The 57,671-nt window shown below is 41.7% G+C and carries 52 protein-coding genes, 3 pseudogenes and 1 riboswitch (2 of these 56 running past the window's edge); of the genes and pseudogenes, 4 read left to right on the top strand and 51 right to left on the bottom strand.

Features of this window, described 5'->3' with window-relative positions:
- The 12 genes and pseudogenes from larC to NQ550_RS05600 form a co-directional block, all read right to left on the bottom strand.
- Nucleotides 1–512 carry the 5' end (the start) of a nickel pincer cofactor biosynthesis protein LarC gene (gene larC / locus NQ550_RS05655; protein WP_025580513.1) on the bottom strand. The gene continues 841 nt to the left of window position 1, outside the view, so only the first 512 of its 1,353 coding nucleotides appear in the window; it begins with the start codon at nucleotides 510–512; its stop codon lies off the left edge, out of view.
- Between the two features lie 2 nt (nucleotides 513–514).
- Nucleotides 515–1,276 (bottom strand): nickel pincer cofactor biosynthesis protein LarB, encoded by a 762-nt coding sequence (gene larB / locus NQ550_RS05650; protein WP_025580512.1) that lies wholly within the window; start codon nucleotides 1,274–1,276, stop codon nucleotides 515–517.
- 12 nt (nucleotides 1,277–1,288) lie between these two features.
- Nucleotides 1,289–1,372 (bottom strand): annotated as a pseudogene (locus NQ550_RS22455) (AzlD domain-containing protein); the annotation flags it as partial.
- Nucleotides 1,373–1,384: 12 nt separating this feature from the next.
- Nucleotides 1,385–2,569 (bottom strand): PP-loop family protein, encoded by a 1,185-nt coding sequence (locus NQ550_RS05640; RefSeq protein WP_025580510.1) that lies wholly within the window; start codon nucleotides 2,567–2,569, stop codon nucleotides 1,385–1,387.
- A gap of 175 nt (nucleotides 2,570–2,744) precedes the next feature.
- Nucleotides 2,745–4,145, bottom strand: a complete 1,401-nt coding sequence (gene rhaB, locus NQ550_RS05635) for a rhamnulokinase (RefSeq protein WP_025580508.1) — start codon at nucleotides 4,143–4,145, stop codon at nucleotides 2,745–2,747.
- 302 nt (nucleotides 4,146–4,447) lie between these two features.
- A complete protein-coding gene (locus NQ550_RS05630; protein ID WP_025580507.1) occupies nucleotides 4,448–5,563 on the bottom strand; it encodes a substrate-binding domain-containing protein in 1,116 nt (371 codons plus the stop codon).
- A gap of 206 nt (nucleotides 5,564–5,769) precedes the next feature.
- Nucleotides 5,770–6,750 (bottom strand): ABC transporter permease, encoded by a 981-nt coding sequence (locus NQ550_RS05625; protein ID WP_008705556.1) that lies wholly within the window; start codon nucleotides 6,748–6,750, stop codon nucleotides 5,770–5,772.
- An 11-nt stretch (nucleotides 6,751–6,761) separates the two neighbouring features.
- Nucleotides 6,762–8,273: a sugar ABC transporter ATP-binding protein gene (locus NQ550_RS05620; protein WP_008705558.1), complete on the bottom strand. Its 1,512-nt coding sequence runs from the start codon at nucleotides 8,271–8,273 to the stop codon at nucleotides 6,762–6,764.
- Nucleotides 8,274–8,293: 20 nt separating this feature from the next.
- Nucleotides 8,294–9,271 (bottom strand): ABC transporter permease, encoded by a 978-nt coding sequence (locus tag NQ550_RS05615; protein WP_008705559.1) that lies wholly within the window; start codon nucleotides 9,269–9,271, stop codon nucleotides 8,294–8,296.
- Nucleotides 9,272–9,455: 184 nt separating this feature from the next.
- On the bottom strand, nucleotides 9,456–10,433 hold the full coding sequence (locus NQ550_RS05610; RefSeq protein ID WP_025580505.1) for a substrate-binding domain-containing protein: 978 nt from the start codon (nucleotides 10,431–10,433) through the stop codon (nucleotides 9,456–9,458).
- Nucleotides 10,420–12,225 carry a sensor histidine kinase gene (locus NQ550_RS05605; RefSeq protein WP_008705561.1) on the bottom strand — a complete coding sequence of 602 codons (1,806 nt, stop codon included), beginning with the start codon at nucleotides 12,223–12,225 and terminating at the stop codon, nucleotides 10,420–10,422. The genes NQ550_RS05610 and NQ550_RS05605 overlap by 14 nt, the downstream gene beginning before the upstream one ends.
- Nucleotides 12,222–13,841, bottom strand: a complete 1,620-nt coding sequence (locus NQ550_RS05600) for a response regulator (RefSeq protein WP_025580504.1) — start codon at nucleotides 13,839–13,841, stop codon at nucleotides 12,222–12,224. Before NQ550_RS05600 ends, NQ550_RS05605 begins: the two co-directional genes overlap by 4 nt.
- Before the next feature lie 456 nt (nucleotides 13,842–14,297).
- On the opposite strand from NQ550_RS05600, the gene NQ550_RS05595 reads away from it, so the two are divergent.
- Nucleotides 14,298–14,741: an RbsD/FucU family protein gene (locus NQ550_RS05595; protein WP_008708382.1), complete on the top strand. Its 444-nt coding sequence runs from the start codon at nucleotides 14,298–14,300 to the stop codon at nucleotides 14,739–14,741.
- A gap of 296 nt (nucleotides 14,742–15,037) precedes the next feature.
- On the opposite strand, the gene NQ550_RS05590 is transcribed toward NQ550_RS05595, so the two are convergent.
- Nucleotides 15,038–16,834 carry an L-fucose isomerase gene (locus NQ550_RS05590; RefSeq protein WP_022381348.1) on the bottom strand — a complete coding sequence of 599 codons (1,797 nt, stop codon included), beginning with the start codon at nucleotides 16,832–16,834 and terminating at the stop codon, nucleotides 15,038–15,040.
- 43 nt (nucleotides 16,835–16,877) lie between these two features.
- Nucleotides 16,878–16,982 (bottom strand): annotated as a pseudogene (locus tag NQ550_RS23030) (DUF6783 domain-containing protein); the annotation flags it as partial.
- On the opposite strand from NQ550_RS23030, the pseudogene NQ550_RS22445 reads away from it, so the two are divergent.
- Nucleotides 16,941–17,093: pseudogene (locus NQ550_RS22445) on the top strand (DUF6783 domain-containing protein). The pseudogenes NQ550_RS23030 and NQ550_RS22445 overlap by 42 nt on opposite strands.
- 229 nt (nucleotides 17,094–17,322) lie before the next feature.
- On the top strand, nucleotides 17,323–18,171 hold the full coding sequence (locus NQ550_RS05585; RefSeq protein WP_025580594.1) for an AraC family transcriptional regulator: 849 nt from the start codon (nucleotides 17,323–17,325) through the stop codon (nucleotides 18,169–18,171).
- Nucleotides 18,172–18,290: 119 nt separating this feature from the next.
- On the opposite strand, the gene NQ550_RS05580 is transcribed toward NQ550_RS05585, so the two are convergent.
- From NQ550_RS05580 to NQ550_RS22440, 31 genes are all read right to left on the bottom strand, one after another.
- Nucleotides 18,291–19,340, bottom strand: coding sequence for a cob(I)yrinic acid a,c-diamide adenosyltransferase (locus NQ550_RS05580; RefSeq protein WP_025580593.1), 1,050 nt, complete (start codon nucleotides 19,338–19,340; stop codon nucleotides 18,291–18,293).
- Nucleotides 19,341–19,408: 68 nt separating this feature from the next.
- On the bottom strand, nucleotides 19,409–20,560 hold the full coding sequence (locus NQ550_RS05575; protein ID WP_008705567.1) for a 1-propanol dehydrogenase PduQ: 1,152 nt from the start codon (nucleotides 20,558–20,560) through the stop codon (nucleotides 19,409–19,411).
- 24 nt (nucleotides 20,561–20,584) lie between these two features.
- The gene (locus tag NQ550_RS05570; RefSeq protein ID WP_008705569.1) at nucleotides 20,585–21,349 is read right to left on the bottom strand and encodes a DeoR/GlpR family DNA-binding transcription regulator; all 765 of its coding nucleotides are present in this window, start codon (nucleotides 21,347–21,349) and stop codon (nucleotides 20,585–20,587) included.
- A 67-nt stretch (nucleotides 21,350–21,416) separates the two neighbouring features.
- Complete coding sequence (locus tag NQ550_RS05565; protein WP_008705571.1) at nucleotides 21,417–21,965, bottom strand: BMC domain-containing protein; 549 nt, start codon at nucleotides 21,963–21,965, stop codon at nucleotides 21,417–21,419.
- A gap of 16 nt (nucleotides 21,966–21,981) precedes the next feature.
- Nucleotides 21,982–23,310: a 4Fe-4S dicluster domain-containing protein gene (locus NQ550_RS05560; RefSeq protein WP_022381347.1), complete on the bottom strand. Its 1,329-nt coding sequence runs from the start codon at nucleotides 23,308–23,310 to the stop codon at nucleotides 21,982–21,984.
- 4 nt (nucleotides 23,311–23,314) lie between these two features.
- Nucleotides 23,315–23,581: a EutN/CcmL family microcompartment protein gene (locus NQ550_RS05555; RefSeq protein ID WP_008705576.1), complete on the bottom strand. Its 267-nt coding sequence runs from the start codon at nucleotides 23,579–23,581 to the stop codon at nucleotides 23,315–23,317.
- Nucleotides 23,582–23,713: 132 nt separating this feature from the next.
- A complete protein-coding gene (locus NQ550_RS05550; RefSeq protein WP_370792859.1) occupies nucleotides 23,714–24,325 on the bottom strand; it encodes a phosphate propanoyltransferase in 612 nt (203 codons plus the stop codon).
- A gap of 118 nt (nucleotides 24,326–24,443) precedes the next feature.
- The gene (locus NQ550_RS05545; RefSeq protein ID WP_005427721.1) at nucleotides 24,444–24,722 is read right to left on the bottom strand and encodes a BMC domain-containing protein; all 279 of its coding nucleotides are present in this window, start codon (nucleotides 24,720–24,722) and stop codon (nucleotides 24,444–24,446) included.
- 197 nt (nucleotides 24,723–24,919) lie between these two features.
- A complete protein-coding gene (locus NQ550_RS05540; protein ID WP_008705580.1) occupies nucleotides 24,920–25,222 on the bottom strand; it encodes a BMC domain-containing protein in 303 nt (100 codons plus the stop codon).
- A 36-nt stretch (nucleotides 25,223–25,258) separates the two neighbouring features.
- On the bottom strand, nucleotides 25,259–25,534 hold the full coding sequence (locus NQ550_RS05535) for a BMC domain-containing protein (protein ID WP_008705581.1): 276 nt from the start codon (nucleotides 25,532–25,534) through the stop codon (nucleotides 25,259–25,261).
- Nucleotides 25,535–25,606: 72 nt separating this feature from the next.
- Complete coding sequence (locus NQ550_RS05530) at nucleotides 25,607–25,921, bottom strand: BMC domain-containing protein (RefSeq protein WP_008705582.1); 315 nt, start codon at nucleotides 25,919–25,921, stop codon at nucleotides 25,607–25,609.
- A gap of 95 nt (nucleotides 25,922–26,016) precedes the next feature.
- Nucleotides 26,017–27,234 carry a zinc-binding dehydrogenase gene (locus NQ550_RS05525; protein WP_025580588.1) on the bottom strand — a complete coding sequence of 406 codons (1,218 nt, stop codon included), beginning with the start codon at nucleotides 27,232–27,234 and terminating at the stop codon, nucleotides 26,017–26,019.
- Between the two features lie 25 nt (nucleotides 27,235–27,259).
- Nucleotides 27,260–28,648 carry an aldehyde dehydrogenase family protein gene (locus NQ550_RS05520; protein WP_025580587.1) on the bottom strand — a complete coding sequence of 463 codons (1,389 nt, stop codon included), beginning with the start codon at nucleotides 28,646–28,648 and terminating at the stop codon, nucleotides 27,260–27,262.
- Between the two features lie 36 nt (nucleotides 28,649–28,684).
- On the bottom strand, nucleotides 28,685–29,554 hold the full coding sequence (locus NQ550_RS05515) for a class II aldolase/adducin family protein (RefSeq protein WP_025580586.1): 870 nt from the start codon (nucleotides 29,552–29,554) through the stop codon (nucleotides 28,685–28,687).
- A 184-nt stretch (nucleotides 29,555–29,738) separates the two neighbouring features.
- Nucleotides 29,739–30,530: a glycyl-radical enzyme activating protein gene (locus tag NQ550_RS05510; RefSeq protein ID WP_025580585.1), complete on the bottom strand. Its 792-nt coding sequence runs from the start codon at nucleotides 30,528–30,530 to the stop codon at nucleotides 29,739–29,741.
- 73 nt (nucleotides 30,531–30,603) lie between these two features.
- A complete protein-coding gene (locus NQ550_RS05505) occupies nucleotides 30,604–33,129 on the bottom strand; it encodes a glycyl radical protein (protein ID WP_025580583.1) in 2,526 nt (841 codons plus the stop codon).
- A 384-nt stretch (nucleotides 33,130–33,513) separates the two neighbouring features.
- Nucleotides 33,514–33,897 (bottom strand): hypothetical protein, encoded by a 384-nt coding sequence (locus tag NQ550_RS05500; protein WP_008705589.1) that lies wholly within the window; start codon nucleotides 33,895–33,897, stop codon nucleotides 33,514–33,516.
- 493 nt (nucleotides 33,898–34,390) lie between these two features.
- The gene (locus NQ550_RS05495) at nucleotides 34,391–35,386 is read right to left on the bottom strand and encodes a hypothetical protein (protein WP_025581060.1); all 996 of its coding nucleotides are present in this window, start codon (nucleotides 35,384–35,386) and stop codon (nucleotides 34,391–34,393) included.
- A 19-nt stretch (nucleotides 35,387–35,405) separates the two neighbouring features.
- A complete protein-coding gene (locus NQ550_RS05490; protein ID WP_025581059.1) occupies nucleotides 35,406–37,682 on the bottom strand; it encodes a C1 family peptidase in 2,277 nt (758 codons plus the stop codon).
- Nucleotides 37,683–38,092: 410 nt separating this feature from the next.
- On the bottom strand, nucleotides 38,093–38,389 hold the full coding sequence (locus tag NQ550_RS05485) for a cysteine-rich small domain-containing protein (RefSeq protein WP_008705592.1): 297 nt from the start codon (nucleotides 38,387–38,389) through the stop codon (nucleotides 38,093–38,095).
- A gap of 407 nt (nucleotides 38,390–38,796) precedes the next feature.
- Nucleotides 38,797–38,991, bottom strand: a riboswitch (cobalamin riboswitch).
- A 62-nt stretch (nucleotides 38,992–39,053) separates the two neighbouring features.
- Nucleotides 39,054–39,569, bottom strand: a complete 516-nt coding sequence (locus NQ550_RS05480; protein WP_008705593.1) for a EutP/PduV family microcompartment system protein — start codon at nucleotides 39,567–39,569, stop codon at nucleotides 39,054–39,056.
- A gap of 88 nt (nucleotides 39,570–39,657) precedes the next feature.
- Complete coding sequence (locus NQ550_RS05475; RefSeq protein WP_008705594.1) at nucleotides 39,658–40,086, bottom strand: BMC domain-containing protein; 429 nt, start codon at nucleotides 40,084–40,086, stop codon at nucleotides 39,658–39,660.
- Nucleotides 40,087–40,097: 11 nt separating this feature from the next.
- The gene (locus tag NQ550_RS05470) at nucleotides 40,098–40,463 is read right to left on the bottom strand and encodes a BMC domain-containing protein (RefSeq protein WP_008705595.1); all 366 of its coding nucleotides are present in this window, start codon (nucleotides 40,461–40,463) and stop codon (nucleotides 40,098–40,100) included.
- Nucleotides 40,464–40,865: 402 nt separating this feature from the next.
- Nucleotides 40,866–42,311, bottom strand: coding sequence for a C40 family peptidase (locus NQ550_RS05465; protein ID WP_025581058.1), 1,446 nt, complete (start codon nucleotides 42,309–42,311; stop codon nucleotides 40,866–40,868).
- 507 nt (nucleotides 42,312–42,818) lie between these two features.
- Complete coding sequence (locus tag NQ550_RS05460) at nucleotides 42,819–44,291, bottom strand: N-acetylmuramoyl-L-alanine amidase family protein (protein ID WP_020993378.1); 1,473 nt, start codon at nucleotides 44,289–44,291, stop codon at nucleotides 42,819–42,821.
- A 351-nt stretch (nucleotides 44,292–44,642) separates the two neighbouring features.
- Entirely contained in the window at nucleotides 44,643–45,629 is a 987-nt protein-coding gene (locus NQ550_RS05455; RefSeq protein WP_008705602.1) for a diaminopimelate dehydrogenase, read from the bottom strand.
- A 192-nt stretch (nucleotides 45,630–45,821) separates the two neighbouring features.
- The gene (locus NQ550_RS05450; RefSeq protein WP_022381072.1) at nucleotides 45,822–46,469 is read right to left on the bottom strand and encodes a DnaJ domain-containing protein; all 648 of its coding nucleotides are present in this window, start codon (nucleotides 46,467–46,469) and stop codon (nucleotides 45,822–45,824) included.
- Nucleotides 46,462–47,307 carry a DUF5685 family protein gene (locus NQ550_RS05445; RefSeq protein ID WP_025581121.1) on the bottom strand — a complete coding sequence of 282 codons (846 nt, stop codon included), beginning with the start codon at nucleotides 47,305–47,307 and terminating at the stop codon, nucleotides 46,462–46,464. Before NQ550_RS05445 ends, NQ550_RS05450 begins: the two co-directional genes overlap by 8 nt.
- 53 nt (nucleotides 47,308–47,360) lie before the next feature.
- Nucleotides 47,361–47,771 (bottom strand): TFIIB-type zinc ribbon-containing protein, encoded by a 411-nt coding sequence (locus tag NQ550_RS05440; protein ID WP_022381070.1) that lies wholly within the window; start codon nucleotides 47,769–47,771, stop codon nucleotides 47,361–47,363.
- Between the two features lie 37 nt (nucleotides 47,772–47,808).
- The gene (locus NQ550_RS05435) at nucleotides 47,809–48,318 is read right to left on the bottom strand and encodes a flavin reductase family protein (protein ID WP_025581120.1); all 510 of its coding nucleotides are present in this window, start codon (nucleotides 48,316–48,318) and stop codon (nucleotides 47,809–47,811) included.
- A complete protein-coding gene (locus NQ550_RS22440; RefSeq protein ID WP_320055377.1) occupies nucleotides 48,315–48,473 on the bottom strand; it encodes a DUF6783 domain-containing protein in 159 nt (52 codons plus the stop codon). The genes NQ550_RS05435 and NQ550_RS22440 overlap by 4 nt, the downstream gene beginning before the upstream one ends.
- On the opposite strand from NQ550_RS22440, the gene NQ550_RS22435 reads away from it, so the two are divergent.
- A complete protein-coding gene (locus NQ550_RS22435) occupies nucleotides 48,405–48,554 on the top strand; it encodes a DUF6783 domain-containing protein (protein WP_306452300.1) in 150 nt (49 codons plus the stop codon). The genes NQ550_RS22440 and NQ550_RS22435 overlap by 69 nt on opposite strands.
- 12 nt (nucleotides 48,555–48,566) lie before the next feature.
- Here the strand turns inward: NQ550_RS22435 and NQ550_RS05430 are convergent, their stop codons facing one another.
- The 6 genes from NQ550_RS05430 to NQ550_RS05405 form a co-directional block, all read right to left on the bottom strand.
- Complete coding sequence (locus tag NQ550_RS05430; protein WP_025581119.1) at nucleotides 48,567–49,769, bottom strand: class I SAM-dependent rRNA methyltransferase; 1,203 nt, start codon at nucleotides 49,767–49,769, stop codon at nucleotides 48,567–48,569.
- Nucleotides 49,770–50,227: 458 nt separating this feature from the next.
- Nucleotides 50,228–50,842 carry a GNAT family N-acetyltransferase gene (locus tag NQ550_RS05425; protein WP_025581022.1) on the bottom strand — a complete coding sequence of 205 codons (615 nt, stop codon included), beginning with the start codon at nucleotides 50,840–50,842 and terminating at the stop codon, nucleotides 50,228–50,230.
- Nucleotides 50,832–52,427 carry a DUF1002 domain-containing protein gene (locus NQ550_RS05420; RefSeq protein WP_020993380.1) on the bottom strand — a complete coding sequence of 532 codons (1,596 nt, stop codon included), beginning with the start codon at nucleotides 52,425–52,427 and terminating at the stop codon, nucleotides 50,832–50,834. Before NQ550_RS05420 ends, NQ550_RS05425 begins: the two co-directional genes overlap by 11 nt.
- Nucleotides 52,428–52,539: 112 nt before the next feature.
- Nucleotides 52,540–53,094, bottom strand: a complete 555-nt coding sequence (locus NQ550_RS05415; RefSeq protein ID WP_008705613.1) for a manganese efflux pump MntP — start codon at nucleotides 53,092–53,094, stop codon at nucleotides 52,540–52,542.
- Nucleotides 53,095–53,772: 678 nt separating this feature from the next.
- Nucleotides 53,773–55,404, bottom strand: a complete 1,632-nt coding sequence (locus tag NQ550_RS05410; RefSeq protein ID WP_044996899.1) for a recombinase family protein — start codon at nucleotides 55,402–55,404, stop codon at nucleotides 53,773–53,775.
- 40 nt (nucleotides 55,405–55,444) lie between these two features.
- Nucleotides 55,445–57,671 carry the 3' portion of a TOTE conflict system archaeo-eukaryotic primase domain-containing protein gene (locus tag NQ550_RS05405; RefSeq protein WP_025581025.1) on the bottom strand. Its footprint extends 746 nt past the window's final position, so only the last 2,227 of its 2,973 coding nucleotides appear in the window; its start codon lies beyond the right edge, outside the window; the stop codon is at nucleotides 55,445–55,447.

Below are 57,671 nucleotides of genomic sequence, written 5' to 3'. Positions count from 1 at the left end.
CAGACTGCCACAGACACAATATCCACAATAGAGTCCACTGCTCCCACCTCATGAAAATGCACCTGATCCACAGGCACATTGTGTGCTTTACTCTCTGCCTCTGCAAGAATTTCAAATATACGCAATGCGATCTTCTTTGCATTCTCAGTCATTGCGCTATGCTCTATAATATAGGTAATTTCTTTTATTCCACGGTGTTCGTGATGGTGATGGTCTTGCGCTGTTCCTGTGCCATGGGCGTGATTGCGCTCATGACCTTCATGATGATGTCCATGCAGATATTCCATATCATGGTCATGATTTTCATGCTCTTTATCCAGCACAACATCAAAATCACATGCATCTATTCCGGACTTTACAACTCTGCTGATCTTTGTCTCAAATCCTGATACCTTAAGACTCTTCAGCACCCTGTCCAGCACTGAGCGGTCAGCTCCCAGATCAAGAAGAGCCGCAACCGTCATATCACCACTTATCCCTGAATAACATTCCAGATATAATGTTTTTCCCATAATCAATTTCCTTTCTCATCTGTACCTGCTGCCAGACGGTTGATCTGTGTTGCCAGATAGCCGGCACCGTAGCCGTTATCGATATTCACCACAGCAATCCCGTTCGCACAGGAATTGATCATGGTAAGAAGTGCCGAAAGACCATGCATACTTGCACCATAACCCACAGAAGTCGGTACTGCGATCACCGGTCTGCTCACCAGACCGCCCATCACACTGGCAAGAGCTCCCTCCATTCCCGCAACTGCAATTACACAGTTCGCACTCTGGATCGTCTCCAGTCTGGAGAATAAACGATGCATTCCGCTGACTCCCACATCATAAATCCGTTCAACATTTGTGCCAAAATATTCCGCTGTCTGTGCAGCTTCCTCAGCAACCGGAATATCTGCAGTTCCTGCTGAACACACCGCAATCTTACCAATACGCTTCTTATCTTTCTTCTCAACTTTTAAGATGCGCGAGATCGGATCATATTCCACTTCCGGAAACTTCTCCTTCACCAGTTCATACTGATGTTGGGAAGCTCTGGTTCCGAATACCTCACCGTCTTCTCTGTATAATCTTTCAAAAATATTCAGAAGATGTTCATCTGCCTTATTACTGCAGTAGATTACTTCTGCGAAACCGGTTCTTGCCTTGCGGCTTGTATCCAGCTTCGCATATCCCATTTCTTCATAACTTTCTTTCTTAAGGATTCTCTCTGCCTCTTCTACAGATACCGAACCACTTTTTACACTTTCAAGAATCTCCTGTAAAGTCATGGATTCCTCCTTTTAGAACACCACCTGCACCAGAAACATATAGACAGCCGTTCCCGCTATAATACTGAGCAGTGTATTTCTCTTCCACAAATGAAGATTTTGCTGTTATCATTCTTTTTCCTTATCAACGCCCTTATTTCCACGCTGATCATAGTCATCCAGGAAATTATAATATTCTCCATCTTTATGATATCCCATAACAGTACGAAGATTAATATCCCGCACACTGTTAAAGATATTCGTCTCGATCACACTACTTGTATTTCTAAACTGTGCAACCAGCTCTTTCATCTCATCACGCTTGGAACCACGTCCGCCCCCACAGCTTACACAGTTCTCGGTGAAACGGCATGCACACTGAATGAAGTGCAACCCATTAGTATCTCTCCATGCCTTGATCGCAGATTCCTTGATCAGATACATGGGACGGATCAGTTCCATTCCCTCAAAATTCTGACTGTGCAGCTTCGGCATCATAGTCTCCACCTTACCACTGTACAGCATACCCATGAGGATTGTCTCGATCACATCATCAAAATGATGTCCCAGCGCAATCTTATTACATCCCAGCTCCTTGGCATGAGAATACAGATAACCACGTCTCATTCTCGCACAAAGATAACAGGGATTATTCTCAATTTCTGCCACTGTATCAAAAATATCACTTTCAAAAACCGTAAGAGGAATTCCCAGAAGCTCTGCATTATCCTGAATAATCTTCCAGTTATCCGCATTATAGCCCGGATTCATTACCAGAAACACCAGTTCAAAATGAATCTTCCCATGGCGCTTCAGCTCCTGAAGCAGCTTCGCCATCAACATAGAGTCCTTACCACCTGAAATACAGACAGCAATCTTATCTCCCTCCTGAATCAGCTGATACTCATTCAAAGCCTTGGTAAACGGTCTCCAGACCGTCTTTCTGAACGTCTTGATAATACTGTGCTCAATCTCTTTCGTCTTCAGTTCCTTCTGCTCCTTAGCATCATTCTCCATAAAACGGCTCAGAGAAAGTCTCAGATACGCACGATATCCACCTTCAATATTCACAGCCTCATACCCTGCATCACTCAGCTTCTCCACACAATCCCGGCTTCTGTCCCCCGTATGACAGAGAACATACACCATCTTCTCCCTGTCCACAGACTCCATTCTTTCCTCAAACTCATCCAGCGGAATATTCACTGCCCCCGGAAAAGATCCCCTGCTGTACTGATCCGCCGGCCGCACATCCACGATCGTAATCTTAGAAGAATCAATCTTCTCCAGCTCTTCCACACTAATTGTATTCATATATAACCTGCCTTTATCTATTAAAATCAATCACTTACCTCTGATGAATCACCCTGTATTTCCGCCCAATTCACCAGCCATCATTATACTTTGAAACCCCATGATAGTCAACATATTCCCTTTCCGTTGACTCGTAACACAAAAGGAACAGAGCCAATGCCCTGTTCCCCTTTTATTATTTATAAACTTTTACACCAAAGGATTCATGAATGATAGTACGAGCCTCTTCAATGGTTTTAAACTCTTCTGCTTTCAGCATCTGTGCTGTGATATTTCCGATTGCAGTTGCCTCTCCTGGACCTGCATGGATTTCTTTCTTTGTTGCCTTTGCAGTCAGCTCATTGAGATATCCTGCGTTGGAACCGCCGCCCACGATATGAATACGGCTGTAAGTCCTGCCTGTCATCTCTTCCAGCTCTTTTGCTGTCTTTGCATAGCATTCCGCAAGACTTGTGTAGATAACTGTTGCAATCTCTCCCAGAGTTTCCGGAACCTTCTGTCCTGTTCTGCGGCAGTAATCCTTAACTTCCTCTGTCATATTGTCAGGAGAAAGGAAACACTCATCATTTGCGTCTACTCTTGACGGGAAATCCTTTGCTTCCTCTGCCATTGCGCAGATTTCTGCAAAGCTGTATGCATCATTTACTTCATGACGCACAGACTGGATCATCCAGAGTCCCATGATATTCTTCAGGTAACGGAAACGGCCTGCATAACCGCCTTCATTTGTGAAGTTCATCTCACAGCTCTTCTCAGAGCAGTCAGCTTCTTTTCTCTCAATTCCCATCAGTGACCATGTTCCGGAGCTGATGTAGATAAAATCATCGTCATTTGCAGGAACTGCCAGTACAGCGGATCCTGTATCATGTGTTGCAGGTGCAACCACTTCCAGATCAAAGCCCACTTCTTCTCTGATCTTATCTGACAAATGTCCGATGCCTGTTCCGGGCATGATCAGCTTCTGAAACATTTTTCTCGGATAACCGAGCATATCGATCAGTTCATAATCCCAGTCCTTAGTAATCGGGCTTACAAGCTGTCCTGTCGTAGCTTCTGTGTACTCACAGGTTTTCTGTCCTGTAAGAAGGAAATGGAAATAATCCGGCACATGAAGAAGTGTCTCCGCCTGTTCCAGATATTCCGGATGTTTCTTTTTCACTGCCATCAGCTGATAGATCGTATTATAATCAGCTTTCTGGATACCTGTTCTTGCATAGAGATCTTTCAGGGAAATTGCCTTATAAACTTCTTTATCCATTCCCTCTGTACGGTGGTCACGATATCCTACTGTATTTCCAAGAACATTGTCATTTTTGTCCAGAAGTACGAAGTCAACGCCCCATGTGTCCACGCCCATACTTACCGGAATCTTGCCGATTTCTTTACATTTCTTCAGACCATTTACTACCTCTTTGAAAAGACGGTCAAATTCCCAGCAGAGTTCTCCGTCTTTCTTTACCATTCCATTCTCAAAACGATAAATTTCTTCCAGAACCATTTTTCCGTTTTCCATATGTCCAAGGATATGACGTCCGCTGGATGCTCCGATATCTACTGCTAAATAATATGCTGCCATTGCAAAACCTCCTCAATATATGAATTTATACGCTCTTCATATCTGATGATTTCATTTTATCTCAACTTACTCCCCCAAAATAAGAACCTTGTTTGTCTGAAAAAGTGTCCTTATTTGCTATTTTGAAATCTATCGTCGAAATAAGTATCTTTACAACTTAATAAAATCATCATTTCCAATCATTGTTTTATTGTTTGAACAACAACGCCGCACTTGCCATACGGCAGTGCGGCGTCTGTATTTGTATTAATAATTAATACTTAATTCTAAGGATTCATTTCCTCTCGATATTTACTTATCGATTAGTCATAAAGGTTAGGAGCGATTTCTTCGCTGTCCATGTTTGTGGAATCATACCAGTATCCATCTGTAGGAACATCTTCAAGTTCCTGTCCGTTAGCTGCTGCTGTCAGAGCGTAGATTGCATAGTAACCCATCATCAGAGGAGACTGTGTAACAGCACCGATGAATGTTCCATCCTGTACAGCGGCTTTAATGATAGAACCAGCATCGAAACCAACACCGATAACATCGCCTGCTCCTGCGTCAGAACCAAGAACGTTCAGGTTAGCATTAGCTGCAAGAACACCTTCTGCTGCTGTCTGGTTGGAACCGAAGATAGCGATGCAGTTTTCCTGAGAAAGGATTGCCTGAGCCTCTGTTGAGCAAAGCTCTACAGTTGTCTGTGCAGGAACAGCGACCTGGATAACAACGTCTGCGTCTGCTTCTTTTGCATCTGCACCTTTAGCTGCGTTTACATAGAACTCGTTACCTTTAACTGCAACTGTTTTTCCGTCAGCCTGAAGCAGTTCGATCATTTTGTCAATAAATCCGCCGCCACGCTGCTGAATATTCTGAGCTGTAGCATCCTGGTTAACTTCACCGATGATAACCTGTCCATCTGCATTAGCTACAACATCTTTGATCGCATTGTACATGTTTTCAGCTGCAACAGAACCAGCCTGTGCGTTGTCTGTACAAACTTCACATACTACAGAGCCTTCCGGAGCGTCAGCGATACCTGTATCAAATGTTACTACCGGGATTCCTTTGTCAACGCATTCCTGAAGTGCATCAAGAACGGAAGAAGTATCGCATGCAGCAAGACCTAAACCTGCCGGCTTTGCAGCGATTGCTGTGTTGATCATGTTAACCTGGTCAGCGATATCAGATTCACTGTTTGGTCCCTGTGCCTTGTATGTAACACCAAGTTCATCAGCAGCTTTCTTCATACCTTCCTGAGCTGCATCCCAGTATGTAGACTGGAAAGATTTAACCATCATCGGGAAATCATAAGCTTCATTAGCTTTCAGATCTTTGAACTGTTCCGGCATATCGGCTGCCATAACGCTTGATGCGGACATTCCTGCTACCATTGCTGCACACATAACTAATGCGATCACTTTTTTTGCTTTCATTTAAAATTTCCTCCTTTTAAATATACATTTTTAATATAGTTTTTTTATAAATGATACCCCGGAGGCTTCCTCTCTCGTTCCGCCTTCCCCAAAATACACATATGACAATACTGTCGCCGAACATCCCCTGGAAGCCCTCCGTTGTTTCATATCCTGCTGTTTTGCATCTGTCGTAAGATGCATTTTTCTTTATTCAGTTTTGAAAATTATTTTGCTGCTGCTTTCTTTTCTTTCATGATATCGATCAGTACTGCAATGATAAGAACTGCACCTGTAATGATCTGCTGCCAGTTTGCCTGAAGTCCGATATATGGAAGACCGGTTTTCAGAAGCATGATAACGAAGATACCGGCTAAAGTACCGATTACTGATCCATAACCACCTGTTGCTGCAACACCACCTACGAATACTCCACCGATGGCATCCATTTCAAGTCCAGCACCGGTACCAGGCTGTACAGTTGGTGTAACTGCCGCATATGCGATAGCTGCAAGACCTGTGAAGAGTCCGCATACTACATATACCATAACATGATAGAATTTAACGTTGATTCCCGAAAGAGCTGCTGCTTCTTTATTGGAACCGATCGCGATCGTATAACGACCGAATTTTGTATGATTCAGAACATATTCCATTACAAGGACCAGAATGATCATCCATAAGAAACCGATAGGATAACGGGAAGCACTTCTTCCTGTTCCAACTGTAATCTTAAAGATTGAATGGAACCATCCGCCCTCCTGTGTAAGTCCCGGCCAGGGAGTGGCACTGCACAGGGATCCTGCACCTCGGGTAATCATACAGGTACAAAGTGTTGCAAGGAATGGCGGCAGGTTCATAATACCGATCAGCACACCATTTGCTGCTCCTACAATAATTCCAAGTACAATGCAAAGTAACATTGCAAGTACAACCGGAAGATTATTATTTCTTACCAGAGATCCTGCGATCAATGCGTAACATACCATACCTGTTCCGATTGACAGGTCTACACCTCCTGTAATAAGAGGGAATGTAACACCGATTGCCATCAGAAGATCATAATATGAGAAATCCAGCATACTCAGGATTGTGGTATACTGTCTGAACTCCCTGCTCTTAAAGGAGAAAATTGCAAACAGTACAATAATAACCAGTAATACAATAAATCTCTGATCACTTAAAATACTTTTTTTCTTCTTAGTCATGACTTTCCTCCTTAATTGATGTTCCGTGTTGCATGATTCATAATGTGTTCCTGTGTAGCTTCGGAAATATCAATATTTCCTGTAATCTTACCTTCACACATAACGATAATACGGTCACTCATACGGAGAACTTCTGTCATTTCAGAAGAAATCATGATAATAGATTTACCTTCTGCAGCCAGTCTGTTCATTAACTTGTAAATTTCATTCTTGGCACCAACATCAATACCTCTGGTCGGCTCATCAAAAATAAGAATCTCACTGTCTCGTGTCAGCCATTTTGCGATAACGACCTTCTGCTGGTTACCACCGGAAAGATTGACTACCAGCTGCTCGCAGTTTGGAGTTTTGGTTGCCAGCTCTTTAACGTATTTCTCTGAAACCTCTTTTTCTTTTGATTTATTAATGAAGATACCACTGGTAAATTCTTCCATGGTTGCCAGCGTAGTATTCTCTGTTACAGATTTCTGTACGACACAACCATATCTTCTTCTGTCCTCTGACAGATAACCAATACCATATTTAACTGCATCCTGAGGACTGTTGATAGTTACCTCGCGAAGCTGTCCGTCTTTTCCCCTTATAGAGATCTTTCCACTCTGTTTCGGGTCAGCACCAAACAGTGCTCTTGCTGTCTCAGTACGTCCGGCTCCCATCAGTCCTGAGAAACCAAGAATCTCACCTTTGCGAAGTTCAAAGCTTACATTCTGAACCATCTTACCTGCATTCAGGTTCTCTACCTTAAGAACAACAGGTGCATCCGGTGCAACCATGCTGTGTTCCTTAGGATCTTCATAAATGACACGTCCAACCATCATGTTGATGATGTCTTCTTTTGTACTGTCTGCTGTGATCAGCGTTCCTACATAACCACCATCTCGCATGACTGTTACTCTGTCAGTGATCGTTTTGATCTCATCCATACGGTGGGAAATATAAACGATTCCAAGACCTTTCTTACGAAGATCACGGATAATCTCGAATAAGTCTGCAATCTCTTTCTCTGTCAGTGCTGCTGACGGCTCATCAAAGATAATAACCTCTGCTTTGTGGGAAATAGCCTTTGCGATCTCACACATCTGCTGTTTTCCGACGGTAAGATTGTTCATCTTTTCTTTTGGATTGATTTCAATGTTCAGTTCCTGAAAGAGTTTTTTGGAATCTTCGATCATTTTCTTATCATCAATGCTGAACCCTTTCTTTGGTTCACGTCCGATAAAAATATTCTGAGCTACGGTAAGATCACCTACCATGTTCAGCTCCTGATGCACGATTACAACACCTGCATCCTGCGCTTCTCTTGTGTTATGGAATTCAGTTTCCTTTCCTTTATAGGTAATGGATCCTGAATCTTTCTGATAAATACCGGTAAGAACTTTCATCAATGTAGACTTTCCGGCACCGTTTTCTCCCATAAGAGCATGTACTTCGCCGCGTTTCACTTCAAAATTAACGTGATCCAGAGCATGAACTCCAGGAAAGGACTTATCAATGTCCTTCATAGTCAAAATAACTTCACCCATTGTTACATCCTCCCTTCCGATCAGTTCTTTCTGCGTCTTGCAGAAACGTCGACATAAACTGCTACAATTACGATAAGTCCTGTGATGATCATCTGCTGACCTTTACCAAGACCAAATGCCATGATACCCTGCTGAAGAAGAGAAATGATAAATACACCGATGACTGTACCGCCGATAGAAGCAAGTCCGCCAACCATGGATGTACCACCCATTACACAGCCTGCAATCGCTTCATTGTTGTACTGATCGCCGTATCCAGGCTGAACAGTTGTATAAGCGCCAACAAAGAAAATTGCTCCGATTCCTACAAGAACACCGCAGATCACATAAGCAAGCATTCTCCATTTTTTTGTATTAACACCGCTGAGTCTTACTGCTTCGCTGTTAGAACCAAGACAAAGGATATAACGTCCCGGTTTTGTGTTATAAAGAATAATTCCACAGATCACTGCTGCTGCCAGGAAAATCACAAGTCCTACAGGGAATCCCTTATAGGAGATAAGATTTCTGAACCATCCGTTTACAGGATCACTTCCCAGCGGCCAGCTGACGGACTGTGTCTTTGTAAATACAGATGCAATACCTTTTGCAATGTTCATAGATGCCATGGAAATGATAAATGGCGGAACTGACATATAAGATACCATCCAGCCGTTAAACACGCCAAATGCAAATCCGATCAGGATACAGATCACCATTGCTGCTGCACAAGGTACATGATAAGATGTCATGCAGTAACCTGAGATCAGGGCACAGCAGAACATTACCGGTCCAATGGAGAAATCGATTCCTCCAGTGGCAATTACAAATGTTACTCCAAGTGACAGAAAGCCCAGGAAGTATACATAGTTCAAAGTAGATTTGATACTGTCACCTACAGGGAACTTACTTCCCAGAACTACTTTGAAGACTACGAACATAAGAACCAGAATACATGCTAACAGGATTCTGTTCAGACCGAGTTTCTTCACAATTGGATTTTGTTTCAACTTTTCCAAGTTTTTCACCCTCCTTACGTTATTTCGTATCTCTCTTTGTTTTCTATATCTTACCTTACCTGTCGGATAATTGTAATGAAATATCTTCCAAAAAAAGGTTAAATATTTCCTTTTTTTCATCCAGAAATATTTAACCTTTTTGCTTCTTTTATCCTTATATTACGCAGTCGTTTCAACGCGTCAGTCAGCTAAACGGGAAGATCAGCCGTTCAATATCACTGTTATACATATTCTCCGGCGTAACCAGCTCGCATCCTGAATCAATATTCTTCTCTACTGCATCCCCGTTAAGCATATGAATGGTTTCTTCCACTCCGATATACCCCATCCGGAATGCTTTCTGCACAATAATTCCCTTATAAACGCCCATTTCCATAAGATTGATGGCCTCCTGGGAACAGTCCACACCAACTACTGCGATCTTATCTTTCGCTCCTGCATCACTGACTGCTCTTCCCACACCAACTGCAGAATATTCGTTCATTCCTGCAATCAGTTCCAGATCCGGATATTTCCTCATCAGTTCCTGCGCCAGTTCATAGGATTTCTCATAGAGTGAGTTACAGTAGACAATATCTACTATGTTATCAGCATAGTCACCAAGACCTTCCCTGAATCCCTGTTCTCTCTCCACAGCCGTGGAAACACCTTTTACATGGCTGACAATGGCTATCTTTGAATCTTTATCGATTAATTTTCTGGCATACTCTCCTAACATCCTGCCCGCATTCACATTATCTGTGGCAACTGTGAGATCCTGCAGTTTTTCTTTTGTATAGGAATCAATATAGGTAATACGGATTCCTTTTTCTCTTGCTTCCTTCAGAAGTTCATCTGATGCATCCATGCTGGAAGGAGAAAACAGAATCGCATCCGGTTTCTGCTCAATGGCCTTTTTCAGAAGTTTATTCTGTTCTTCTATATTCTCTTCTTTATCCGGAGCCAGGATTTCAAGGTCAGATTCATATTCCTCTGCCGCCATCTTACAGCCGGATATTACCGAAGTCCAGAAATCATTGGTGTTATCCCTGATCTTTGGAATATAAATGAGGGAGCATTTTTTCGTCTGTGTCGCCTCCGGTTTCAGGATTCCGGCAAAAATCACCACTGCTGCCGCCATAAGGATTGCAACTGTTATAATCTCTTTTTTATGACTTTTCATGGGATTCCTCCTGTATTCCGGGAATTACAACAGATGCTGTGGTTCCCTTTCCTTTTTCACTGTGATAGATAATGCCATAATCTTTTCCATAATATAAAACCAGACGCTGCTGCACATTGTACACCCCAACTCCATTGGAACGGTAATTCACCTTATGCTTATCATAAATATGTTTCAGGGTTTCCTCATCCATTCCCACACCATCGTCCGTAATATCGATTACTGCATTCTCACCTTTCATATATCCATGTACTGTCAACAGTCCTTTACTGTCTTTATATTTTAAGCCATGATAAATTGCATTCTCCACGAGCGGCTGCAATACCAGACGAATGATAGGTACCTGTGTAATGGATGGATCTGCCTTTATCTCAAATTCCAGCTTATCCTTGTAGCGCATCTTCTGGATCGTGAGGTAACTTCTGACATATTCAATCTCCTGTCCGACTGTTACAAGCTCATCCTCATTGCTGATACTCTGTCTGAGCAGTCGCGCCAGAGAAGCCGTCATTATCACCACTTCCTCATTCTTCTTTCCTTCAGCCATCCAGATAATAGAATCCAGCGTATTATACAGAAAATGTGGATTGATCTGCGACTGCAGGGCTTTCAGTTCTATTTTTCTCTTCTGCTCCTGCTCCTTTACATTCTGCTCCATTAATTCCCGTATCCTGTGCGTCATCACATTAAAAGATCTGGTAAGACTTCCTATTTCATTGTCGGAAATCACCTCTATATCTTCAATATCAAAATTTCCTTTCTGCACACTTTTCATAGAATCACGAAGCTTCTGGATCGGCAGCGTAATATTTCTGGCAATCAGGCTGGAAATCAGAAGAGCAACTATGATCAGCCCCACTGCTACCAGCACATAAATACTTCTTGTCTGTCTGCTGTTTCGTAAAAGTTCAGACATATTCATGCATCCCACAATAGTCCATCCTGTGATATCAGAATGGGACAGTGCATAAATTTTCTCGTCATCTCCCTTTCCGACAGTAACAATATCTGATTTTGCATTCATAACAAGTGAAATGTTCTCTGTCTGCAGTTCATTATATAACTGTTGCTGTTGTGGATGATAAACGATATTTCCATTCTGATCAAGAATAAAAACATATCCTTTATCTCCCATGCTGCTCTGTGCACAGAGTTCACTGATCGCACTGTAATTCAGATCCAGAAAAACTACTCCATCCTCTGCTTCTGTTCCTGTATAATTGCGGATTCCTCTGCTTAGTGTGATGACCCATGGTCTTTCTCCCTTTATCACATTCTGCACATGAGATGATGTCAGATTATACCGGTCATATTTTCCGACTGCATCTGCATACCATGGCTGTGTATTAAGATCTACATATGTATTTCTCACAGATAATCCATTGTCAAACAGAGATGGAGAGTTCTTATCCTCTCTGACAATCCCGATATTTCTGATATCCGCCCTGCCCTTCAGGATCGTTTTAAACTGTTCCACAAGACGCTGTCTGTATTCACTGTAATTTTCATCCTTTGTGGCTCCATATCCTTTTTCACTGTACAGATATTTATAAGCATCACCGCTTTGCGCAATCACTGACGCAATATTATCCATATAACTGATATACGAATCTATATTCTGATTCAGCTGTTTGATGATCGTCTGTGTATACATGACAGAATTTTCATAAATAGATGAATTCGTATATCTCAGGGATACCACTGTCACAACCAGCACAGCACTTAATACCAGGATCGACACCGCACAGAAAATAGAACTCTGAATACTCTTAAATTTTGAAGAAATCTTCATCGGCGTTTCTCCCTTGCATATTCGGTAGGTGTTTTTCCTGTCATCTTCTTAAATGAAATTCCGAAATAGTGTGGATCTGAAAATCCTACTTTTTCCGCAATCTCATAATTCTTCAGCGTTGTATTCTCCAGAAGTTCCTTCGCCTTCTCCATTCTTATCCTGGTAAGTGATTCGATAAACGTTTCCCCTGTCATCTCCTTAAAAATAGTGCTGAAATAGCTGGTACTGATATTCAGATAAGAACAGATACTGTTCAGACTCAGATCCGGATCCATATAATTTTTCCGGATATAATCCATAGCCATCATTCCCTGCCTCTGGCCGCTGGAACTATTCAGATCCTGAAGTGATTCAAATACTCCTTCAGCATACTCCTTCACCAATGTCACTGCTTTATCAAAGGTTTTTGCCTGAGAAACTTCTTTCAGAAGCTTCTCTCTCTGAGCAATGATCTTTTCCGGATCATCACTCAGGGACTGGCAGGTATTTCCGATGGCACGTATCACCTGCTGAAGATAAATGCAGGCATAGCTTTTCTCCACCAGTGCCCCTTTGATCTCATGCTCGATCTGCTCCAGGATTTCTGTCACTTTCTGCCTGTTTCCGACCTTTATCTCTTCTGTCAGTGTTTCCAGAGATTTTATAAGATTAATACTGTTGTCCGTTTTCTTTTCTTCCATATCCAAAAGGAGGCTGCCTCCCAGCAGATACCGATAGCCAATGGCTTTCTCAGCAAGCTTATAGGAATAGACCAGTTCCTGAGGTGATCTCACCCAGCTTCCGATTCCTATAGAAGTTTCAATCCCAATCACTTCTTTTACTTTCTGCTGGATTTCCTGACAGATACTATGTATTTTGTCTCCGAATTCTCTGGATCTGCATCCTGTAAATATAATGCATACCCGGTTACTGCCTTCCTGATAAGCAACACCTGCGTTCTCTCTGGCCACAATTTCATTTCCTATATTAAAAAGTACAAAGGACATCAGTGCGCTTTCCTGCTGTTTATGCATATCTACCTGATACATTTCTGAGTAAGTGTCCATATCAAAAACAGCTACTCTGTAGCTAGAACAGTCAAAGCTGATCCCCAGCTTTTTCAGTTCCAGAAGACTTACCTGTACATCTCTTGTACAATTTACAAGAGTCTCCAGTGCTTTCGACCGGATGACATCCACATTCTTGTGATAATCCTTTGAAGTCTGCGACAGGGATTCCATTTTTTTCTGTTCTTTTTTTCTGGAATCCAGCTTTTCTTTCATATTCCGGAGCACTTTTGTCAGTTCCATTGCTGTGACAGGTTTGAGCATATATTCACTTACATTATAACGGATTGCTTTCTTCGCATATTCAAATTCCCCAAAACCACTGAATATAACAATAAGAATATCCGGATAATTATCATGAAGAAACTCGCTCAGTTCCATACCATCCATATAAGGCATACAGATATCTGTCAATACAACATCCACCTTGTGGCTCTGCACAAATTCCACTGCCTGTCTGCCATTCTCACAATCCCCCACAAGCTCACAGTCCAGGCTTTTCCAGTCAATGTTCTCCCTGATTGCATCCCTGACCAGGATTTCGTCGTCTACCAATAATATTTTGTACATATTAAATTTTATCCCCCATAAGATCAGGCATCATCCCTCTGCCTGATAACCCAAATAAAAATGTTACTGTTCACTCCGTTCACACTAACTTAGCCAAAATTCATTCCAGATTGCCTGCGGCAATGGAATTCTGGCTTAAAACTACTGCATCCTTTTACTTATTTTACCGAATCAGGTAAGTCCTCTGCCAGGCAGCTATTCGGTTATGAGCAAACAGCAAAGTAAATTTCAAATATCCGCTTGATTCGCTATAATGATAATAGCATATTTATACTATTTTTTCAATTTTTTCAATATATTTTTGTGCATTTCATACAACTCTGTGTGTTACTGTTTCCTCCGCTGTAAACTATAAAAATTTACTCTTTTTGCGTAAAATATTGCCTTGAATAATCTGATTTTTTTCATTAAACTGTTTACAATGATTTTCAGAATTTTGAAAGGAGAATACAAATTATGTTAAAGGGAATTCCTGAAATTTTATCACCGGAATTATTAAAAGTTTTATGTGAAATGGGACACAGCGATCGTCTTGTTATCGCAGACGGTAACTTCCCTGTTGAATCTATGGGAAAGAATGCCATCACTATCCGCTGTGACGGACATGGTGTACCGGAAATCCTGGATGCGATCCTCAAACTGTTTCCACTGGATACTTATGTAGAGCATCCTGTAAATCTCATGGAAGTTATGCCTGGCGATAATGTAGAAACACCAATCTGGGATACATATAAAGAAATCGTTGCCAAATATGACGAGCGCGGCGATAAAGCGGTTGGAAATATTGAACGTTTCGCTTTCTATGAAGAAGCCAAAACTGCATATTGCATTATTTCCACAAGCGAAAAAGCTCTGTATGCAAATATAATGCTTCAGAAAGGTGTTGTAATCAACAACTGATTTTGCTTTATCTTTTCATTACTGTTCACAGTAACGTAGCCAAAATTCATTCCAGATTGCCTGCGGCAATGGAATTTTGACTTGTATGTCTCGGGATTTTGGCATATTCATGCCACATATCATTTTTACACATTATACACACATCACACATACATATATATACAACAGGCTGGTATCTGTACACACAGATATCAGTTTGTTTTTTTTGATTCCCCCTGATACAAACAGCCGCCCAAAGTCAGATCATCTCCAACTCCGGGCGGCCGATATACATTCTTACATATCGGTTTTATTTATTATTTGTAAAGAGGTCCATAATTCTTGCATGCTCTGAAATCTGCACCTTCTTTATCCATTCCAAATGCATTCCATGCTGCCGGACGATAGATATCTTTCTCAGGAACATTGTGCATGGATACAGGAATTCTCAGCATAGAGCACATTGTGATAAGATCTGCACCAATGTGTCCGTAGGAGATTGCTCCATGGTTTGCACCCCAGTTGTTCATTACATCATAAGCTGTCTTGAACGGTCCTTCTTTGCCATCGCATCTTGGAGCAAACCATGTACATGGCCATGTATAGTCTGTACGTTTCCACAGCTTGTCAGATACTTCTTCAGGAAGAGCTACTGTCCATCCTTCAGCGATCTGCAGAACCGGTCCAAGTCCTTTTACAAGGTTCAGACGGATCATTGTTGCAGGCATCTGGGCACGTGTTTCATAACGGCTGGAGTATCCGCCTCCACGGAAATATCCGTTGTCAGCCATACACCATTCTGTGTTTTCCATGATTGCTTTCTGGTCTTCTTCTGTGATATCCCACCACTGTTTCATAACAGCTGTTCCATCAGCTTCTTTTGCTTCTCCGTTAGCATCAAGGCAGGCAGCACCGGAGTTGATCAGGTGAAGGAAACCGCCGGCTTCTTTTGCTACGCCCTCAAGGTCATATCCTGTAGCTTTCTTAACAGCCTCCGGGCTCCAGTATGTACGAACGTCAGCGAAAATCTGTGCTCTGTTTGTAAGAAGTTTCATGAACAGCATTCCAAGTCCGTTAAGAACATCGTTCTCTGTAGCCAGGATGTATGGTTCACGTGCTCCGTTCCAGTCAAAGGAGGTGTTCAGCATAGCTTCTGCAAAGTCACCGTTCGGATAGAAATCTGTCCACTGTCTCTGTCCCTGGAAACCGGCTGCCAGAGCATTGTGTCCGATTGCTTCTTCAGAGAATTTAGGATCAAGGTTGTCACAGCCGTTCATCAGTTCTTTGATGATAACTGCCATCTTAACAACAAACTCGAACTGCTCTTCTTTCTTTTCAGCTGAGAACTGAAGTTCTTCAGGGTTCTTGTCCCAGCCGATCTTACAGGTTTCTTTTGCCCATTTCAGAGCTTTCTCAAATTCTGCGTGATCATAGATACCTTCTGTCATACGACGGATGATCTCTACCTCATCAACAGACTCAACTCTCATTCCAAGATAAGATTCGATGAAATCGGAATCAATGATAGATCCGCCGATACCCATTGTTACAGAACCGATCTGCAGATAGGATTTTCCTCTCATGGATGCTGCTGCAACTGCTGCGCGGCCGAATCTTAACAGTTTTTCTTTAACATCTTCCGGAATAGATGTGTCATCAGCTTCCTGAACATCATGTCCATAGATACCGAATGCCGGAAGTCCTTTCTGTGCATGTGTTGCAAGTACAGATGCAAGGTATACAGCACCAGGTCTTTCTGTTCCGTTGAATCCCCATACAGCTTTGATCGTCTGTGGATCCATATCCATTGTCTCAGCGCCGTAGCACCAGCATGGTGTAACTGTAAGAGTGATATCTACGCCTTCTTTACGGAATTTATCTGCACATGCAGCGCTCTCTCCAACACGTCCGATGGTTGTATCAGCGATTACAACTTTAACCGGTTCACCGTTGGAATATCTTAAATTCTCTTCAAATAATTTAGCAGCTGATTTCGCCATATTCATTGTCTGATCTTCCAGAGATCCACGAACATCCAGTGCTCCTCTACGACCATCGATAGTAGGTCTGATACCAATTACCGGATAGCTGCCAATTAATCTGCTCTTTGCCATAATAAAATACCTCCTGATAAATTATTGTAATATTCCCGCAGGATCATTTCCTGCTAGAGCGTGTCTGAAAAAGGCTTTCTGCAAGATGTGCGTCACAATTTGTGGGATATTTTGCCCGGATGAGGGCGCCGTAGCGGGCTACGGCAACTGAATTCGGGTGAAATATCCCGCAAAGTGGGGCGTGCAGATTGCGGGAATGATTTTTCAGACACGCTCTAACCCCCAAGATTACATTTTCACTTTTCGCAGCATCTTCTGACTGCAAATATAACAAAAATAATAACCTCTACACCTGTTGTGCCAAGTAGCCCGATAACCACTGTTCACTCCGTTCACAGCAGCCTGACCACTCAACTTTGTTACTGATATCTATTATATAATTGCATTCAGAAAATTACTTGTGTTATAATAGCAAAAAACAGTACAATATTCACTTTTTCTGTTTTAATCATAAAATTTCTGTAAATTTTGTAAGGAGGAAAGTTCTTTTGCATGATTTAAACCATAATGAAGACCGTCCAAGAGGCACTTATGAGTTTCCATTTGAGTTTCATCACATCGATCATACACATCCCAGATATGTCATGTCTTATCACTGGCATGTGGAATATGAAATAATTCGTATTCTGGAAGGTTCTCTTACCGTCACTTTAGACGAAAAAAGTTTTACAGCAGTTAAGAATGATATCATTTTTGTACATAGTGGAATCCTTCATTCAGGAATTCCCCATGATTGTGTATATCAGTGTATTGTTTTTGATATGAACACTTTTTTGAAAAACAATCCTGTATGCGGAGAATATATCCAGAAAATCCTGCATCAGGAAACAATGCTTTTTCCACATTTTTCAGATGAGCATCCACAGATTCTGAACTGTATTTCTGTTCTGTTTGATGCCATGTATGAAAAAGATACCGGATATGAGCTGACTGTATTTGGACAATTTTACCACTTTTTTGGTTTGATTTTCAGTAATCATTACTTTATCGAAAATCCTACCCGAACGCGCAGAGACTATAAACGTATTCTCCAGTTGAAGCAGGTTCTGGAATTTATCGAAAAAAATTATGCCAATCCTATCACACTTCAGGAACTGTCTGCTTCTGTCTCTATGTCACCGAAATATTTCTGCAGGTTCTTTTCGGAAATGACCCATCAGACTCCTGTGGATTATCTGAACAGACAGAGAATTGAAGAAGCCTGTTTACAACTGGCGGCTACTGATGACTCAATCACAGAAATTGCTTACAGGAACGGATTTAATGATCTGAGTTATTTTATACGTACTTTTAAGAAATACAAAGGCATGACTCCCGGGAAATATAAGCGAAGATAAATCAGTACATCGCAAAAAGACCAGAACAGCTCTCTTCAAAACTGTTCTGATCTTTTTAATACTCCTTCGCAACTGTCTGGTGCCTTCAACAGCGGACTGCCAAATAGTTGTCATCCATCTTACAATATTTCATTTAACACAGACTGACCATACTCTGCCAGACTATGGTCTTCTTCTCCTGTACCGCCGCTGATTCCAAGTCCACCGATAATTGTATTTCCGGACTTCAGCGGAATACCGCCGCCGAAAATAACGATTTTTCCACCATCCAGCTTGTCAACGCCATAAAAGGTTCCTCCTGGCTGTGCGATCTTCGAAAGTTCCATTGTAGACATCTTCACTGCCACTGCAGTATAGGCTTTCTTCATTGCCACATCGAAGCTTACAAGGAATGCTCCATCCATCACATGGACCGCAACCGGATTTCCTTCCGGATTGCAGACTGCGATTACCGCACGCTGCCCTCTGCGCACAGCTTCCTGCTCCAGTCTCTCGATCAGTTTCTTCGCTGTATCCAATGTTATCCTGCTCTGAATTCCCATTCGTTTAAGAACCTCCTGGATGACGGCTTCATTGATATCTGTCGTCTTTTTTAATACATCTGTATTACTGTCGGACGTTTTCGCCAATGCACCCGCATGATCATCAGACAGTTCCACTGAAAGATCAGAGTAATACTCTATATATCTCGCCAAAATATACAGATAATCCGAAAGGCGGTTAAGAAATCTCTTACTCTCTGTATCTGCGCCAAACTTCACGCTGACCTGTGCAAGGCAGCGCTCTGTTCTTCTGGCAACAGTACGTGCAATATCTATCTCTGCAGCCAGTCGGCTCTTTCCTGTAAGCTTCTCCGGAACAGGCTTTTCGCACAGTGCTTCCAGTTTATCTGTTTCCGCCTCCAACACTGCTGTTTCCTTTTCACTGACTTTACAGTCACGATCATATGGGTTACTGACTCCCGCTGCGATCAGATCAAGATTCTTTTGAATACGTTCAAGAAGCTGAAGTATTTCTGACTGACGGAGCATACTTTTTACAAGTTCAATATGACTATTCAGTTCATCAGCCTCACCCATAAGGCGGATACGGTCATCAGACTTGGAAATATTACCAGCATGAGCCATATCTGTAATTCCTCTGTCTCCTCTTTTTGTATAAATACTCATCTCTTCTCCATCTCCTGTATCTGATTTCAGCAGCAGTCAGCATCTGCCGGAAATTATTGTCTTCATTTTCAGAATGACCATAATTTCGTATAAATCTTTATAATATCTTCTTTAGTCGGAACTCTCGGATTATTCACTGTGCAGGCATCTGCAAGTGCTGCGTCTGCCATCTTGTCAATTGCTGCAAAATATTCTTCCGGTGCAATTGTTCCCAGTTCCTGAATCGTCAGCGGAATATTCATCTCTTTCTGCATAAACTGAATCCAGTTTACCAGAGAACGGACCGTCATTACTTTATTATAATTGCTCAGTCCGAGAATGTGCGCAACATTGGCGTATCTCTTTACAGCCGGAAGATACTCTTTCTGGCTCTTACTGTGCTTATTGATATCAGAATTAAATTCTACGATATGCGGAAGCAGCATAGCATTTGCCCTTCCATGCGGAATATGGAACATTGCTCCCAGCTGATGAGCCATGCTGTGAGTGATTCCAAGACCTGCTGTATTAAAGGATAAACCAGCCAGACAGGAAGCTACATGCATTTTTTTACGCGCATGCATATCACTGCCGTCCAGATATGCTCTCAGCAGAAATACCCCGCAAATTTCAATCGCTTTCTCCGCAAGTGCAGAAGAGAATTCATTATGTGCAGTACTTACGTATGATTCCAGCGCATGTGTAAACACGTCCATACCAGTATCCGCTGTGATGGCCGGCGGAACACTCCTTACAAGTTCTGCATCCAGAATTGCTTCATCTGCTGTAAGGCTCTCTGAGATCAGCGGATATTTTACATGTGCTGCAGTATCGTTTACTACTGCAAAAGAAGTAACTTCTGATCCGGTGCCACTTGTCGTCGGAATTGCGATCAGACCTACTTTTCCGTAATTGTTGATCTTCAGTGCAAATTCTCTGATTGCCTTGGAAGAATCAATCGCAGAACCACCACCGACTGCAACAACTGCTTCCGGCTGATATTCCAGGAACTTCTTTACCCCTTCTGCAATCTTGTCCACAGGTGCATCCGGCACAACGTCATGGAAAATATCGTATTCAATACCTGCACTGTTTAAAGGAGCCGTGATCAGATTGATCATTTTACTTTGTACCACAAATGGATCTGTTATAATGAGAACCCTTTTATACGGGATCTCTTTTAATCTGTCTAACGCGTTATCCCCAAAATGGATCGCGGTTTTCATCTCAAAAGTATTCATTGTATCATACTCCTATTTTCTTTGTCAGACAGGATATAGGCATTTTACATTAAATTTCTCAAAGTGCTTCTTCCAACGTTCTGTCGGTTCTTTGTCCGTCACTATAATATCTACTTCTTTCATGCTTCCAGCTACGGAAAACGCTGTCTGATCAAATTTAGAACTGTCAACAACCAGAATTCTCTTTCGTCCGGAACCGATCATCGCTCTCTTGGTTGAGCCAAAAGCTTCCTGCGATTCCATAATCCCCCATTCCAGATCCAGCGCCTTACACGAAAAGATAACCTTATCTACATAATAAGAACGTATGGATTCGTCTGTCTTTGATCCAAGAAAAGCCAGATATCCTTCTTTCATTACGCCTCCGGTGGAGATAATGTTCCACCCGGATACATCAGCTAACTCCAGAAGTATTTCCATGGAATTGGTAATTACGGTAAGACGTTCTTTTTCCTTTAATGCTTTCGCCACAAAAACTGCCGTAGTACTCGCATCCAGAAAAATATGATCTCCGTCTTTCACAAGGGAAGCTGCAAGTTCAGCCATTTTCTGCTTTCCTGTAACATTCTGGTTCTTACGTACATTAAAAGGCAAATCAATGCTTACATCCTCATTGATCACAGCACCGCCATAACTTTTTATCGCAAGTCCTTCCTTTTCAAGTTTATCCAGATCACGGCGTATGGTCTCTTCAGAGACGTCATAAAGCTGGCTCAGCTCGCTGACCACCACTCGCTTTTCTGCCTGTAATTTTTCGAGAATCAGATTTCTTCTCTCCAGTGCAAGCATATCTTTGCCTCCTTTTTTCGAGAAATTTTTTATAAGTGTCAGGGTCAGAAACTTCTTACCCCGGATATTATAAAATACTGTCGATCATTCTTCTGTCAGGATGTGCGATAACGGAAGAATCCAGGTACATACCCTTGGCAGCTACAAGTTCTTTTGCCCTGTCAATGGAAGCCTCTACCGCAGAAACTTCACCGGTGATCATCATATATGATTTTCCGCACATACCTTTGGCAATACGAAGTTCTATCAGATCTACGATCGCAGTCTTAGCTGCCTGGTCTGCTGCTTCGATAATGGAAGCTGCATCATAAGTTTCAAGAATTCCCAGCGCACTGATATCTTCTACCTGAGTAGTTCCGTAAATTGCCGGGAAAATGGATTCATGCGGATTGCCCAGCACAAAGCTGTCAATGCATTTATCCTCATATGTAGTTACTGCCGTATCAACGGCGGCCTTTACCGCACTTAAGTCACCGGTAATAATTGCAATATATTTACCAGGACATACGGTCTGTGCCTCGACGATCTCTACCTCAGATGTTTTTACCATAGCATCTGCTGCAGTAACGCCTGTAGATGTGGTTTTAAATTCAATCATTCCGATTGCTTTACTCATTTTGTGCACGTCCTTTCTACTTTACTGCAATAATAATGTAACGGTCTGTTACTTCTGTTACTTTACCGCTGACAGAAGCATGAATACCAACGCTTAAGCCCTGTGCCGGCTGTGCGATCATCTGCCCTCTTGTTACCTCATCACCGGCTTTGACCACTGCCTGTGCAGGTGCTCCGATGTGCTGGCTCAATAATATCCTTACTTTCTTAACCTGTACAAGTTCTTCTTTCAGAGGAGCATCCTTGTCATATCTCGTAAGACCAAGTCGCGCCATCAGACGTTCTTCCGGAACCTTACGGTATTCTCTGGATTCCTGTACCGGTTTCGGCTGTACACCCTGCGGAGGACGGATACCTGCTTTTCTCAGACCGCCCTTCATATCTGCGAGAAGACTTCTCGGTGCAAGACTCTGCGGACATGAGTACATCTCACATACACCGCAGGAACTGCAGAAGGAAGCATCTATATATGGATTCAGGTCTCTGAAATCATTATTTGATGCAGCTCTCATAAATTTCGCCGGATCGATCGGATGTCCCAGATTATGTCTCGGACATAAATCTGTACAGGTATTGCACTGGCAGCAGATAGATGCTGCACGTTTTAAATCTATGGAAGAAGTCCGCTGCTTCTTCGCTACAATAAGATGGTCTTTTGGAAGGACCAAAATCGCATTTGTTGTCTTTGTCACCGGATCTGAACCATTTCCGATACGCCCCATCATCGGGCCGCCTACGAAATAGACAGGATCCTTCACTGTTGTGCTGCCTGCCTGTGCTACCACTTCCTCCAGAGTACATCCCAGGGGAACTCTCACTGTAACAGGATCACTTACTTCTGCAACAACAGATACATATTTGTCTGTAACCGGCTGCTTCTCTTCCACAGCACGATATACATTGTATACAGTTTCAACGTTAAATACAGCTACTCCCTGCTCGATCGGCAGTCCTCCCGGCCGTACTACTCTTCCGGTTGCCTCATAAATAAGTACAACCTCATCTCCCATCGGATAAACTTCGTCCAGAAGATGCAGCCTCATGCCAGGAAATTCTTCAATATGCTGATTTAATGCATGAATTGTCTGTACATAAGACTTCTTAATTCCAATAATTGCTTCAGAAGCACCAACCGTCTCCTGGATCATATGGAATGTTTTCATAATTTCATATGCGTGTTTTTCCAATAACTGTCTGTGTAATTTCAGTAATGGTTCACACTCTGCACAGTTCATAAGAATGGTATTAGCCTTGTCTGTAAGCTTCATATAAGTAGGGAATCCGGCTCCGCCGGCACCTACCACACCATTCTGCTGTATAATATCCTGTAATTCTTTGATTTCCATGGCGTTACTCCAATCCTGCACCGTCATCAATAATACCGACAATTGCGGCATCTACCGGTGCTGTTTCTACGCCGCAGCCTATTCTTGCTGCGCTTCCCTGTGCCACCAATACATATTCACCAACTCCGGCTCCGATCATATCGATCGCAACCAGCTGGCTCAGGTCGCCTTTCATATGATGCACAGGCTCGATAATCATAAATTTACTTCCAATCAGCTTCTCACTCTTTCGTGTGGATACCACACTTCCTACAACTTTGCCTACGATCATATGAGCCTCCAAATTGTTTCTGATAATAATATTGGGGGCAAATACTTCTGCCCCCAATTAACGCTTAAGGGTTTCTGTTCAAAAACCTTATCGTGCAGGCACGAACGGCTTTTTGACCTTTGGCCCCCGATATTATTTAATTATTGTTACGGTAGTGCCTGTAGCAATCTTTGCTGCATTTGCTTCATCTGTATCAATATGCATTTCCAGTGTAAAGCTGTCGTCTACACGGATCTTGACCTGATTGAAGATGGTTCCTCTCTCATTATCTGCCTTTACTGATACGATATCGCCGTCCTTCACACCTGCAGCCTGTGCATCTTTCGGAGACATATGTATATGGCGCATTGCCACGATACATCCCTCTTTCAGATAAACGGCTCCTTTTGGACCTACGATTGCGATTGGTGCACTTCCTGCAACGTCTCCGGATTCTCGAACCGGAACATTCATTCCAAGCTTAATGGCATCTGTCGCAGATACCTCAACCTGTGAAGCTTTACGCACCGGTCCAAGGATTCTTACATTCTCAATGGCACGAAGTTTCAGTCCCACAATGGTAACTGTTTCATTAGAAGCAAACTGACCTCCCATCAGCTCTTTCTTCTTCGTAAGCTGATATCCGGGTCCGAACAATGCTTCTACATGTTCCTGTGTCAGGTGAATGTGTCTTGCGGAAACCCCGATGGGAACCATGAATCCATCGCCTTTTTTTTCATTCTGATTGATTGCCTGAATGACCATTCTGGTAATCAGTTCAATATTATTAGATTCCAAGAATACACCTGCTTTCTGTCAAATATGACGGATTATAACCATCCGGCAGTCTGCTGTGCAGATACCGGACAGTTACGATGGATTACTATTTTAATACAGGCAGGATTTTCTCTACATCTGTATGTGGTCTTGGGATTACGTGTGTAGCAACTAATTCACCAAGTCTGGATGCTGCTGCGCTTCCGCTTTCTACTGCTGATTTAACAGCTCCTACATCTCCGCGTACCATAACTGTTACAAGTCCGGATCCGATCTTCTCTGTTCCTACTAATGCTACGTTAGCAGCCTTGCACATCTGGTCTGCTGCTTCGATTGCTGCTGTAAGTCCTCTGGTTTCTACCATTCCTAATGCTTCCTGTGTCATAACTTTTTCCTCCTTATGAGATACTGTTTCCTTTATCTGTTCTTTCTGGGATTCTGTTTTATTTGCTGTTTCTGCCGCCGTATCTGCCGTCTGAGCTTTTACTTCCGGTTTTGAAGAAGTTTTTGCTTTCGTTCTTCTTGGAGCGGCTGCCTTTTTAGGGGCATTTTTATCTGCTTCCGGTTTCTTCTCTTCAGCCATTATTCATCCCCCTGATTGTTCTTCCAGCGACTTGCACTTAATTCCACCATTCTGACGATTTCTTCGTGGGGACGTGCAATTACTGCATAACTTACCGGTTTCTTGATCGCACCTGTCGCTGCTGCATTTACTGCTTCTGTAACGGCAGATACATCGCCTTCAACTATAATAGTAACCAGTCGTCCGCCCAGCTTACGTTCCCATGACGCCAGCTCAACGTCTGCAGTTTTGCACATGATGTCCAGTGCATCGATTGCTGCAACGACACCAGTGATTTCTATAAATCCATATGATTTACTCATGAGCGAACTCCTTTTTTATACTTCTCAATCTGCTGGTCAGATGCTTGGAAGGATTTTCTCTACGTCTGTATGAGGTCTCGGAATTACATGAGTAGCAACTAATTCGCCAAGTCTGGATGCTGCCGCGCTTCCGCTTTCTACTGCTGCCTTAACAGCTCCTACGTCTCCGCGTACCATAACTGTTACAAGTCCGGATCCAATCTTCTCTGTTCCTACTAATGCTACTTCAGCTGCTTTTGTCATTGCATCAGCTGCTTCAATTGCTGCTGTAAGTCCTCTGGTTTCTACCATTCCTAATGCTTCCTGTGCCATTTCTGCTTCCTCCTGAATCTACAAATAAATATCTGATTATATTTTAACTGATGCCCAATGGATATGCAACTGCTAATCCTTATCCAGGGCGCTGATCTTCAGCATTTTTTCCGTTCCCTCTTCCGGGTTCGGGATCACATAATGCTGTACCACACCAGTCATTCTGTTTGCAACTTCCATGCCTGCTTCCACAGCCGCTGTAACATCAGTTACACTTCCTCTGAATTTAATGCAGACAAGGAGCGGTACCGGCAGGCTGTCAGCATTGGCTGGTTTGTTTTTATCAAAAACCTCCAGGCGGACATTTGCTGCCTTACATCCGGCATCGCCTGCTACAAAGGCTGTCGCTAGCCCGAATACCTCTAAAATTCCTACAGCTTCTGCCATTTCTTTTCTCCTCTATTGCCAGGCTTATTATTTGTTGCTACTGTTCACTCCGTTCACAGCAATACTCTTTGCGGGATATTACCGGTGAACAATAACTATTTGTTTACAACTGCGATCTTAAGTCCTGTCATTGCCAGGTTTGTCTGAAGAGCTTCATTGATCTGCTCTAACGGGAACTTATCTGTGATCAGTTCAGACATCGGAAGACCAATTGCTTTTGCTCTCTTAAGGAAATCAAAGGTTGTTACATAATCTCTCAGAGTATATACCCAGGAACCAACCAGATTGATCTCTTTGGAGCAAAGGTCAAAGTGCGGATTAATTGTAGCATCTCCACCATTGATGAAGAAGCCAAGTTCACAAAGACCACCACCATTGCGGATAAATTTATAAATGTTTGCATGAGCTTTCGGGTTTCCTGTGCACTGGAATGCGAAATCTGCAAGATGTCCGCCCTGAGCTTCTTTTACAGCTTCTGTCAGTGCTTCGATTCCCTTAAAGTTCATGAAGTTAACGCTTGTGTCTGCACCCATTCTCTTGGCAAATTCAAGACGTTTCTCATTTCCGTCTACTGCGCAGATATGTTCAACCCCCATAGTACGGAGTACTGCAATGCAGATCAGTCCGATCGGTCCGCAGCCCTGAACAACTACTCTGCTGTTGAAACGAAGAATTCCTGTTGTTTTTGCTCTCTCTACTGCATGTACAAGCACTGCACATGGCTCAATGAGAATTCGGGAATCCAGATCCAGATCACTTACATTAAAGAATGTAGTTCCGAAGTTTCCGCCTCTTAAGAAGATGTAATCAGAGAACCATCCGTTGAGATGTACATCATCGTCAGGAAGAAGTCCGTATACATCAGCTCCGCCTACGTTCTTCTTGTTCAGGTCAAACATTGTAATATCAGGATCATCCTTGAAGATCATACAGGTAACAACTTTGTCTCCAACCTTTACAGGTTTTCCTGCTGTGTCAACTTTAACATTCTTACCCATTGCCACGATCTCACCTGTACCTTCATGTCCAAGTGCTACCGGGATCAGGTTAAACGGATCTCTCTTAAATTCGTGTGCATCTGTACCGCATACGCCGCATCCTTCAACTTTAACCAGGATATCATCATCTCCGATTGGCGGGATTGGATATTCTTTGATGTCAAAATGCTCTTTCTCAGTTAATACAGCTACTCTGGCTGTCTTCGGGATTCCAGTTGATGCTGCCGGTGCAGAAGCTGCTGCCGGTGCATTTCCTGTCATGCCGGAGAGAACCTGTTTCACGATTTCTTCTATATTTACATTATTCATGTCCATGTTCTTTCTCTCCTTATATCAATTCTTATCGAATACAGAGACTGTCTGCCATTACGCAGCGTCTTCTCTTGGTGAATGTGCTTGCGCATGTAAGGCCTTCACCTGTACGGCTTGCAATGGTAAATGTACAGTAGCCTTCACCGCCAAATCCCAAAGCTGCATAAGACGGTGCATTCTTAACAAGAATTGCTGTATCAATTGCTTTCGCATATTTTGTGATATTATCAATATTCTTTGAATGAATATGTGCGGAATGACGATTGCCATGTTCTAACCAGACTGCCTGCTCTACTGCATCATCAAAATCTCTTGCTCTTACAACACCGAGGATCGGCATCATCAGCTCAGTAGTGATCAGAGGGTGTTCCTTTGGCCCCTCAAATACGATACAGCGGATATTTGCAGGTACATTTACTCCGATCATGGAAAGGAGTGTTCTTGCATCCCGGCCTACGCATTTACGGTTCAGCTTTCCGCCTGCCAGAACAACTTCTGTAAGTTTGTCCTGCTCTTCCTTAGAAGCAAGATAGCAGTCATTCTCAGTTACAAGATAGTGCATCAGCTCATCTACGATAGAGGAAACTGCTACGATCTCTTTCTCGGCAATACATGGAAGATTATTATCAAATGTACATCCGTTTACAATATCTGTGGCTGCTTTGCGGACATCAGCGGTTTCATCAACCAGTGCCGGAGGATTTCCGGCGCCTGCTCCGATACCACGTTTACCGGAAGAGAGAACTGCAGTTACAACTCCAGGTCCGCCGGTTGCAGCGATAAGCGGGATGTCTTTATGTTTCATCATCACATTGCTTGTCTCAAGTGTAGGTTTCTCTACAGTAACTGCAATGTTGTCAGGACCACCGCACTCTAATGATGCTTCATTTAAAAGATTGATTGCATAAATGGAAGTTTTGATCGCTGCAGGATGAGGATTGAATACAACTGTATTTCCTCCTGCAAGCATTCCCATTGTATTACATAAAATTGTTTCACTTGGGTTGGTACATGGAGTGATCGCACCGATCACACCAAAAGGTCCCATCTCGATAAGGGTTAATCCTCTGTCTCCGGACCATGCAGTTGTTGTAATAACTTCTGTTCCGGGAGTCTTGTCAGCTACAAGATGATGTTTGAGGATCTTGTCCCCAACATTTCCCATACCTGTTTCCTCCACGCCCATACGAGCCATTACTTCTGCGTTTTCTTTTATTTTCTTACGGATGCAGGTAATTATTTTTTCTCTCTGATCCATGGACATCTTCTTTACGATAAGCTGTGATTTCTTCGCCGCTTCGATCGCATCATTCATTTCTTTGAAAATACCATGTTTACCAGTCGGAGCGTCTGCAATCTGCATTTTTGCCATTACTTCCTGTACAATTTCCTGTACCATATTCTCATTAATTGGCATGAGACTGTCCTCCTTGATTATCGGTCATCTATACTCTTATTTCATTCCTAACTGAGCCATTACCTGTTTTGTGATCTCAGCAACTAATTCAGCTTCAGATTTGTCTGCTGTTCCTGCTTCCGGCTGGGAATCTCCGCCGCCTACGAAATCATACTGATATCCAGGGAATTTCTTGAATTCGCCGTCATGACATGCGCCGCCGCAGTTATGGCAGTTATGGCCATCTTTATTCAGGCAGAGGTTTGCAGGATGCTTGCCTGCCATACCGAATTTACGGCGGATTTCATACAGTTTCTTAATGTTCTTCTCATCAAATTCCTTAGGTCCGCCAAGAACTTTTGACTGATACAGAAGCTGTGCGTAGAACTCAACAGATTCCATCTTCATGTAAGCTGCGTTTAAGTCTGTGCTCCATGTCAGTGCTCCATGGTTCTCAAGAAGAACTGCATCAAAATATGGAAGGTATTTCTCAAGATTATCCGGAATCTCCATTGTAGATGGTGTACCGTATTCAGCGATCGGAACGCATCCAAGTGAGATAACTGCTTCAGGCATGATCGGCTGTGTCAGCGGAATACCTGCAATTGCAAAAGATGTTGCATAAATCGGATGAGCATGCACAACAGAACCTACGTCCGGTCTCTTCTCATAAACTCTCATATGCATTTTGATTTCAGAGGATGGTTTGAATCCCGGGTTAGCCTGGATCACATTTCCTTCTCTGTCTACTTTACAGATATACTCCGGTGTCATAAAACCTTTGGATACACCTGTAGGTGTGCAAAGAAATTCGTTGTCGTTCAGTTTTACAGAGATGTTACCATCGTTTGCAGCTACCATGTTGCGGCTGTAGATTCTTCTTCCGATGTCGCAGATCTGTTTTTTGATTTCATATTCGTTTACCATGCTCATTTTCCTCCTTAAGGCATTGATATAGTTTTTGACGTTTCTACCTGTGATTTTACACTATCGGTCATAAAAAGTCAATACATTTCCGTTGTTTTATGTTGTTTTTACAGGTTTTATTGTGTTGTTTTTGTTTGTTTTTTTCTTTTTTATTCCAATAATCGTATCAGATGCAAAAAATGCCTCATCCACCAATCTGACAGTCCAGACCGCAGACCGCATGTACTGCCTTTTTTAATGTTTCCATATGTTCTTTGGACGGTGGTTCCACATTTCCCATCAGATATGGTCTGCCAAGTCCCTCATATTTATCCTGTCCAAGTCTGTGATACGGAAGAAGATGAATCTTGTCCACTCCGGGAAGTGTGTCTGCAAACCTTGCAATCCCCTGGATTTCCTCCACTGTATCATTAAATGTGGGTATCACCGGTACACGGATTACCAGCCTGGTTTTACCGGAAAGCGCCACTTTTCTGGCATTTTCCATCATCAGTTCATTGGAACGTCCTGTAAATTCTTTATGTTTCGCAGGATTTGTATGTTTAATATCCATTAAATAAGTATCCAGATACGGTAAGATTGTCTCAATCGTCTCCCATTTTGCACATGCCATACTCTCGATCGCAGTAGAAATCCCTCTCTCTTTGGCAGCTCTCAGAAGTGCTCCTGCAAATTCCGGCTGCCAGAGACATTCTCCGCCGGAAAGAGTCATACCTCCGCCCGAGCGGTAATAGTATACCCTGTCTTTCTCAACTTCTTCAATCATCTCCCTGACTGTCACATCACGTCCGATGACCTTGTCTTCTCCCTGCACTTTCATTGTCTGGATCTTATATTCCTGAGATTCCGGATTGCAGCACCATTTGCACCGCAGGACACAACCTTTCAGAAATACGATCGTCCTTATACCCGGTCCATCATGAATAGAATATTTCTGGACATCAAACACTCTGCCCTTTGTATCCAAATAGTCCATGCTTTTCCTTTCTTATTTTGTTATCCATACATCCTCTGCCTGTCACTTTTACTTCCTGCAAAAAACGTCTGGATCAGAAGCCCTGTTCTGTACGACGGATGATGTCATCCTGAAGGGAACGGGAAAGTGTCGTAAACAGTGCACTGTAGCCTGCCACACGTACTACCAGATGTTTATATTTCTCAGGATGTTCCTGTGCATCCAGCAGTGTCTGCCTGTCAACTACATTAAACTGCATGTGCATTCCCTTCTGGTCAAAGTATCCGCGGATCAGTGCAACGAATTTCTCCAGTCCCTCTCTTCCTGAAAGTGCGGATGGGTGAAATTTCTGATTAAAGAGTGTTCCGTTGGATACAATAAAATGATCCAGTCTGGATACGGAAGTTGCCGCTGCCGTAGGTCCCTTTACATCCTTGCCCGCAGATGGCGAAACGCCGTCTGCAACAGGTGTGTGTGCATATCTTCCATCCGGTGTTGCTCCAGTCTGTCCGCCCAGCGGTACATTTGCAGATACAGGATACAGACCTGCCTGGAACTTTCCGCCTCTTGGATTGTTATACTTCTGAAGCGGTTTGGAATATGTATAGGCAACTTCTCTTGCAAAATAATCAACTTCCGGAATATCATTTCCAAATTTCGGAACTTCATCGATCATATCGTGGATTTCTTTGAATCTCTGTATCTTCTGTTCACCCGGTTTCATCCCCATGAAAGTTTTCAGAAGTCCTTCTGCAGTGGAAGCATCCACATTTCTGCCTGCTTTCTGCATTGCCTTCATGATCATTTCTGTCATATCACCGGCGGACTGCGCATCCAGTCCTTTATCATAGTTCCATGCAAGAGCTTCCTTAAGTTCTTTCATAGATACTTTCTTATCCTCATAGACCAGTTTGCGGATTGCAAAAAGTCCATCTGCCATATTGGCGATTCCAAATCCCTGAGGACCTGTAAAGTTGTAAACAGCTCCACCTTCCTGGACAGACTTGCCTTCTTTCAGACAGTCATCTATCATACAGGAAAGGAATGGTAACGGACAGCGTTCCGCATGAGCTACATCAATAGCATTATCTGCATTCACCAGCAGGGAAATGCAGTATTCCATCTGTTTCTTATATGCGTCAAAGAATTCATCAAAGGTCTTCATCTGAGTGACATCGCCGGTAGGGATTCCCACCATCTCACCTTTATCCATACCATTCGAAAAAACAAGTTCCAGAGGTCTGCACATATTAAAGAATGCGGCATCATGCCACCCTTCTGTCTTACCGGCTTTCTGCGGTTCCACACATCCGATGATATTGTACTCTCTGGCATCCTCCAGAGATAAGCCTCTGTTCTGCAGTGCCGGAATAATCACCTCATCATTGTAATATGCAGGAAGTCCGATTCCTGTTCTCGTAAGCTCGGCTGCCTTTATCAGGAATTCATGCGGAGAACCATTCCATACTCTCACAGAAAGTGATGGAGCCGGAAGATGCACATGCATGGATGCCTGAATACACATAACAGAAAGATCGTTAGTTACATCCTCTCCCTCTTTATTCTGACCACCCGCGATCAGATTCTGGAAAAGGCTATATCCTGCAAATCCTTCCGCTGAAGCCGCATCACGACATTTATTCAGGTCATTTAATTTAACCCAGATGCAATCCATCAATTCCTGTGCGAACTCTCGGGTAATAGTTCCTGCTTCCATATCCTTCTTATAATATGGATACATATACTGATCAAAGCGCCCCGGTGAAATAGAATGTCCACTGGATTCCATCTGAAGAAGCTGCTGTACAAACCAGAATGACTGACATGCCTCATAGAAATTCTGTGCACCCTTTGCCGGTACCCTGCTGCAGTTCTCTGCGATAACAAAAAGTTCCTGTTTTCTTACCGGATCACTTGTCTGTGCCGCCATTTCCTGCGCAAGTTTTGCATATCTGCCTGCATAATCGATCACCGCCTTACAGCTTAAAATCACTGCCTCAAGGAAGTGAGACTTTCTTGCATAATTACCGTCACCGACACTGCATCCATCCAGCTCTTTCTGAGCCTTCTCCATGATTCCCTCAAAACCGATTTCCAGTACTTCCCAGTATTTAACTGTTACATGTCCTACACCATTGTAAAAATAATTTCCAGGTGTAAAAATATTGTGTTCAATTGCCTTGATTGCTTCCGGTGCCATATAGGAAGTTGCAAGTTCACTGGTTGTTTTCCCTTTCCAGTACTTATCTGCCTCCTTAAGTTCGGCTTTGGTCTCCTCAGCAATCTCAAAAGGATCCGCAGTTCTGGTCGCAACTGTATCCAGTTCAGCTTCCAGCCACTCATAAGAGAACTCCGGAAATGTCTGACATCCCCTCGGCGCAATCGTACTGCTTCCGACAATCAGTTCATTGTCACGGATAATGATCGGAATGTTATGAAGAATATGCGCAAAAGCCTTTGCTCTGCGTGTGATGATCGGTTCTCCTTCTGTTTCCTTATAAGATTCTGTGATCAGCTTTGCTCTGGCTGATTCGATCACCGGCATATGTTCATACAATGCATCTACCAGTTTCTGAATTCTGGGAGACTTGGGAATATCTGATGTTTGAAATTTTTCCATGTTACTCCTTTCTCATGAATAAAAGCTGCACCCATACCAGACCCCAATACATTCCGGTATCATTCTGACAGCAATATCCTCCATGTTTTCATATAGATTCATTATACCTTATGGCTATCGCGAAGTCAACATAAATCAACATGTATATCCCGAACTTTTATGTTGTTTTTTATTTGTTTTTTCTTCTGTTCTGGTTGTTTTTGTTTTGTTTTTATGATTGACATTTCATTTTTCTTCAGACACGTTAAAAGCAGCATATCAGGTTATGATCCATAACTCTGATATGCTGCTTTTTAATATCGTATATTGTTTTTTTCTGCATCGGATGACTTTAATGAGCATGCTTTTCCATCGATGCACTCCCATATATTCATATGCACTTAACTATTGTTTCCTGTTCTCTTTTTGTTCTCTGGCTTCTCTTACTTTCTCCCTCTGTTTCGTCAGATCGTAATAATCATCTGTAAGAACCCCATGTTTTCGCATCATATCAAACACAGTCTGCTGAGCAGGTGTCATCTTCATGCCAATAGAATTATTATAATCCGTAAGAACGCATCCTGTTTTCTCAATCAGCCAGAACAGCGGAGAATCATCATCTGGGATCATTTTCCAGATTTCGTTCTCTGTCCATGGAAGCAATTCCATCATTCCATGAAGATGTCCTCTGGGTATTCTTACGTAATCGCCGTCCGGCTTGATCAGACCGTCAGAAAAGTTCTCATCCTTAATTTTCATCTCATTTAACAGTTCTTCTGTTATCTTCATCCTCTTTTCCTCACCCTCGAGTATTGCTTTTTCCTATTATACGTTTCCCGCCAGAGTTACGCAAGTAAAAAGTCTAAATAGCCTCTTTCCTCAAAATATATGTTACTGTTCACTCCGTTCTCAGTAACACGCTTCGCGATGCACAGAATTTATGCTAATCGCATAAATTCGCGCGGTATATCTCGGGTTTTCTGTGACCTTCGCTCACAAAAAACACCTCGCGGGATATTACCAGTGAACAGTAACAAATATATCACGTTCTATAAAATTCCATCTTGATTAAATTGCAAAAAAATTGTAGACTATATATGCACACACATTATTAGTTTTTGTTAATTAAGACTGATTTGAGGTTTCCTCATAACGTCTCAATTATACACACACATTTTCTAAAAAGAGCAGCTGCATCATCCGATGCGCTGCTCTTTTAGTTCCCCTGTTTATTTTGTAACTGTTCTCTGCCGTCGACGGCATTCTTTAATGATTTTAACTCTTACTTTTTCTTCTTCAGGAAATAAATAAGTAAAATTATGATAACAATAATCCCGATACCACTAATCCAGATTACAGGATTCTTCATTCCTGAATCTGCTTTTACATTCTTTCCTGATGTTTTCTGACTCTGCTTATCATCGGATTCCTTGTCTTCTGTCGAAGCAGGCGTCTCTGTTTCTTCCGGTGTTGGCGTTGCTTCTTCTGTAGGTGTTGCCTCCGGTGTCGGTGTTGCTTCTTCTGTAGGTGTTGCCTCCGGTGTCGGTGTCGCTTTTTCTGTAGGTGTTACCTCTGGTGTTGGTGTGGCTTTCGGAGTTGGAGTTGCTTCCGGTGTTGGTGTAACAGCAGCCACCGGAACATTTCCTGATGTGCCTGTAGCCTCCGGTGCATCTGCGGATGCATTTTCATTTACGTAATCTGTATCGTGATCAAGATTCAGCCATCCCTGTGTCACACCATCTGTGTCTGTTTTCCCCCAGTTTGTTCCGTCTTCTCCCTGAACATACTGAAAAATATGTACAGTTGTCCCATCTGCGATTCCCTCTGTTCCTGAAACCTGATCAAATTTCTCTCCAGGTCCGTTATAAACCGATACGTTTCCATGAACCTTTACTTCGAAATCCACATCTTTGCCTCCGAAAGTACGATATTCCTCATTGGCAGCTTCTTCTCTGGAAGCCGGATCCAGATCATCCATAGGAACATATCCGTTCATTCCATGGTACTGTGTATATGCCCATTTTTTATTGTCTGCTCCATTCTTCTCACCCAGAACGTGAATGGCAGTTCCATTTGGAATCTTGCTGTCATTCAGTTTAACACTCTGAGTGTCTGCTTCATCATAAATATCTACCCCGCCCTGTGTACTCTGTACGATCATATAATAATCTGTTACATAATCCGGATTCTGACCCTTTCCGTCATCCGCATAAACAGAAACCACTGTCAGAATAAAGCACAGTACCATTGCTATTACTGTTCCAAACCTTCTCTTCATAATCTCTTTCCTTCATTTCTTATTTTCTTTTTACAGCAGATGAACTTTTATATTTGCTGTATGTATTTCCATATGGCTCTTTAACATATGCTTTTACCGCATAATAGTATGATACACCTTTTTGTGCTTTTTTGTCCAGATAAGAAGAACTATTTCCATTGGAAATTTTCTTTATCAATTGATAGGAACCACCTTTTTTCTTTCTGTAAATATAATAGCCGTCACATTTTTTCTGAGGCTTCCACCGGATACGGATTCCACTTTTCTCAGATTTCACAGAAGTAACCTTCTGCACTGCAGGTGCTGCTTTAATCACATCGCCGGTTTTATATTTACCTGAATATCTTTTTCCGGATGCTTCATAATATGCTTTTACTGTATAACGGTATGATGCATTAGCCGTAACCTTACTATCTTTATATTTTAATTCCGATGTCCCGACATCTGCAATTTTGGACCACTTTCCACCTGCTGCAGGTTTTCTGTACACATAATATCCTGTAGCTCCGGAAACTTTTTCCCATGAAATAAGGTTATATCCGGAATTATATGCCTTCACCTGAAATACCGGTGTATCCGGCACCCATGACTGATTCAGGGTCCTTGTATGTGCCTTGATCCTTGCCGTCCAGTTTTTCGTCTTTCCATCTGTCCACCTGGCCGTTTCCGATGCACTCTTATAGAATGTCTGCCCTGTTTCTATCCCCGCCGTACAGGTAAACCAGTTCCCATAACTGGACTTTGCTTCCACTCCAAAGCTGATTTTGTCAGTCCCACTGTTTGTGATCACAACAGAATATCTGCTTCCCTGTTTCAAAACCACCTCTGGTACACTAATAGTCTGTACACCTGCGATTGGCTGTTCAAACTCATATGGAGCAGCATATGCAGCGGTCCCGCTTTCCGGGTCATATGGATCTGTCAGATCGGTGTATATCTGAATTTTGTAACAGGCATTGTCACTGTTTGTAACAAGATTAACCTCCCCCAGGACTTCTGCTTTTCCCTTTCCTGCAGTTGTCTCATAAACTGCTGCTACTGACTGTCCCGCCTGTATCGGAATCACTGAAAGTGCTGAAGAACCATCATAAAAATAATTATTCCTGTACTTTTGATCCGAAGCAGCCACTGCCTCTGCACTTACAAGTTTACTGATATTGGGATCCTGATAAGAAAGATAGTAATATCCTCCGTCTCCTTTCTTCTCCCCCCAACTGTTTTTGATGATCCACGCACCATCAGATGTTACATTGGAAACAGGAAGGAAATTATCCTTTGAATACGTATCATCCCATCCGACCACTGTCACAATATGATTAATTACAGTCGAATTTGATTTTCCAACAGGATAACAATATGCTGCTGTGTCCGGGTTTACATAATTTTCCTTCATATAAAGCATAATGGATACTGCATGGTCATTCAGCAACATTTCCTTCATACGTTCCTCACTGTATTTGGAAACAGATGCATTTTTCAGATATGCCGCTGAATTATAAGCCTTACTTCCCGGAATCTGTACAGTCAGATCCTGCTGATGCGAAGAATCCGTAGGAAATGGTACATCGGCCTCTGTAGTCATTCCCGACCATGTACTGAGATAAATAGCCGCCAGGTGATCATTACCTCCTATTACATGATAATTTCCCAGTACATAATTCTTATCATCGGGGGTATTTCCAAGAGGATCATTCTGTCTGTTGGAGAAAAAATATGATAAATGTTCTTCTGACAGATCGTAGGTTCCTTTGTTCTGTGCCAGAAGCGAAGTCTCCATGATTGCTGCCATACCAAAAGCCCAGCAGGTTCCAAATGGATTCTGATTCTTTACGAGCGTAACTAATCCTTCCTTTCTGGCATCATAGGAAGATGGAAATGCAGCCTCCCTGTTTCCATATGCAGCATAAACTGATGTCAGATCACTCTCCACTTCAATTCCCGGATCCAAAGGTTTTAAATTTTTAAAGGGTTCCAGTTCTTCCTTTCTTTCCTCTTCTGTCAACGGACGACCCTTAATATACCTGATTCCGTCTGTACCCTCTTCTGAGTTTTCTCCATCCTGAAACTCCTGTTTTGCATCATCGCTTCCGAACAATTCTGCATCCGATCCCGTATCTGTTCCAAATTCATCTGCCTGTGAACTTTGAAAGTCTTTCAGATCTGATGTATTTTCTTCTGTCTCCCTGTTGACTCCGGATCCAAACATTTCCTGACCCGCAGCGGGTACCGATGTACAAACCATTGAATAAGCCAGAAAAACTGACAATGCGCGTATCGCTGTATTTCTTTTTTTCATGTAGTAGTTAACTCCCTTACATAAATATAATATCATTATATCAGTATCTTTTTTGTTTTTCAACCATGATCAATGACAAAAACCGTCGGAAAACAGTGAATTTTCCCTGTTTTCCGACGGCTCTATGTAGAAATGCAGAGCTCTGCCGACAAGAAAATGTCGCCAGGAAAAGACGTCAAATGCCTGTGATGCATTTTCTTCTGTGCATGTGAAAAGTGTGGAAAATGTGTGTGAAATGCTTTATATACTAACTCAGAACAGACTTGAAAATCTTACAGACTCTTCTCTTTTGCTATCCTTATTCTAGCAGAACAAGCATTGTATTACAATGAAAATCGTTCTTTCTTATTTGTGCTAATCTGACACATTGTTACTGTTCACTCCGTTCTAAGCAGCGACGCATTCTCCTCTTATTTGCTGATACTTTCCTTTGCTCTTTTCATCATATCAGCCAGTTCCTGGTATTTTCCTGTGACATATCCATAGTTTTTTCGCTTATGCGGAAGCATACAGTTTGTGCAGTCTTTAATTCCCTTTTCCGTATACCGGAAATTCCCACCGCATTTCTCACCCAGGGCATATAGCGGGCAATAACAGAACAGACAGTTAAAATCATCCGGATCTGCATTCTTATGACACGGAAAAAATTCACATTTCTTATGACTGAAATAAGAATATTCTTTCCCTTCCCAATAAGGTTTCTCCATTGCTACCTCTCCTCTCCTGTTGCAAGTTTTTATCTTTCCAGAATAATTCCGTTTTCTCAGTCTCCATCAATCCCACCCATCAGAGGACGAAATAAAAAAAATACTCTAATAAATTATCAATTTCTCTTCACATAACAAAGCATTGAAAATTCATTACAGTATTTTTCACAGATCATACATTTAAAATTAATAAGAGGGAGCGATGCTACCCCGGGGTAGAAAAAAATCCGTTCATGAGTGCGCGGAGGGAACGAATAAATCCGAAGTAGTATCGCCTGCCATTTAATCATGTATAATTCATAAAGAACAGGCGCATTCCATAAAAAATGTCTGCCTTCAGATAAAAGCAGACAACACTCCGAAGCTGCGGATTCAACGGAGTTGGTTGTTACACTTTACACGGAAGTTTAACCTCGCCATACCAAGCAGGTTTCCTGGCTCCAGGCTCATCGCTCCTCTCTCCTTCTCATGCTATGGCACAATGGACATTCTGAGATTTGCTCCTCTGTTACAGTGACCGGATCGCTCAGGTTTCTCACCTGATTCCCTCTTTCTGTACTGTTCTTTCTCACAGTATCAGCACTTAATATGTTCTGTATGGAATTATACTGTCATTATAATAACACCCTGCAGCAAGCTTGTCAACTATTTATCAATATATTTTTCAATATTCCACACCTTCCGGCAGCGGATCCCATTCATTCAGACCAAGACTCTGTCTGAATTTTGCTTCTTCCAGACTCAGCTTTGGAACATCCTCATTCAAAAACGCTCTCAGCTCATCAATCCCCTCTCCGGTCACATTGTTTACCAGAAAAATTCTTTCACATCCTGCATTCAGCATCCACTGACGCACCATTGGAACATTCGCATAAGGAGAATCTATTTTCGTAATGATTCCTATCAGTGGTCTCAGAATAAATGCATTACTGCCATAGCCAAACAAACTGAAAGGTTCATCTGCTGACTGTACCATTGCCACCACATCTGCTTCAAAAGAAAAACAGGCCAGCCCTACGCTGAAATGCTTGGACTCTGCATACTCTCCCGGCGAATCAATGGTATCATCATCCGTATTCGTATACTGCGTTTTTACATAATGAAGTTTTTCGCCTTTTAATGCCTGCGTTAATGAAGTCTTACCTGCTTCACTTCTGCCCATCAGAAATATTTTCTTCATATTTAATGTCTGTCCCTTTCACTTCTCTCAGCTATTCCGGCAGTTACATAAGCACCATCGGTACAGAATAACTGACTTTTCGTATGTTTTAACTTTTGTGAACTGCACAAGTCTTAAAGCCAAGCACCTCTCTAAAAAATTTCACCACTTCTTCCACTGCAGTCTGAACTTCCGTCAGACCTCCCGTAAGGATCAATGATCCGCTGAAGCGATCCATGAAACCAATCTCTACATTTGCACTTTTCACTGCAATATCAGCAGCTACAACCACTGCTTCCCATGGGGTAAAACGAATCATTCCAATTGCTTCTCCTGTGTGGTCTTCTCCCTCATGGACTCCAATATGCAGACCAAGATTCTGATAAATACAGCTCTGTGAAGGATTGATCACATGCGCCAGGCACACTTCCTTTCCCGGAACCCTTACCCTGGTCATACGCAGCTTTTTTCCCTTTAATTTCTCATAATCCTGGTTATAAAGCTTTTCCAGTAATTCTCTGGTTGTCATCCCTGCCATCCCAACACTTCCTATCTTTTGGTAATCTTGCAGACTACATACCCCAAAGTGTCTCTGAAATAATCCACAACCTCAGTCATCGCTGACATTACATCGGAAATCTCTCCCGTAATGATCAGTGTGCCTGTAAATCGATCTGCAAATCCCAGATAAACATTTCCGCTTTTTACCGCAATATCAGATGCGATCACTGCAGATTCAGGCGGTGTCATATTCATAATTCCGATTGCAGATGAACGGTAATCCACCTGCGGATTCAGTCCAAGCTTCTGGTATATGACCGGAGCCGGCCCTCCCATTACATGTGCAAAAGTAATCTCCTTGCCAGCAACTGTTTCCTGTACAATTCTTATGTGTTCTACATGGTCATTTGCCATTTATCATTCCTCGCTTTCACTATTCAACTATAATCCGGATAATTCATGAGAATATTCTTTCCCGCTGATGTCTCCAAAAACAGATTTAAAATTTTATATGTATCTCTTCAGTTACATAAACTGTACTATCCATCCAATTTTATGTCAAGGTAAAATCCACCTGAAAATCGGTAAAATATTATACATGGTTACGGTTCACTCCGTTCACAGCAACACGCTTCGCGATGCACAGAATTTATGCTAATCGCATAAATTCGCGCGGTATGTCTCGGAATTTTGGCATATTCATGCCAAAACACCTCGCGGAATAATGGTAACTTATACATAAAGAAAAGGAGCATCAGCCCCCTTAGCGATACTCCTTTTCAACCCCTATAAATTTAATTATTTATACTTATTTAATTATACCAGTCTTCTTACAGAAACAATCGTTCTGTACGCTGCGTTATCACTGATCTTAATTCCATCTACAGAGTTCGATGCATGAACGATACGTCCATTCCCCATATAGATTGCAACGTGTCCACCGTAGCAGATTAAATCACCCGGCTGTGCATCAGCATAAGATACTTCTGTACCGGCATTCTGCTGTTCATAAGAAGTTCTCGGAAGACTTACTCCGAAGTTTGCATATACACTCTGTGTAAATCCTGAACAGTCAGCTCCACCTGTAAGGCTTGTACCGCCCCATACATATGGATTGCCAACAAACTGTGTTGCAAAGTCTACTACAGAAGATCCTGATCCTGAACCTGAAGATGAAGAACTATCTGAATCAGATGACTGTTCACTCTCATAATCATCTGGTGAAACTGTATTATCAGAATCAATCACATTGCCATACTCATCGTACTCTACATCATCGGAAGCTCCTGCATTGTCAACAGGATCACCATTTTCATCATATTCTACACCATCATCTGATTCAGACTCATCAGATTCATTATCCGCATCATCAGTATTCTCAATCTCATTTCCGTCTTCATCATACTCTATATTTTCTTCGTCTTCTGATTCGGAGTCCTGTTCCTGCTCTGCAGCTTTTGCTGCTGCCTCTTCTTCTGCCGCCTGTCTTGCAGCCTCTTCCTCAGCCTGTCGTCTTGCCTCTTCTTCTGCTGCAATTCTCTCAGCTTCCAGTCTCTGAATTTCAGCTGTCTGTTCCGCTAACAGATTTGCATATTCTGTCGCCTGCTGCTGTGCATATGCAATTTCATTCTCATAATCGGCTGATTCAGATTTCTTCTGATCAATCTGGCACTGAAGATCATAAGACTGCTGTTCATAAGAAGCCTTCATCTCCTCCAGTTCTGCTTTGTCAGATTCATACTGAGTCTTTAAATTATTTACCTCATTAATAGTATTCACATATTTATCAAGGTTCTTTCTGTCCTGCTCATACATCTGCTGTGTATTCTCAGCACGTGTCAGAAGTTCACTCAAATCTTCTGAATTAAGCATCATCTGAAACCACGCTGCATCCCCACCCTGTTCATACAGTGCCTGAATACGAAGCTTCATGCTCTCATACTGCTTATCTCTCGCCTTCTGAGCCTTAGCCAGATCCTGTTTTGTCTTAATAATATCTACTTCTTTATTATCGATATCTCCTTTAAGAGTATCAATAGAAACCATAACACTTACAAGATTGGAATCCAGTTCGGAAATCTCATTCTCAAGCTGTGATTTCGCATATGCAAGCTCATCCATTCTGGAATATGTCGCATCCAGCTGCTGACTTGTGATCGCCTGCTCTTCTCTCAATTCATCCTCTCTTGAAGCGCTTACACTAACAACCTGTGTTGCGCTCATCAGGAGTGCTAATGTAAGACATACAATTCTTTTCTTCATGAATTCTCACCCTCGTAACATTTTCTTTCTATATCTTAATGTTTTTGCAATATCTAAGTTAATTCTTATACATATTAACACACCACACTCAAAAACGCAAGGATTAATTACCATAAATTTTATATTTCTGTAACATTTATTAATCTTTTTGTTATTCTTCGCATTTCTTTCTACAATTCAAACATATTCCATTTCATGTTTGTAATAATTTAACACAGGACAAAGATATCTGATGCAGGGTTACTGTTCACACACCACTATCCCGCGAGGTGTTTTGGCATGAATATGCCAAAATCCCGAGACATACAAACCAAAATTCCATTGCCGCAGGCAATCTGGAATGAATTTTGGCTACGTTACTGTGAACGGAGTGGACAGTAACGTAGCAGGACTTCACGCTATAGTGGATTGGATTGTTTGCATTATTTATGGAATTACTACAGAACGCAAAAAAAGAAGCAGCCTCCTCTTTCGAAAGCTGCTTCCATTTTCTTAACTATTCACTTCTCAGCTAAACAGATCTGCAAGAATCTGGTCTGCGGTCATATTCATATACCCATCCGGATCAGAAAGCGTACTTCTGTTCCATCTCAGATAATTACCTCTTCTGATATAGTTACCAGATGAAGTATGATAATCATACTTGGTATATCCCGGATATCTTGACATATACTTCTGTGCCAGTGCAATCGCCTGACTGGAATAACCACCGGACGGAGTAGGTGTACCTGCAATCTGAACACCTGCATTCGGGGTAGAATGCACGATCACTGCACTCTTATCAGCACACTGTCCGAGAATGATCCATGTATGTCCACTGTCATATCCCACATCTCCGGGATATACTGTCCAGTCATCACTTGCCAGATTCGCCTGAGTGAGAATACTTCCCCAGCCCATGGACTTATAATAAGAACCAATCTCACCGGAAACTACTGTATATCCGCTTCCTACACCGGACTTACTCTGCATTACCTGATAAGCTGACCATCCTACGAAACCGGAACAGTCAAAACCTTTTGCTCTGTTGGCTGTGCTGAGATCTCTGTAGTTATTGTAATCATAACTGCTGCTCTGACTGTTATAGAAATCAGTCATTGTCTGACTTGTTCCTTTTCTGGTGGAATCATTCCATCCGCCACCCCATACGTACAAAGCCTGACCAACAGGCTGTAATGCACCTGCCAGATAATTCTTGATTGTTCTGGAACCGGTCGGACTTGTAGTATTGCTCAATATACCATTGGAATTAAAATGGTATTTCTGTCCATCAATTGTTACATCTCCGGTAGCCATCACACCTGTTTCCTTATCAAAATAATACTTATTTCCATCAATTGTCGTCCAGCCTACAGCCATCTTGCCGCTGCCTGTATTAAAATAATATTTTTTTCCGTCGAGTGTCTGGAAACCTTTTGCCATAATTCCGTCTTCAGTTTCAAAATATCTGTATTCATTGCTGGAATTCTTTGTCCAACCGGTAAGCATATAACATGCACTTGTAAAATATCTGGTATTTTTCTTACTGTCTGTAAGGAATGTCTTGCAGGCAGCCACTCCACTGTTACTGTAGAAATAATATCTCTTTCCCTTCAATGTCAGCCATTTCGTCTGCATGAATCCGGTAGATGGATTAAAATATCTTTTCTGATCCTTTGAATCAGTGACCCAGCCTGTCATCATGATACCAGCCTGTTTACTGAAATATCTCTTTCGTCCTTTACTGTCAGTAACCCAGCCCTTTACCTGAACACCGGTCTTTGTGTTAAAGTAATATTTCTTTCCTTCAAGTTCCAGCCAGCCCTTCTGTTTAGAGCCATCTTCATTTATGTAGTATGACTCTCCGTTAATAGTTACAAAACCTGTTTTCGTTGCAGCCTGTACATTTGCCGCAGTAAAATACATGGAAACTCCCACAGCAAAAAACAGCAGAAACAGAAGTGCCCCCCAGATTTTAAACTTCCTGTTTACGTTTTGCATACATACCTTCCTTTTCTTTTTTCATTATCAGAGCGTGTCTGAAAAGTATGAATCGTGGGTATCGCTCTGATATCTCACATACTTCTCAGATACGCTCTAAGGTTTAACAAAGTTTTTTACAATGTTATTACGTTTCTATGACTCTATTATATTACACTTTAAATATCCCGTCAACAGACAAGTAAAATTCTGTTAAACATTCACTAATTTTTCACAGTCTGTTCCATAAAAAAAGAGACAAAGTACACAAATACTTTGTCTCTTTTCACAAGATAATACTGTGAAATATAACCTGTATACCTGTTTTCTCTTTATTTTTTCAACAGACAGAATATTATCTTATATCCCTGATCACAACAGATGCTTTCTTAATTCAGCACCATCAGCAGCACATAAATAAGCAGGTGCCACATCAAATACGGTCTTCGCACCACTCTGTCCTTCTTTATTCATACGATATGCAGCTCTTGCATATGCAACAAGTACAGAAGATGTAAACTCCGGATTGGAATCCAGCTTCAGACTATATTCGATCACATGATTGTTCTCATCATTCCAGCCCGTTTTTCCGGATCGGATCACGAAACCGCCATGTGGGATTCCACTGTGATCTCGCTTCAGTTCTTCTTCAGAAATAAAATGTACAGTTGTGTCATAGTCAGAGAAATAGTTAGGCATAGTCTTGATATCATTCTCAATCTGCGCCAGATCCGCACCTTCCTCTGCAACTACAAAGCATTCTCTTGTATGTTTCTGTCTTGTTGTAAGATCCGGATTTTCTCCGTTTCTCACTGCTTCCAGTGCTGCTTCAACAGGAATTGTATACTGTTTTGCATCTTTTACACCTTTGATACGGCGTACTGCATCTGAGTGTCCCTGGCTTACACCCTTGCCCCAGAATGTATAATCCTTTCCGTTTGTAAGGATTGCATTTGCATAGAGACGGTTCAGTGAGAACATTCCCGGATCCCAGCCCACTGAAATAATTCCGATATGACCGCTTTCTTTTGCAGCTGCATCTACTGAATCAAAATGCTCAGGAATTCTTGCATGTGTATCAAAGCTGTCAATTACATTAAACATCTTCGCATATTCCGGTGTCTGTTTCGGCAGATCTGTTGCACTTCCGCCACAGATGATAAGTACATCGATCTTATCTTTCATTTTTTCGGCATCATTGACAGAATATACCGCTGCTGTCTCTGTAAGGATTTTAACAGTTTCCGGAGCACGACGTGTAAATACAGCAACAAGCTCCAGATCCGGATTATGTTTGATTGCGCACTCTACACCGCGGCCAAGATTGCCGTAGCCTAAAATACCAATACGAATACTCATTATGATTTCCTCCTGTAACTTTAATTATATGTTCGCAACTGTTGCATATCATTACAGTTGCACATTATCACTTTACTATAGTAATATTTTCACTTTTAATTGTCAATCCAATTATTACCAAAATTCCATTGCCGCAGGCAATCTGGAATGAATTTTGACTACGTTACTGAGAACGGAGTGAACAATAACGTTTTAGCAGCAAAATATGCCGCTTCCCGGGCAACACAGACTGCATGCCATATTTGCCAGGCACAGCTTCATACAATAATCATCACCGCCTGTCGGCATACCTCCAAAAGGATTCTGCATCTCCTGATACCAGTTTCCTCCGCCTTCCATCTGCTGCAAAACCATCTGATACTGTACATTATCCGGTTCCAGACGGATAGCCTGCTTAATATCATTCAATGCATTTACGTTATTTCCAAGTCCCATGTTTGCCATGGAAGACAGATAATACCACTGTCCGTTCCTCTGTGAAAGTGACTGCAGAACATTCATAGCCTCACGATAATGACCGCTCTGGATATAATTGGCTGCCGCCTGCCTGCGCATAGACTCTTCATCCTGATAGCCAGAGTCTGCCTGTCCGGAAAATCCGCCAAAACCACCGTAATTATTGCTGCCATAATTCCCGTAATCGATTCCCTGCTCTCTTTCCTTCATAATCTGCTCATAAGCCTGCTGAACCTGCTTGAATTTCTCCTCAGCCTGTTCTTTATTCGGATTGTCAATATTGGCATCCGGATGATACTTTCTGCTCATCTTACGATATGCCTTCTTCACTTCCTCATCGGATGCATCTCTGGAAATCCCCAGTATACTGTACGGATCAATCATTATCTTTCTCTCCTGCTTCTTTTCTCTTCTTATGTATCACCTCAAACCGACACCATACCCCTGAGTAAAGAATATTTCTCAAAATATCAGTGTATTTTATAATAGGAAGTTTCTCAAACTCCCTGCAGGTCTGCGCCATCATCATGATCAGAATCCGGCGTACCTGCTCATCGAACCCTTCTATTATATATTGTTCTGAAAAAGGATTGTAATTTTTATTTTTTATATCCTCTTCCACATCATCGTATGCATCCAGAAGATAAATAAATTTGCCAAGAAAAAATCCCATTCTGCGCAGAGTATCTTCCCATACATCCTGTTTCCATGCAAAAATCTCTTCCATAATTTTTCCGAAACAGCCCGCCATTTTGTCAATGTCTTTTTCTCCGGATTTCTCCATCTCAGACAATTCACTGAGAAGCTTCTGTATTCTTCGGGATTTATCCGGATATTTCTGATCCAGTTTTTTCACTTTTCCCTGAAGAACTTTTGAATAACCAAGAGCAGTTACTTTTTTTTCATCCTCCCAGTCGTCCCGGCATTTATAATAAGTAAGAAGTACATTCATATCTGCCGCATATTCTGTCACTATATTTCTTCTGACCGGCTGTTTACAGACCGGATGAATGATACATCTTGTGCTTCCCTTTTGTGTGTGCGGCTCATAAAGCGCACTGAGAAGAATCACCACAAATGTCATATCATAAGTCAGAGAAATCTGTCCTGATATTCCATATTTACTTTTGAGTTCTCTGCACAATCCACAGTAAAAAGATCTGTACAGATCAAAATCTTTAAACTTGATTTCAGGCTTATTCATTACTATATAACCAAACATAATTCCTCCAGCCCATAACTTATGATGATCTGCCAGAGCGTGTTTGCAGCAAATCAACGTCTTTTGATAAACTTCTCATGACATTTCGGACATTCAATCTCTACCTTCTGTCCTTTTCCTCTGGGAATACGAATTTTCTGTCCACAACCCGGGCAGGTATAGATATGATGTGTTTTTCTCTGCTCCATCATATTTTTTTCTCTGGTAAACCGGCTGCGGATTTTCTGAGTATATCCCAGATATTTCTGGTTTTCCGCATATCGTGCAGAGATATTTCTGGAAAGGATTCTGAAATATGTATAAATGATAAGAATAAATCCAACTGTATCCAGAACGCCTCCGGCTGCGTTTTGTCTCATAAAAGAACCTACAACAATGACGAAAAGTGCCACACCGAGAGTGAATCTTGCAAAATTATCCACTCCATAACGCCCCTGCATGAATCTGTTTAATTTGTCTTTCATTAAACTACCTCTTTTTTACTGTTTGTAATGCATTTTTTTACTCTCTGACAAGAACTTTCAGGATCTCTGCAATATACATGGTATGGTAGTCTTTCTGCGGATACCACTTACCGTCGTTTTCCCCGGCATCAAAGCATTCCGGTTTAATCTCATCATGATACATTTTTTTGCAGACCATGATCATGTCAGCTTCTTCAATTCCGGCTGTTCCGTCTGTAAAGTAAGGAGTCAGTCCTGCTTCTTTAATCTTGTTATCCGCATTTTTTCCGGAAACCTTTCCGCAATAATTTAATGCCTTGCGATACTCTTCTCCCAGAACAGAAATTGTAAATGTATCTTCCCTGTCCACAAATTCCTTGGTGTATCTCTGAGGACGGATATACACTGTCACTGCGTTCTTTCCCCACATAACACCCATTGCACCCCAGCTTGCTGTCATGGTATTGCATTTTTCTTCATTTCCGGCTGTGATCAGCAGCCATTCCTTTCCAATCTTGGTAAATGGATTCATTGTCAGTTCTTCTGCTTTTACTTCTCTGAAACTCATAATATTATTTCCTCTCTTTCTTTATTGTGTACTCTTATGATGTTAGAGCGTGTCTGAAAAATGCTTTCCGCAAGATATATGTCACAATTTGTGGGAGATTTTGCCCGGATGAGGGTGTCGTAGCGGGCTACGGCAACCGAATTCGGGCAAAATATACCGCAAAGTGGGGCGTGCAGATTGTGGAAATGATTTTTCAGACACGCTCTAGGGGCAAAAGATATTTTGCCCCTACCTGATATGCCAAATAATCATCTGTCATTGCATACCTGGAATATGTAAAACTTCAGATAGTAAGACTCATCTGCCGCCCACAGGATCGGATGATCCGGTGCCTGTGTCCTGTATTCTACCTGGCGAAGTCTTTTATGTACATTCTTTGCCGCCTGTCCGATGGTTTTGGTAAATAATTCATAGTCCATAAAATGAGAACAGGAACAGGTTGCAAGAAAACCTCCGTCTTTTACCAGTTTCATGGCACGCAGATTAATTTCCCTGTATCCTTTTACTGCATTCTTAATAGAATTTCTGGATTTGGTGAATGCCGGAGGATCAAGAATCACAACATCAAATTTCTCACCCTTTTCTTCCAGTTCTGGAAGCAGTTCAAAAACATCCTCGCAAATAAATTTCACATTGTCGGATAAACCATTCAATGTCGCATTAGCGGTTGCCTGATCTACTGCCAGTTGAGAGGCGTCCACACCGGTTACGCTCGCAGCTCCTGCAATTCCGGCATTGAGTGCAAAGGAACCTGTATGTGTAAAGCAATCCAGAACTTTCGCATTCTTACAGAGCTTCTGAATTGCAAGCCTGTTATATTTCTGATCCAGGAAAAATCCTGTCTTCTGCCCGTCCTTTACATCAACTTCATATTTTACGCCATTTTCTTCAATCTGCACAAGTGTTGGAAACTCTGGTCCTATAAAACCCTTAACCATTTCCATTCCTTCCTGTTTGCGCACCTTCACATCGCTTCTTTCGTAAACACCGCGAATAGTGATCCCATCTTCTGCCAGGACTTTCCTGAGGAGTTCTACGATTGTTTCTTTAAAACGATCGATCCCCAGAGCCAGTGACTGAACTACCAGTACATCCGAAAATTTATCCACCACAATTCCCGGAAGGAAATCTGCCTCTGCAAAAATCAGACGACAGCATCCTGTATCTACCACTTTCTTACGATATTCCCATGCATCACGTACACGCTTCTCCAAAAGTTCTTCATTAATATCAACATTTTCATCTCTGGTCATAAGACGTACCGTAATCTTAGAATTAGTATTAATGAACCCTCTTCCCATAGGATATCCGTCAAAATCATGGACAAGTACAATATCACCGTTCTCGAAATTTCCCATGACTGTATCTATCTCATTATCAAAAATCCACATTCCGCCGGATTTCAGAAGTCTTCCCTCTCCCTTTTTCAGAGTTACTACTGCCATTCCCATTCGTATTTCTCCTTGTATTTTTTTATGTTTATCTTTTGTCAATTATATGACTCTGTTTTCTATAGCAGCCCTCATAAATAAGTTACTGTTCACTCCGTTCCCAGCAACACGCTTCGCGATGCAGGAAATATGAACCTCCTTGTGCAATGCCCAAGGAGTATCGTTTGCTTCGCAAACTTAATTTATGCTAATCGCATAAATTCGCGCAGTATGTCTCGGGTTTTCTGTGACCTTCGCTCACAAAAAACACCTCGCGGGATATTACCAGTGAACAGTAACATAAATAATGCATTTAAGACAGTTTCAGGTTTCACGCTCTGATGGGCCGGATTAAGATTCATTATTTACGAGGATTGCTATAATCACATCATTTTATCACATTCATCTCATTTTTTCCATACATAACAAAAAGCAGCCGGCAAAATCGCAAAAATTTCACCAACTGCTTTCCATTACTATTATTGTTTGCTGCTTTTCACAACCTGTGCAGGGGACTTCCCTGATTCGGTTAAATCCTTAAGAAGGATACATCTTGGCAGACCTCCGTAACAGAGTGCCGTTCTCTTAACTTCATATCCATGGCTTTCCATATTATGTCTGCTGAACTGATTATCCGGATGTATGGTGCACATCAGATAATAATATTGGTCTGTATCCAGCAATCTCTCCGCTTCTTCCAGCATATGCCCCTGCAGCCCGTTTCCCCTGTATGCACAACACACAACTGCCGAATCCATGACTGCAACATGGGAAAGCTGTTCCTCATCAAAATCAAGATAAGTTCCCAGATTATCTTCCCTGTTTTCAGGATATTTAATAATGAAGAAACCCGCAACAGAACCATCTGCTGTCTGTGCCACGATCACAAAACCCTGTTCTTCTATATGTGTCCTGACATATTCCTCATCATCAGATACAAACCAGTCCGGATGCTCTTTATCATTCTTCGCTTCATGCATAACAGCCATGATCTCATCCACATCTGTCATCTCTGCTTTTCGTATCCTAAACAATACCTTTGCAGAACCATCCTTATTCTCTGAAATCTGCATGATGCTTTGATTATTCTGCATTTTCCTCGCCGCCTGCAGTCTCTGTGGAATCTGCATCCGTTGTATCATAAGTCTCTGTGCTTTCTCCGTAGAGTTTCTCAAAGAATTTCATTGTTTCATTATATAAGGTCTGTCTGTCATCATCTGAAAGTTCTCCAAGCTCCGGACTTGCCTGTGCATCTGCACTTAATCCGAAGATTTCCTTCATGGACTTATCTACCATATTGAGCTCTGTGCTCATGTAAATTTCAGTTCCATCTGCCTGATAAGAAGCTGTGCCTTCTGTAAGAATTTTCAGATATGCCTTCTCCACATTCTTAGCAAGAGTTGCACCATTTTCAGCATCAAGAGTTACGGAAGCTGTTGCTGTTTCATCTTCCATAGCTGTTGTAAGAGCAGTGGTATCGCCTTCATATTCTCCCTTGCAGAAATTCTCAGCTTTATCAAACATGGTTTTCTGATCTTCTGTCAGTGCAGAAGTATCCAATTCATCTGATGTGGTATCATTTTCTGTATCATCTGTTCCTTCATCGGAGTCTGTATCACCTTCATCTGTATTTCCAAGCGTACTGTCATCCGTAGTTTCATCACCATCCGGCTCCTGCGGTTCCTCTGTTTCGCTGAGGTCTCCGTCACTCTGATCGTCCCCGTCGTCCTCAATCAGACCTGAATCCTCCTCCAGCGATGGATTCTCTGTGGAACTCTCTACGATATCTCCGCCTAAAGCACTGTTATCCACATTATTCAGGATATCATCACCATCTGCTGGATCACCTGCATTTACAGTGTCATCCTCTTCATCATCAATATCACCAAGCTCATCATTATCACCGGATGTATTCTGTTCTACCTGCTCCAGTGTTGCTTTTACATCATCATAATTGTACTCCTGCTGCGCAATCTGTTTCAGAAGCTCTACGATCTTATTAATCTGGTCAGAATCCAGATTTACATTATTCTGCTGAGCAACATTTACTACGATATTATAGATATCATCCACATTCTGGACATTATCTTTGATAACCTGTATCTTCGAGTTATTCATAACAGTAGTTGCATCATTCTTTCCAACCTCATCAGCCAGATTTCCTGTCACTACCATTTCCTCTGTAGCAAGTTCTTTCTTCGTGCTGTCAAGCTGCTCCCCTGTAGCTGTCTCGTACGCCATCTGAATACCTGTAAGCGCTCCGGTGCCGGATACCTCAAACGGGCAGGCGGCTACAACTTCACAGTTCTTGACACCTGATGTGGAAAGTGACGTTGCGATCATGTTACATGTTACCCAGTTAAGGTTGGCTGTTCTTACTTTGATACCGCCTGACTGAGTCGGCTTTACATATGCACAGCTTACTGTTCTGGTTCCGATCTGCTCTAACGGTACATAAGCACTCAGATGATCTCTCTCATCCTGATTAGTAATCGTGAGGATCTGTACCTGGTTACTGTCTACATTAAAATATTTCATCATTGTATTCTTCTGGTCCTGAGTAAGATCAGCTCCCAGTGTCACAACCTTCACTGAATCTGCCATTGTCGGTACAGCAGTTCCTGAAAGTACCAGACATGCACTGCATAAAAGTGCTGCTGCTGTTTTTACTTTTTTCATAATAGAAACCTCCCTGATATGTTATTTAAATTATTCAGGCGGATAATCATTTCATGCCTGTTCATTAATAGTAGTATTATAACACGTTTGAGTTGAGATTTGTAATTATTATTTATATCATTCCCAGTCCTTCCAGCAGGATTTTTGTACCTATGAGGATAAGGATAATACCTCCGCATAATTCCGCTTTGGATTTGTATTTCATTCCGAAAAGACTGCCTATCTTTACCCCTGCTGCTGAACAGACAAAGGTGATCACACCGATAAAGGATACTGCTGATACGATCTCTACTTTCAGAAAAGCAAATGTCACTCCCACTGCCAGTGCATCAATACTGGTAGCCACTGCAAGGATGAACATGGATTTTATATCCATATCCGCATTTACATGTTCTTCCTCTTTCGATTCTTTGATCATGCCGGCACCAATGAACACCAGAAGGACAAAAGCTACCCAGTGACTGTATCGAGTAACCTTATCTGCAAAGAATCGTCCGCCAAAATATCCCACAAGGGGCATTAATGCCTGAAATCCCCCGAACCATGCGCCTGCGATACACATATGCTTTGCATTGATTCTGCCCAGGGAAAGGCCCTTACAGACAGATACTGCAAATGCATCCATAGACAGGCCTATCGCCAGTATAAAAAGTTCAAAAATATTCATGTGTTTTTTGCTCCTTTTCCTGTATAAAATAATTTTTCAGTAACATAGAACCCTTCCCGGAAGACTTTTTTATGTTATCTGAGCTGCTGTAATATTCCTGCAGCATAAAAAAAGAGACACACAGACAGCTGTTTTAACTGTCCATGAGTCTCATCGTTTACTGTAATACCGGGTGCATATGGCACCATTATGTCGATAGTACTACACACTCTTCAAAACATATCTGAAAAATGTTCCGGAATATGCCGATTACTCCCTCGCGGAGAATGGCCTTATTTTATCATATTGATCTATATTTATCAAGTAGATTTTTTGTCAGTCTGGAGCTCATAAGCACCACCTCGTTACTGTTCACAGAAACACGCTTCACGATGCCAAAAATATGCACCTCCTAGTCAACAAATATCAATCATGTATTGACTCAAATGATGATTCTTTAAATTCCAGTCATCAGTTTCCCTGACATACGTTGACTTATATGACAATTCTTCAAATTCCAGTCATATGCTTTCCCGATATTCGTTGCCTTATATGGCGATTCTTCGAATTCCAGTCATATGCTTTCCCGGCATTCGTTGACTTATATGGCAATTCTTCGAATTCTAGTCATCATTTTACCCGGCATTTGTTGACTTATATGGCGATTCTTCGAATTCTAGTCACCTTCTCATCCAGTTTTTATTCTAGTTTAGACAATAAAGCGCAACTTTCAACGGTACTTTCGTTATCCCAACAAAGTTCCTGTGTCTCCCTGTCTCCAAAATACACTGGAAAACGGAACTTTATGTGCTTCAGGAATCTGCCATCTGGCTGCTCCTGCTCGTAAATGTCCACCTGTTCCACAAAGCTGTTAAGAAATTCTTTCTTCTCCAGGTCGGTGAACTTATCATATAGTTTATCAAAATATAAAAGAAATTGATAGACGTTTTCTTCTGATATTTTCTGTTGCTGGATATTCAACAGGCGGTTCTTGACTTCTTCTATACTGTTCTCCACGCCTTCAATCTCATCATACAAACGGTATAACCTTGTCTCCATATCCTGATATTTCTTCTCATAAAATTTATCCATGATATCCAGGCTATCCATCTGCTGTCCAAGTCTTGCTTTTGCTCCGGTCAACTGCCTGTGCTGCTTTTCCAATCCTTCAATCTCTTTTTCTATTTCTTCTGTATCTATTCTTGAACCGATTTTATTCAAAATTGCTTCTTCAAATTTAGGATTCTTCACCAGCTTACGAATAACTTCTTCTACTGCATTGTTAATCTTCTCTTCACTCCATTGTTTACGATATCCGCATTTATGACCATCTACCAGGCGACGATGTTTACAGGCATAATAGAAATAATCCTTATATAAGGTTCCGTCTTTCTTTTTCTTTCGGTTCACGTTTCCATACATACCGCTTCCACATAACGGGCATCTCAATATCCCAGATAAAATATGCTCATGATCAAGACTATGTGTCTTTTCATATTTCACACCTGTTTTTTCCCGTTTTTGATGAGCCAGCTCCCAGTCTGTTTCCGAAACGATTCCTTCATGGATACCATCGTGCAGCATATAATTTTCCTGTTTTACAATGCGATATTCATTTCTTGTTCCTGAAACTTTCTCATTCTTCCTTCGTCCATAAGCCAGCTTTCCACAGTATACCGGATTATCCAGAACGCCTTTTATAAACGAAGAAGCAAATGCATCCAGTGTATTATTCTGTCGTTTTTTCTTTTTATATCCATGCTGGTTCAGCCATGCAGCAATCGCTGAGATTCCCATATTAGTATGAATAAATTTATCATAGATCAGGCGAATAATCTCCGCTTCGTCCTCTGCGATTTGCAATTCTCCATTTACCAATTCATAACCATATGGAGCAAACCCGCCGTTCCATTTTCCTTCCCTGGCTTTCTGCTTGCGTCCTTCCATTGTCTGAACAAGGATATTCTCTCTTTCAATCTCTGCCACCGCAGACAAGACAGAAATCATCAACTTTCCACTATCTTTTGAGCTGTCAATCCCATCTTCTACACAGATCAGATTCACTCCAAAATCCTGCATCCTCTGCAAAGAGTTTAATACATCTGCCGCATTACGACCAAATCTGGAAAGCTTGAACACCAGTACAAACTGCACCTCATCTGTTCCATTCTCAATATTATCCAACATTCTCTGAAATTCCGGTCTGCCCTCTACGCTCTTTCCAGACTTACCTTCGTCTGAATACTCATTTACGATTTCCATGTTCTGAAATTCTGCATATCTCTTAAGTTTTTCTCTCTGGGCATCCAGACTGTAACCATCTACCTGCATGGTTGTGGATACCCTGGTATATATATCGCATTTAATCTTTTTATTCACTTTTCCTCCCTTCCTCAGAACATCCCAAAGCAATTTCCAACAATTCAATTGCAACTTGTGAATTTCTGATACGCATTAAGTTATCCCAGACATCAGCTTTTCCAAGTAGATTCATCCCGCCATGCCATACTATTTCATCATCAATAACAGCAAAACATTCTTCTACTTCTGTTCTTGTTATCACATTTATTCCTACCAATTGCATTGCTCTGATTAATTCATAACATACATCTGACTTTCCGTAAGTAATATCTTCCGGATCTGTTGTAATAACTGTGACCTTTACCCCTACTTCCTGTCTCTTCTTTATTAGTAATAAAAATCTGTCAATTTTATCCTGTCTGATATCCGGACTGGAAATTACCACCATTTTTTCTGACTCTACAATATCTTGCTCGAATTTTTCGGTATAATTTACAGAATCAAATATTGCATTTATTATTTGTTTAGGTTGCAACTCTTGCGTCCAGATTGAAAATCCCATCTTCCTATATGTTCTCAATCTTTTTGCATACATTTTATCAAAATAACGCACATGCGAATCGATATAATCATACACATAAACGGCTTCTTTTCCGACATAATCTCTGTTTAATCTACCTACATACTGTTCCAGGCGTCCTTCAAAAGATACAGGTGCTGCAAGCATTAATACATCCAGTCTTGGGAAATCAAACCCTTCTCCTATTTTCTGACCAGTTGCCACCAAAATAAGCGATTCATTTTCAGGTATCTGCTTTAATTTTACTCTTATTTCAGCATTTTCCTTATCCGAATTATCCCCATACAGAAGGAATACATGATCTGCTTTTTCCTTTAAGGCATCATGTAAAAATTTTGCATGTTCCTTAAATCTTGTCAAAATTACAGGAGTTTGTTTTCTTGCAACACAAGTTATAACATCATCTATGATCATTTCATTGCGCACCTTACTGGTACTAATCAAATTATATGCTTTATTAATATTATCCTTGCTTTCTGCAGTATCAACTACTCTTGTGTATCTTGGGACAAAATAATGTCCAATCCCCTGTTCCTTAGCCCTCTCCAACGCAGTAAATCTATGTCTCAAAGGTCCCAGCAGCATATAGATAATCCGATCAAGACTGTCGCCACGTTTAGGCGTAGCAGAAACACCATACACGTATTTTGCATTTATTTTCTGCAATAATTCCATAGATGTATTAGAAGCTGCGTGATGACATTCATCCATAATTACCATTCCGTAAGAATTAATTCGTTCATTAAATTTTCCTCTGCTGTACATCGAACCAACCATTGCAACATCTATGATCCCCGTCAATGTATTTTTATTTCCGTGCAAAACGCCTATCACACTACTTCTTTTTTTCTTTCTTCCTGTTTTTGTTTCATATTCCGGTGGTTCTTCTCTTATCTCTAAAAAATGATTCAATTCATCAACCCATTGATTAAGCAAATCTTTACTTTGCAGCAAAATGAGCGTATTTACTTTTCGCTCTGCAATAAGGTAACTACATACTACAGTCTTTCCAAATGCAGTTGCCGCACTCAAAACCCCATCTGAATGTGATAATAATTTTTCTGCTGCTAATTCCTGTTGCATTCGCAAATCACCTTTAAAAGATACTCTAATAGGTTGTCCTGTTTCTCTTTGATCTGAGACATCAACTGAAATGCCTGCTTTTTCACATTCCTGAATAACATTTTCACGCAGTCCTCTCGGAATCTGTATATATCCATCTATATCCTTACCTAAATATACAGTACTAAAATTATAATAATTAGAATATCCCAGCCTTTTATTTTTGTAAAATTCCGGATTATCAAATGCCGCCAAACTACGAATCTGATTTTGTATTCTTGGCATAAGATTCAGAGTATCTATATAAACTCCATTTCCTAATACCACGTGCAGCTTGCCCACAACATCTGAATTACAAAACTCGCATTTCTTCTTCCATGGTTTCGGTCTGACATTCTTCTCAATATTAGTAAGCAATCCTCTGACTTCTGCTAATTCTCTCTGCCATTTTGCCATGCATTGTTCAATATCTTCTATTCCCAGCTTTCTTGTTTTATTAAAAAGAGCATCCCATTGATCAGGATATGCATTCCAATTTTCATCTACAAAAGCACTATTTCCATTTTTAAGTGCCTGCCCCTGTAATGGCAATGCAATTAAATTACCTATGTTGCTTGCCACATCCTGCGAAGGATACATTCTATCATAATAATGA

Source organism: Blautia wexlerae DSM 19850, assembly GCF_025148125.1.
GTDB lineage: Bacteria > Bacillota > Clostridia > Lachnospirales > Lachnospiraceae > Blautia_A > Blautia_A wexlerae.
This window is presented reverse-complemented; position numbering and strand designations above follow the sequence as displayed.

Excerpts from the sequence above, each read along its gene's own strand:
- larB (WP_025580512.1), bottom strand. The coding sequence starts at position 1,276 with ATGACTTTACAGGAGATTCTTGAAAGTGTAAAAAGTGGTTCGGTATCT.
- NQ550_RS05640 (WP_025580510.1), bottom strand. The coding sequence starts at position 2,569 with ATGAATACAATTAGTGTGGAAGAGCTGGAGAAGATTGATTCTTCTAAG.
- rhaB (WP_025580508.1), bottom strand. The coding sequence starts at position 4,145 with ATGGCAGCATATTATTTAGCAGTAGATATCGGAGCATCCAGCGGACGT.
- NQ550_RS05630 (WP_025580507.1), bottom strand. The coding sequence starts at position 5,563 with ATGAAAGCAAAAAAAGTGATCGCATTAGTTATGTGTGCAGCAATGGTA.
- NQ550_RS05625 (WP_008705556.1), bottom strand. The coding sequence starts at position 6,750 with ATGACTAAGAAGAAAAAAAGTATTTTAAGTGATCAGAGATTTATTGTA.
- NQ550_RS05620 (WP_008705558.1), bottom strand. The coding sequence starts at position 8,273 with ATGGGTGAAGTTATTTTGACTATGAAGGACATTGATAAGTCCTTTCCT.
- NQ550_RS05610 (WP_025580505.1), bottom strand. The coding sequence starts at position 10,433 with ATGAAAAGTCATAAAAAAGAGATTATAACAGTTGCAATCCTTATGGCG.
- NQ550_RS05605 (WP_008705561.1), bottom strand. The coding sequence starts at position 12,225 with ATGAAGATTTCTTCAAAATTTAAGAGTATTCAGAGTTCTATTTTCTGT.
- NQ550_RS05600 (WP_025580504.1), bottom strand. The coding sequence starts at position 13,841 with ATGTACAAAATATTATTGGTAGACGACGAAATCCTGGTCAGGGATGCA.
- NQ550_RS05595 (WP_008708382.1), top strand. The coding sequence starts at position 14,298 with ATGTTAAAGGGAATTCCTGAAATTTTATCACCGGAATTATTAAAAGTT.
- NQ550_RS05590 (WP_022381348.1), bottom strand. The coding sequence starts at position 16,834 with ATGGCAAAGAGCAGATTAATTGGCAGCTATCCGGTAATTGGTATCAGA.
- NQ550_RS05580 (WP_025580593.1), bottom strand. The coding sequence starts at position 19,340 with ATGAGTATTTATACAAAAAGAGGAGACAGAGGAATTACAGATATGGCT.
- NQ550_RS05575 (WP_008705567.1), bottom strand. The coding sequence starts at position 20,560 with ATGAATACTTTTGAGATGAAAACCGCGATCCATTTTGGGGATAACGCG.
- NQ550_RS05570 (WP_008705569.1), bottom strand. The coding sequence starts at position 21,349 with ATGCTTGCACTGGAGAGAAGAAATCTGATTCTCGAAAAATTACAGGCA.
- NQ550_RS05565 (WP_008705571.1), bottom strand. The coding sequence starts at position 21,965 with ATGAGTAAAGCAATCGGAATGATTGAATTTAAAACCACATCTACAGGC.
- NQ550_RS05560 (WP_022381347.1), bottom strand. The coding sequence starts at position 23,310 with ATGGAAATCAAAGAATTACAGGATATTATACAGCAGAATGGTGTGGTA.
- NQ550_RS05555 (WP_008705576.1), bottom strand. The coding sequence starts at position 23,581 with ATGATCGTAGGCAAAGTTGTAGGAAGTGTGGTATCCACACGAAAGAGT.
- NQ550_RS05550 (WP_370792859.1), bottom strand. The coding sequence starts at position 24,325 with ATGGTCATTCAGGCAATCAATCAGAATGAAAAAAAAGGCGATGGATTC.
- NQ550_RS05545 (WP_005427721.1), bottom strand. The coding sequence starts at position 24,722 with ATGACACAGGAAGCATTAGGAATGGTAGAAACCAGAGGACTTACAGCA.
- NQ550_RS05540 (WP_008705580.1), bottom strand. The coding sequence starts at position 25,222 with ATGAGTAAATCATATGGATTTATAGAAATCACTGGTGTCGTTGCAGCA.
- NQ550_RS05535 (WP_008705581.1), bottom strand. The coding sequence starts at position 25,534 with ATGGCACAGGAAGCATTAGGAATGGTAGAAACCAGAGGACTTACAGCA.
- NQ550_RS05530 (WP_008705582.1), bottom strand. The coding sequence starts at position 25,921 with ATGGCAGAAGCTGTAGGAATTTTAGAGGTATTCGGGCTAGCGACAGCC.
- NQ550_RS05525 (WP_025580588.1), bottom strand. The coding sequence starts at position 27,234 with ATGGACATGAATAATGTAAATATAGAAGAAATCGTGAAACAGGTTCTC.
- NQ550_RS05520 (WP_025580587.1), bottom strand. The coding sequence starts at position 28,648 with ATGCCAATTAATGAGAATATGGTACAGGAAATTGTACAGGAAGTAATG.
- NQ550_RS05515 (WP_025580586.1), bottom strand. The coding sequence starts at position 29,554 with ATGGTAAACGAATATGAAATCAAAAAACAGATCTGCGACATCGGAAGA.
- NQ550_RS05510 (WP_025580585.1), bottom strand. The coding sequence starts at position 30,530 with ATGGACTATTTGGATACAAAGGGCAGAGTGTTTGATGTCCAGAAATAT.
- NQ550_RS05505 (WP_025580583.1), bottom strand. The coding sequence starts at position 33,129 with ATGGAAAAATTTCAAACATCAGATATTCCCAAGTCTCCCAGAATTCAG.
- NQ550_RS05500 (WP_008705589.1), bottom strand. The coding sequence starts at position 33,897 with ATGAAGATAACAGAAGAACTGTTAAATGAGATGAAAATTAAGGATGAG.
- NQ550_RS05495 (WP_025581060.1), bottom strand. The coding sequence starts at position 35,386 with ATGAAGAGAAGGTTTGGAACAGTAATAGCAATGGTACTGTGCTTTATT.
- NQ550_RS05490 (WP_025581059.1), bottom strand. The coding sequence starts at position 37,682 with ATGAAAAAAAGAAATACAGCGATACGCGCATTGTCAGTTTTTCTGGCT.
- NQ550_RS05485 (WP_008705592.1), bottom strand. The coding sequence starts at position 38,389 with ATGGAGAAACCTTATTGGGAAGGGAAAGAATATTCTTATTTCAGTCAT.
- NQ550_RS05480 (WP_008705593.1), bottom strand. The coding sequence starts at position 39,569 with ATGAAGAAAATATTTCTGATGGGCAGAAGTGAAGCAGGTAAGACTTCA.
- NQ550_RS05475 (WP_008705594.1), bottom strand. The coding sequence starts at position 40,086 with ATGGCAGGGATGACAACCAGAGAATTACTGGAAAAGCTTTATAACCAG.
- NQ550_RS05470 (WP_008705595.1), bottom strand. The coding sequence starts at position 40,463 with ATGGCAAATGACCATGTAGAACACATAAGAATTGTACAGGAAACAGTT.
- NQ550_RS05465 (WP_025581058.1), bottom strand. The coding sequence starts at position 42,311 with ATGAAGAAAAGAATTGTATGTCTTACATTAGCACTCCTGATGAGCGCA.
- NQ550_RS05460 (WP_020993378.1), bottom strand. The coding sequence starts at position 44,291 with ATGCAAAACGTAAACAGGAAGTTTAAAATCTGGGGGGCACTTCTGTTT.
- NQ550_RS05455 (WP_008705602.1), bottom strand. The coding sequence starts at position 45,629 with ATGAGTATTCGTATTGGTATTTTAGGCTACGGCAATCTTGGCCGCGGT.
- NQ550_RS05450 (WP_022381072.1), bottom strand. The coding sequence starts at position 46,469 with ATGATTGATCCGTACAGTATACTGGGGATTTCCAGAGATGCATCCGAT.
- NQ550_RS05445 (WP_025581121.1), bottom strand. The coding sequence starts at position 47,307 with ATGTTTGGTTATATAGTAATGAATAAGCCTGAAATCAAGTTTAAAGAT.
- NQ550_RS05440 (WP_022381070.1), bottom strand. The coding sequence starts at position 47,771 with ATGAAAGACAAATTAAACAGATTCATGCAGGGGCGTTATGGAGTGGAT.
- NQ550_RS05435 (WP_025581120.1), bottom strand. The coding sequence starts at position 48,318 with ATGAGTTTCAGAGAAGTAAAAGCAGAAGAACTGACAATGAATCCATTT.
- NQ550_RS05430 (WP_025581119.1), bottom strand. The coding sequence starts at position 49,769 with ATGGGAATGGCAGTAGTAACTCTGAAAAAGGGAGAGGGAAGACTTCTG.
- NQ550_RS05425 (WP_025581022.1), bottom strand. The coding sequence starts at position 50,842 with ATGCAGAATAATCAAAGCATCATGCAGATTTCAGAGAATAAGGATGGT.
- NQ550_RS05420 (WP_020993380.1), bottom strand. The coding sequence starts at position 52,427 with ATGAAAAAAGTAAAAACAGCAGCAGCACTTTTATGCAGTGCATGTCTG.
- NQ550_RS05415 (WP_008705613.1), bottom strand. The coding sequence starts at position 53,094 with ATGAATATTTTTGAACTTTTTATACTGGCGATAGGCCTGTCTATGGAT.
- NQ550_RS05410 (WP_044996899.1), bottom strand. The coding sequence starts at position 55,404 with ATGCAGGTAGATGGTTACAGTCTGGATGCCCAGAGAGAAAAACTTAAG.